Source organism: Caballeronia temeraria (assembly GCF_001544795.2).
Taxonomy (GTDB): Bacteria; Pseudomonadota; Gammaproteobacteria; order Burkholderiales; family Burkholderiaceae; genus Caballeronia; species Caballeronia temeraria.
The window spans coordinates 112,405-168,735 of sequence record NZ_FCOI02000004.1 but is presented as its reverse complement, the minus strand read 5'-3'; the positions used below and the strand labels follow the sequence as shown (position 1 = coordinate 168,735).

At 65.1% G+C, this 56,331-nt stretch carries 55 protein-coding genes and 1 pseudogene (2 of these 56 cut by a window edge); 33 read left to right on the top strand and 23 right to left on the bottom strand.

What is annotated here, in order from left to right:
- From gbd to AWB76_RS07895, 5 genes are all read left to right on the top strand, one after another.
- Positions 1-404: the end of a 4-hydroxybutyrate dehydrogenase gene (gbd, locus tag AWB76_RS07915; protein WP_061159583.1), read on the top strand. It extends 736 nt beyond the left edge of the window; only the last 404 of its 1,140 coding nucleotides appear in the window; its start codon lies off the left edge, out of view; it ends in the stop codon at positions 402-404.
- A gap of 113 nt (positions 405-517) precedes the next feature.
- Entirely contained in the window at positions 518-724 is a 207-nt protein-coding gene (locus AWB76_RS07910; RefSeq protein WP_061159582.1) for a hypothetical protein, read from the top strand.
- A 132-nt stretch (positions 725-856) separates the two neighbouring features.
- Entirely contained in the window at positions 857-1,768 is a 912-nt protein-coding gene (locus AWB76_RS07905) for an urea transporter (RefSeq protein WP_061159581.1), read from the top strand.
- On the top strand, positions 1,746-2,522 hold the full coding sequence (locus tag AWB76_RS07900; protein WP_061159580.1) for a class II aldolase/adducin family protein: 777 nt from the start codon (positions 1,746-1,748) through the stop codon (positions 2,520-2,522). Before AWB76_RS07905 ends, AWB76_RS07900 begins: the two co-directional genes overlap by 23 nt.
- 27 nt (positions 2,523-2,549) lie before the next feature.
- The gene (locus tag AWB76_RS07895) at positions 2,550-2,738 is read left to right on the top strand and encodes a 4-oxalocrotonate tautomerase (protein ID WP_061159579.1); all 189 of its coding nucleotides are present in this window, start codon (positions 2,550-2,552) and stop codon (positions 2,736-2,738) included.
- 51 nt (positions 2,739-2,789) lie between these two features.
- Here AWB76_RS07895 and AWB76_RS07890 read toward each other — a convergent pair whose 3' ends face one another.
- From AWB76_RS07890 to AWB76_RS07865, 7 genes are all read right to left on the bottom strand, one after another.
- The gene (locus tag AWB76_RS07890; protein ID WP_061159578.1) at positions 2,790-4,970 is read right to left on the bottom strand and encodes a malate synthase G; all 2,181 of its coding nucleotides are present in this window, start codon (positions 4,968-4,970) and stop codon (positions 2,790-2,792) included.
- A 168-nt stretch (positions 4,971-5,138) separates the two neighbouring features.
- The gene (locus AWB76_RS07885; RefSeq protein WP_061159577.1) at positions 5,139-5,333 is read right to left on the bottom strand and encodes a HepT-like ribonuclease domain-containing protein; all 195 of its coding nucleotides are present in this window, start codon (positions 5,331-5,333) and stop codon (positions 5,139-5,141) included.
- 70 nt (positions 5,334-5,403) lie between these two features.
- On the bottom strand, positions 5,404-5,694 hold the full coding sequence (locus AWB76_RS38945; protein WP_074171301.1) for a nucleotidyltransferase family protein: 291 nt from the start codon (positions 5,692-5,694) through the stop codon (positions 5,404-5,406).
- 95 nt (positions 5,695-5,789) lie between these two features.
- Entirely contained in the window at positions 5,790-6,497 is a 708-nt protein-coding gene (locus tag AWB76_RS07880) for a UPF0149 family protein (RefSeq protein ID WP_061159576.1), read from the bottom strand.
- Positions 6,498-6,632: 135 nt separating this feature from the next.
- Positions 6,633-8,864: a xanthine dehydrogenase family protein molybdopterin-binding subunit gene (locus AWB76_RS07875; protein WP_061159575.1), complete on the bottom strand. Its 2,232-nt coding sequence runs from the start codon at positions 8,862-8,864 to the stop codon at positions 6,633-6,635.
- Positions 8,865-8,874: 10 nt separating this feature from the next.
- Positions 8,875-9,882, bottom strand: a complete 1,008-nt coding sequence (locus tag AWB76_RS07870) for an FAD binding domain-containing protein (protein ID WP_061159574.1) — start codon at positions 9,880-9,882, stop codon at positions 8,875-8,877.
- 10 nt (positions 9,883-9,892) lie between these two features.
- Entirely contained in the window at positions 9,893-10,453 is a 561-nt protein-coding gene (locus AWB76_RS07865) for a (2Fe-2S)-binding protein (protein WP_061159573.1), read from the bottom strand.
- Between AWB76_RS07865 and AWB76_RS07860 the strand changes: the two genes are divergently transcribed.
- Complete coding sequence (locus AWB76_RS07860; RefSeq protein WP_157696078.1) at positions 10,447-10,755, top strand: hypothetical protein; 309 nt, start codon at positions 10,447-10,449, stop codon at positions 10,753-10,755. The two genes, AWB76_RS07865 and AWB76_RS07860, sit on opposite strands and share 7 nt — an antisense overlap.
- A gap of 263 nt (positions 10,756-11,018) precedes the next feature.
- Here AWB76_RS07860 and AWB76_RS07855 read toward each other — a convergent pair whose 3' ends face one another.
- Positions 11,019-12,335 carry an MFS transporter gene (locus tag AWB76_RS07855; RefSeq protein WP_061159571.1) on the bottom strand — a complete coding sequence of 439 codons (1,317 nt, stop codon included), beginning with the start codon at positions 12,333-12,335 and terminating at the stop codon, positions 11,019-11,021.
- A gap of 195 nt (positions 12,336-12,530) precedes the next feature.
- Between AWB76_RS07855 and AWB76_RS07850 the strand changes: the two genes are divergently transcribed.
- The 3 genes from AWB76_RS07850 (at position 12,531) to AWB76_RS41515 (ending at position 15,793) form a co-directional block, all read left to right on the top strand.
- The gene (locus AWB76_RS07850; RefSeq protein ID WP_061159570.1) at positions 12,531-13,427 is read left to right on the top strand and encodes a LysR substrate-binding domain-containing protein; all 897 of its coding nucleotides are present in this window, start codon (positions 12,531-12,533) and stop codon (positions 13,425-13,427) included.
- Between the two features lie 94 nt (positions 13,428-13,521).
- Positions 13,522-14,715: a M20 aminoacylase family protein gene (locus tag AWB76_RS07845; RefSeq protein WP_061159832.1), complete on the top strand. Its 1,194-nt coding sequence runs from the start codon at positions 13,522-13,524 to the stop codon at positions 14,713-14,715.
- Between the two features lie 10 nt (positions 14,716-14,725).
- Complete coding sequence (locus AWB76_RS41515) at positions 14,726-15,793, top strand: M14 family metallopeptidase (RefSeq protein WP_061159569.1); 1,068 nt, start codon at positions 14,726-14,728, stop codon at positions 15,791-15,793.
- Here AWB76_RS41515 and AWB76_RS41510 read toward each other — a convergent pair.
- Positions 15,790-16,663: pseudogene (locus AWB76_RS41510) on the bottom strand (endonuclease/exonuclease/phosphatase family protein). The gene AWB76_RS41515 and the pseudogene AWB76_RS41510 sit on opposite strands and share 4 nt — an antisense overlap.
- Before the next feature lie 171 nt (positions 16,664-16,834).
- On the opposite strand from AWB76_RS41510, the gene AWB76_RS07830 reads away from it, so the two are divergent.
- Entirely contained in the window at positions 16,835-17,341 is a 507-nt protein-coding gene (locus AWB76_RS07830; RefSeq protein WP_061159568.1) for a DUF4019 domain-containing protein, read from the top strand.
- Between the two features lie 7 nt (positions 17,342-17,348).
- Here AWB76_RS07830 and AWB76_RS07825 read toward each other — a convergent pair whose 3' ends face one another.
- The 3 genes from AWB76_RS07825 to AWB76_RS07815 all read right to left on the bottom strand — a co-directional run bounded on the left by AWB76_RS07825 (position 17,349) and on the right by AWB76_RS07815 (position 19,729).
- Positions 17,349-17,654: a high-potential iron-sulfur protein gene (locus AWB76_RS07825; RefSeq protein WP_061159567.1), complete on the bottom strand. Its 306-nt coding sequence runs from the start codon at positions 17,652-17,654 to the stop codon at positions 17,349-17,351.
- Positions 17,655-18,172: 518 nt separating this feature from the next.
- Entirely contained in the window at positions 18,173-18,310 is a 138-nt protein-coding gene (locus tag AWB76_RS07820; protein WP_061159566.1) for an MFS transporter small subunit, read from the bottom strand.
- Between the two features lie 21 nt (positions 18,311-18,331).
- Positions 18,332-19,729, bottom strand: a complete 1,398-nt coding sequence (locus tag AWB76_RS07815; RefSeq protein ID WP_061159565.1) for an L-lactate MFS transporter — start codon at positions 19,727-19,729, stop codon at positions 18,332-18,334.
- Between the two features lie 530 nt (positions 19,730-20,259).
- Here AWB76_RS07815 and adh point away from each other — a divergent pair.
- Both adh and AWB76_RS07805 read left to right on the top strand, forming a co-directional pair.
- Positions 20,260-21,780 (top strand): aldehyde dehydrogenase, encoded by a 1,521-nt coding sequence (adh, locus tag AWB76_RS07810; protein WP_061159564.1) that lies wholly within the window; start codon positions 20,260-20,262, stop codon positions 21,778-21,780.
- Between the two features lie 65 nt (positions 21,781-21,845).
- On the top strand, positions 21,846-22,235 hold the full coding sequence (locus AWB76_RS07805) for a DUF779 domain-containing protein (RefSeq protein ID WP_061159831.1): 390 nt from the start codon (positions 21,846-21,848) through the stop codon (positions 22,233-22,235).
- Between the two features lie 3 nt (positions 22,236-22,238).
- Here the strand turns inward: AWB76_RS07805 and AWB76_RS07800 are convergent, their stop codons facing one another.
- From AWB76_RS07800 to AWB76_RS07780, 5 genes are all read right to left on the bottom strand, one after another.
- Entirely contained in the window at positions 22,239-23,018 is a 780-nt protein-coding gene (locus AWB76_RS07800) for an enoyl-CoA hydratase (RefSeq protein ID WP_061159563.1), read from the bottom strand.
- A 13-nt stretch (positions 23,019-23,031) separates the two neighbouring features.
- Positions 23,032-24,675, bottom strand: a complete 1,644-nt coding sequence (locus AWB76_RS07795) for an acyl-CoA synthetase (protein WP_061159562.1) — start codon at positions 24,673-24,675, stop codon at positions 23,032-23,034.
- Positions 24,676-24,794: 119 nt separating this feature from the next.
- Positions 24,795-25,430 carry a glutathione S-transferase family protein gene (locus tag AWB76_RS07790; RefSeq protein ID WP_061159561.1) on the bottom strand — a complete coding sequence of 212 codons (636 nt, stop codon included), beginning with the start codon at positions 25,428-25,430 and terminating at the stop codon, positions 24,795-24,797.
- Positions 25,431-25,445: 15 nt separating this feature from the next.
- Positions 25,446-26,072 (bottom strand): glutathione S-transferase family protein, encoded by a 627-nt coding sequence (locus AWB76_RS07785; protein ID WP_061159560.1) that lies wholly within the window; start codon positions 26,070-26,072, stop codon positions 25,446-25,448.
- Between the two features lie 59 nt (positions 26,073-26,131).
- Complete coding sequence (locus AWB76_RS07780; protein ID WP_061159559.1) at positions 26,132-26,908, bottom strand: NAD(P)H-dependent oxidoreductase; 777 nt, start codon at positions 26,906-26,908, stop codon at positions 26,132-26,134.
- A 92-nt stretch (positions 26,909-27,000) separates the two neighbouring features.
- Between AWB76_RS07780 and AWB76_RS07775 the strand changes: the two genes are divergently transcribed.
- Positions 27,001-27,897: a LysR family transcriptional regulator gene (locus AWB76_RS07775; protein ID WP_061159558.1), complete on the top strand. Its 897-nt coding sequence runs from the start codon at positions 27,001-27,003 to the stop codon at positions 27,895-27,897.
- On the opposite strand, the gene AWB76_RS38940 is transcribed toward AWB76_RS07775, so the two are convergent.
- Entirely contained in the window at positions 27,878-28,009 is a 132-nt protein-coding gene (locus AWB76_RS38940) for a DUF993 family protein (protein ID WP_082864379.1), read from the bottom strand. The two genes, AWB76_RS07775 and AWB76_RS38940, sit on opposite strands and share 20 nt — an antisense overlap.
- An 11-nt stretch (positions 28,010-28,020) precedes the next feature.
- Positions 28,021-28,971, bottom strand: coding sequence for a helix-turn-helix domain-containing protein (locus AWB76_RS07770; RefSeq protein WP_061159557.1), 951 nt, complete (start codon positions 28,969-28,971; stop codon positions 28,021-28,023).
- Positions 28,972-29,063: 92 nt separating this feature from the next.
- Between AWB76_RS07770 and AWB76_RS07765 the strand changes: the two genes are divergently transcribed.
- The 3 genes from AWB76_RS07765 to AWB76_RS07755 all read left to right on the top strand — a co-directional run bounded on the left by AWB76_RS07765 (position 29,064) and on the right by AWB76_RS07755 (position 32,656).
- Positions 29,064-30,308: a DUF1479 domain-containing protein gene (locus AWB76_RS07765; RefSeq protein ID WP_061159556.1), complete on the top strand. Its 1,245-nt coding sequence runs from the start codon at positions 29,064-29,066 to the stop codon at positions 30,306-30,308.
- A 61-nt stretch (positions 30,309-30,369) separates the two neighbouring features.
- Positions 30,370-31,617 carry an ABC transporter substrate-binding protein gene (locus tag AWB76_RS07760; protein ID WP_061159555.1) on the top strand — a complete coding sequence of 416 codons (1,248 nt, stop codon included), beginning with the start codon at positions 30,370-30,372 and terminating at the stop codon, positions 31,615-31,617.
- A gap of 25 nt (positions 31,618-31,642) precedes the next feature.
- Complete coding sequence (locus AWB76_RS07755) at positions 31,643-32,656, top strand: aldo/keto reductase (protein ID WP_061159554.1); 1,014 nt, start codon at positions 31,643-31,645, stop codon at positions 32,654-32,656.
- Between the two features lie 13 nt (positions 32,657-32,669).
- Here AWB76_RS07755 and AWB76_RS07750 read toward each other — a convergent pair whose 3' ends face one another.
- Entirely contained in the window at positions 32,670-33,263 is a 594-nt protein-coding gene (locus tag AWB76_RS07750; RefSeq protein WP_244173259.1) for a class II aldolase/adducin family protein, read from the bottom strand.
- On the opposite strand from AWB76_RS07750, the gene AWB76_RS07745 reads away from it, so the two are divergent.
- The gene (locus AWB76_RS07745) at positions 33,264-33,692 is read left to right on the top strand and encodes a DeoR/GlpR family DNA-binding transcription regulator (RefSeq protein ID WP_244173258.1); all 429 of its coding nucleotides are present in this window, start codon (positions 33,264-33,266) and stop codon (positions 33,690-33,692) included. It abuts the gene before it with no gap.
- A 17-nt stretch (positions 33,693-33,709) separates the two neighbouring features.
- Here the strand turns inward: AWB76_RS07745 and AWB76_RS07740 are convergent, their stop codons facing one another.
- Both AWB76_RS07740 and AWB76_RS07735 read right to left on the bottom strand, forming a co-directional pair.
- Entirely contained in the window at positions 33,710-34,540 is an 831-nt protein-coding gene (locus tag AWB76_RS07740) for an anti-sigma factor family protein (RefSeq protein ID WP_244173257.1), read from the bottom strand.
- Complete coding sequence (locus AWB76_RS07735; protein WP_061159553.1) at positions 34,537-35,070, bottom strand: RNA polymerase sigma factor; 534 nt, start codon at positions 35,068-35,070, stop codon at positions 34,537-34,539. The genes AWB76_RS07740 and AWB76_RS07735 overlap by 4 nt, the downstream gene beginning before the upstream one ends.
- A 167-nt stretch (positions 35,071-35,237) precedes the next feature.
- Here AWB76_RS07735 and AWB76_RS07730 point away from each other — a divergent pair, with 167 nt between their 5' ends.
- The 16 genes from AWB76_RS07730 (at position 35,238) to tagF (ending at position 55,837) form a co-directional block, all read left to right on the top strand.
- Positions 35,238-35,471: a hypothetical protein gene (locus AWB76_RS07730; RefSeq protein WP_082864378.1), complete on the top strand. Its 234-nt coding sequence runs from the start codon at positions 35,238-35,240 to the stop codon at positions 35,469-35,471.
- Positions 35,472-35,623: 152 nt separating this feature from the next.
- The gene (locus tag AWB76_RS07725; protein WP_061159551.1) at positions 35,624-36,109 is read left to right on the top strand and encodes an Hcp family type VI secretion system effector; all 486 of its coding nucleotides are present in this window, start codon (positions 35,624-35,626) and stop codon (positions 36,107-36,109) included.
- Between the two features lie 44 nt (positions 36,110-36,153).
- Positions 36,154-37,209: a type VI secretion system protein TssA gene (tssA, locus tag AWB76_RS07720; protein ID WP_061159550.1), complete on the top strand. Its 1,056-nt coding sequence runs from the start codon at positions 36,154-36,156 to the stop codon at positions 37,207-37,209.
- 33 nt (positions 37,210-37,242) lie between these two features.
- Positions 37,243-37,770: a type VI secretion system contractile sheath small subunit gene (gene tssB, locus AWB76_RS07715; protein ID WP_061159828.1), complete on the top strand. Its 528-nt coding sequence runs from the start codon at positions 37,243-37,245 to the stop codon at positions 37,768-37,770.
- Between the two features lie 4 nt (positions 37,771-37,774).
- A complete protein-coding gene (gene tssC, locus AWB76_RS07710) occupies positions 37,775-39,277 on the top strand; it encodes a type VI secretion system contractile sheath large subunit (protein WP_061159549.1) in 1,503 nt (500 codons plus the stop codon).
- A gap of 32 nt (positions 39,278-39,309) precedes the next feature.
- On the top strand, positions 39,310-39,831 hold the full coding sequence (gene tssE / locus AWB76_RS07705; protein ID WP_061159548.1) for a type VI secretion system baseplate subunit TssE: 522 nt from the start codon (positions 39,310-39,312) through the stop codon (positions 39,829-39,831).
- Positions 39,828-41,723, top strand: coding sequence for a type VI secretion system baseplate subunit TssF (gene tssF / locus AWB76_RS07700; protein ID WP_061159547.1), 1,896 nt, complete (start codon positions 39,828-39,830; stop codon positions 41,721-41,723). The genes tssE and tssF overlap by 4 nt, the downstream gene beginning before the upstream one ends.
- A complete protein-coding gene (gene tssG / locus AWB76_RS07695) occupies positions 41,708-42,754 on the top strand; it encodes a type VI secretion system baseplate subunit TssG (RefSeq protein WP_061159546.1) in 1,047 nt (348 codons plus the stop codon). The genes tssF and tssG overlap by 16 nt, the downstream gene beginning before the upstream one ends.
- Positions 42,747-45,344 carry a type VI secretion system ATPase TssH gene (gene tssH / locus AWB76_RS07690; RefSeq protein WP_061159545.1) on the top strand — a complete coding sequence of 866 codons (2,598 nt, stop codon included), beginning with the start codon at positions 42,747-42,749 and terminating at the stop codon, positions 45,342-45,344. Before tssG ends, tssH begins: the two co-directional genes overlap by 8 nt.
- Positions 45,345-45,354: 10 nt before the next feature.
- Positions 45,355-45,744, top strand: a complete 390-nt coding sequence (locus AWB76_RS07685) for a DUF4280 domain-containing protein (protein ID WP_061159544.1) — start codon at positions 45,355-45,357, stop codon at positions 45,742-45,744.
- Positions 45,745-45,759: 15 nt separating this feature from the next.
- Complete coding sequence (locus AWB76_RS07680; protein WP_061159543.1) at positions 45,760-47,766, top strand: type VI secretion system Vgr family protein; 2,007 nt, start codon at positions 45,760-45,762, stop codon at positions 47,764-47,766.
- Positions 47,767-47,786: 20 nt separating this feature from the next.
- Positions 47,787-49,121, top strand: a complete 1,335-nt coding sequence (tagH, locus tag AWB76_RS07675) for a type VI secretion system-associated FHA domain protein TagH (RefSeq protein ID WP_082864390.1) — start codon at positions 47,787-47,789, stop codon at positions 49,119-49,121.
- A gap of 18 nt (positions 49,122-49,139) precedes the next feature.
- On the top strand, positions 49,140-50,480 hold the full coding sequence (tssK, locus tag AWB76_RS07670; protein WP_061159541.1) for a type VI secretion system baseplate subunit TssK: 1,341 nt from the start codon (positions 49,140-49,142) through the stop codon (positions 50,478-50,480).
- A 32-nt stretch (positions 50,481-50,512) separates the two neighbouring features.
- Entirely contained in the window at positions 50,513-51,817 is a 1,305-nt protein-coding gene (locus AWB76_RS07665) for a DotU family type VI secretion system protein (protein WP_061159827.1), read from the top strand.
- Between the two features lie 34 nt (positions 51,818-51,851).
- Positions 51,852-55,262: a type VI secretion system membrane subunit TssM gene (gene tssM, locus AWB76_RS07660; RefSeq protein ID WP_061159540.1), complete on the top strand. Its 3,411-nt coding sequence runs from the start codon at positions 51,852-51,854 to the stop codon at positions 55,260-55,262.
- Positions 55,262-55,837: a type VI secretion system-associated protein TagF gene (tagF, locus tag AWB76_RS07655; RefSeq protein WP_061159539.1), complete on the top strand. Its 576-nt coding sequence runs from the start codon at positions 55,262-55,264 to the stop codon at positions 55,835-55,837. The genes tssM and tagF overlap by 1 nt, the downstream gene beginning before the upstream one ends.
- On the opposite strand, the gene AWB76_RS07650 is transcribed toward tagF, so the two are convergent.
- Positions 55,834-56,331, bottom strand: partial view of a PP2C family protein-serine/threonine phosphatase gene (locus tag AWB76_RS07650; protein ID WP_061159538.1) — the 3' portion only. 315 nt of this gene lie beyond the right edge of the window; 498 of the gene's 813 nt are visible here — the last part of the coding sequence; the start codon falls outside the window, past its right edge; its stop codon occupies positions 55,834-55,836. The genes tagF and AWB76_RS07650 overlap by 4 nt on opposite strands.

The window sequence follows — 56,331 nt, the reverse complement described above, 5'->3', positions numbered from 1 at the left end:
CATCGATGCAGGGCGCGCTCGCGTTTCAGAAAGGGCTCGGGTGCGTGCACAGCCTGAGTCACTCGCTCGGCGGCATCAATCCGAAACTGCATCACGGCACGCTCAACGCGATCTTTCTGCCGGCGGTGATCGCATTCAACAGCAGCGCGCCGACGATGCACGAAGAGGGCAAACTCGACCGCATCGCGCAGGCGATGGGCCTGAAGTCCGGCAACGAAGTCGGCGAAGCGGTGCGCTCGATGACCGCGACGCTCGGCTTGCCGCGCGGCCTGGCGGAACTCGGCGTGACGCGCGAAATGTTCCCGCGCATCATCGCCGGCGCGCTGAAAGATCACAGTCATAAGACGAATCCGCGCGACGCATCGAGCGCGGATTACAAGGCGATGCTCGAAGCGTCGATGTGAAAGAGGGCCGGAGCGCAACCGCAGTAGTGACGGGCGATTTGCGGCATTGCAACATACGCTTAGGGGAAAACCCTTAAGTCTGTTACAATGTCGCAAAGTTTTAGGAACAGATCATGCGCCAACGCTACGAAGTGCTCGAAAAAATCGCTTTCGCCTTGCTCACGCTGTCCGCCGTCATGGACGCGAGCTACATCACCTGGGAAAAGCACCCGAATTTCCGCGAAAACGTCGCGGAAATCGTCAAATTGAGTTCGGATCTGTCGATGGCGAACCCGGGTGTCGGCGAGCCGACGCCGCTGGTCCCGATGGCGTTCAACTAAGCTACGGCCTCCTCCGGCGCGACGCTCGTCGCGCCTTCTGCTTCAAGCCACATACAGGTTATTCGGTCCGCCGTCGCACGGCGCGCGCCGGCTGCTTTATGCTGGCGGCTTCCCGTGCCGTTGCCGCTCAGCATGTCTTCCGCTCTCCATTCCCACGCCGCCTTCGGCAGTCAACTCCGCAGTTTCGCCCGCGCGATCGGGCAGATCGTGCTTCAGCGCAATGCCGCGACCGGTGCGCTGCTGTTTCTCGCCGTCCTGTGCGCGAGTCCGCGCCTCGCGTGCGGGCTGCTGATCGGCACGCTGACGGGCAATGTCATCAGCGTGATCATCGAGGATGACGGCGCACCCGCGCTTCGCGACGATCTCTACGGCTTCAACGGCGCGCTCGCGGCGCTGGCCGCGTTCACGTTCATCGGCGATGCATCGCAGGCCGCAGCCGTCGCGATCGTCGCAGCGATGTTCGCCACCTTTCTCGCCAGCAAACTCACCCGCATTCTCGCGCGCTACCGGTTGCCGGTCTTTTCGAGCCCCGCCATCATCGTCACCTGGTGCTGGCTGCCGCTGCTGGCCGAGCGCGGCGATACAGGCGCGATTCCGCAAGTCGCCGCCGGTTTCGTTCCGATGCTCGAAGCCGCCTTCGCGGGTCTCGCGCCGATCACGTTCGCGACCGGCGCGCTCGCGGGCGCGTTGATCGCGGCGGGCTTGTTCGCGTCGCGTCCCTCGCAGGCGGGCTGGGCGCTCGCGGGCAGCGCACTCGGCGCGATGCTGCATGCGCTCGGCGGCGCCAACGACGCCGTCGTGCTCTCGGGCGCGTGCGGCTTCAATGCGGCGCTTGCCGCGCTCGCAGCCGCGCCGCTCGGCAAGCGCTATGCGCTCGTCGCGATCGTCGCGGCGGTGTTGATCGAGCGCATGATCGATTGCGCCGGCATCGCCGCGTTGACCGCGCCGTTCGTGCTCGCGTCGTGGGCGGTGATCGTGCTGGAGCGGCGCCTGTCCGGATCATCGAAACAAGGAGACTCGCATGTCGTTCACCCACACGCCTGAGCGCAGGATCGCCGAAAGCGGACCGCGCTCGGCCGCCGAACAGGTCGCGCGCGTCGATCTCGCCGCCGCGTACAGGCTCGTCGCGCTCAACGGCTGGGACGATGTCGTCTACACGCATATCTCGGCGAGCGTGCCCGGCGAGCCGGGGCGCTTTCTCATCAATCCGTTCGGGCTTTCGTTCGATGAAGTCACGGCGAGCAATCTCGTGAAGATCGATATCGATGGCAACGTGATCGGCGAGAGCGCGCATCCGGTGAACGCGACGGGCTTCGCGTTGCACGGCGCCGTGCATGCCGCGCGCGAGGATGCCGTGTGCGTGATGCATCTGCACGTGCGCGAGGCGATCGCGGTATCGACGCAACCGCATGGCCTGCTGCCCGCGTCGCAACACGCGATGCGCTTTCACGGGCATCTCGCGTATCACGATTACGAAGGGCTCGCGTTCTCGCCGGCGGAAGGCGAGCGGCTCGTGAAGAGTCTCGGCGCGCATCGCGCGATGCTGCTGCGCAATCATGGTCCGCTGACGCTCGGGCGCACCATCGCCGAGGCTTATGTGCTGATGGATATGCTCGTCAAGGCATGCGATATTCAGCTTCGCGCGCTTGCGGGCGTGGGCAAGATGATCGTGCCGACGCCGGAAATCGTCACGCGCACCGCGGCGCAATTGCATGACGACGATGCGGTCGAAGGCGCGCTCGAATGGCCGTCGCTATTGCGCAAGCTCGATCGTATCGACGCGACCTATCGAGACTGAATTCAACTCAAAAGGAGATCAACGCAAATGCCGACATTCAACATTCAACTGTTCGAAGGCCGCACGGCGGAAGAGAAGCGCAAGTTCGTCGAGGCGATCACGCGCACGACTTGCGAGACGCTCGGCTGCGAGCCGGGTTCGGTGGACATCATCCTGACGGACGTGAAGCGCGAGAACTGGGCGACCGCGGGCAAGCTCTGGTCGGAGCAGAAATAAGCAGCGCGGACAGCGCACGCACGCCGCTTCGCGTGCGCGCGCTTATGCGAATTACATCGATTGCTTCGCGGCGAGACGGAACTTGTGCAGCAGCGGTTCCGTATAACCGCTCGGTTGCGTGCGTCCTTCGAAGACGAGCGCGCACGCGGCCTTGAACGCGAACGAGCTGTCGAACGCGGGCGACATCGGGCGATAGGTCGGATCGGCTTCATTCTGCTTGTCGACGACCGCAGCCATGCGTTCGAGCGTGGCGCGCACCTGCTCTTCCGTGACGATGCCGTGACGCAGCCAGTTCGCGATGTGCTGGCTCGAAATGCGCAGCGTCGCGCGATCTTCCATCAGGCCGACATCGTGAATGTCCGGCACCTTCGAGCAGCCCACGCCCTGATCGACCCAGCGCACGACATAGCCGAGAATGCCCTGCGCGTTGTTCTCGATCTCGTTCTTGATGTCCTCTTCCGACCATGACGGCTTGTCGACGACCGGAATCGTCAGCAGGCCATCGAGCAGTTCGTTCTTCTGGCCGTCGTAGTCGATGCTTTCAAGTTCCTGCTGAACCTGCTGCACGTCGACCATGTGATAGTGCAGCGCGTGCAGCGTGGCCGCCGTGGGCGAGGGCACCCATGCGGTGTTCGCGCCTGCCTTCGGATGCGCGATCTTCTGTTCGAGCATCGCATGCATCAGATCGGGCATCGCCCACATGCCCTTGCCGATCTGCGCGCGACCGCGCAAGCCCGTGTTCAGGCCGACGAGCACGTTGCTGCGCTCATACGCGCTGATCCACTTCGACGACTTCATGTCGCCCTTGCGCATCATCGGGCCGGCTTCCATCGACGAATGCATTTCATCGCCGGTGCGATCCAGGAAGCCCGTGTTGATGAACGCGACGCGCGCGCCCGCCGCCGCGATACACGCCTTGAGGTTCACGCTCGTGCGGCGTTCCTCGTCCATGATGCCCATCTTGATCGTGTGACGCGGCAGGCCGAGCAGATCTTCGACGCGCGAGAAGAGTTCGTCTGCGAACGCCACTTCGGCGGGACCGTGCATCTTCGGCTTCACGATATAGATGGAACCCGTGCGCGAGTTCATCTTGTTCCTGAGATCGTGCATCGAGCCGAGCACGGTCATCACGGCGTCGAGGATGCCTTCGGGAATCTCGTTGCCGTCGCGGTCGAGCACGGCGGGATTCGTCATCAGATGGCCGACGTTGCGCACGAAGAGGAGCGAACGTCCGTGCAGCTTGAGCGTCTTTGCGCCATCGGGCGCGGTGTATTCGCGATCCGGGTTCATCGCGCGCGTGAAGGTCTTGCCGTTCTTCGTCACCTGTTCCGCGAGATGACCTTGCATCAGGCCGAGCCAGTTGCGATAGAGCTGCGTCTTGTCGGCGGCATCGACGGCCGCGACCGAATCTTCGCAGTCGATGATCGTGCTCACGGCCGCTTCCATCAGCACGTCTTTCACGTGCGCCGAATCCGTCTTGCCGATGAAGTTGCTCGCGTCGATCTGAATCTCGAAGTGCAGGTCGTTGTGCTTGAGCAGAATGGCGGACGGTTCTTTCGCGTCGCCCTGATAGCCCGCGAACTGTTCGGCGTTCGCGAGGCCGCTCTTGCTGCCGTCTTTCAGCGCGACGACGAGCTTGCCTTGCTCGACGCTGTATTTGGTCGCGTCGGCGTGCGAGCCGTGGTCAAGCGGCGCGTTGTCGTCGAGGAAGGCGCGCGCATAGGCGATGACCTTCGCGCCGCGCTTCGGATTGAACTGCGCGGTGCGTTCGGCGCCGTCGTTTTCGTCGATGGCATCGGTGCCGTAGAGCGCATCGTAGAGGCTGCCCCAGCGCGCGTTGGCGGCGTTGAGCGCATAGCGCAGGTTGGACAGCGGCACGACGAGTTGCGGACCGGCCTGCTCGGCGATCTCGCGATCGACATTGGCGGTGCTCGCCTGGACGTGCGCGGGCGAGGGCACGATATAGCCGATCTCTTCGAGAAACTTGCGATAGGCGCGCGGATCGCGCACCGGGCCGGGATTGCTGCGATGCCAGTTGTCCAGCTCGGTCTGAAGGCGGTCGCGCTCGGCGAGCAGCGCGCGGTTCTTCGGCGCGAGATCGTGGACGATGGCATCGAATCCCTTCCAGAAGGACGCACTATCGACGCCCGTGCCGGGGATGGCTTCTTCATCGACGAACTTCGCGAGACTCGCGTCGACCTGCAGGCCGTGTTGTTTGATCATGTCGTTCATGGGCACTCCGGCTGAGATTGCTGCTACACAGGGGTTTTGGGGAATGGGCTGGTGCTTATGGTAGCGCGTCTTGGGGGAGGGGCGAAGAGGCGGGCGCATGCAAGCGGTGTGCCTGCGTGTACGCGCGTTTGAAGCGGGGCGATCCGAGGTAGCAGCTGATGTTGCGAATCAATCATCCAACGTTGCGATCAGTGAGTGGATCTGGCGATAGCCGTGCGCAAGTACGTTCCGCATTTCATACGCGGAAGAAAAGTCGACGTCCCGATGCGCCGCCGCGAACACAGGATAGTACTCGCCGACGTTCCGGCTTGCCTCCCCGACGATTTCGAAGTTGCGGATGACGGCGTCTTGAAACGAGCTCATTGCCTAGAAAGGCCGTTTGGTCCATCCCGGCGGTGCCCCAGTTATTCAGCCAGAACCAAATCGTCGCGACTCATACGGGCACGGCGCCTCCAAGAATGGCATCGCGCCTGCGATCGGGAATCGCGCCTGAAGTCAGCACATCAACTGGAACGCCGAGCAAGCTTCGCAGCTTGTGCCGGATTGCGCCGAGATCAAAGAGAGTCGTATCCGGCGATGGGTCGATGAGTAAGTCGAGGTCGCTTTCGTCGGTATCTTCTCCGCGAGCGACAGAACCGAAGACGCGTGCATTCGACGCGTGATGCGCTTCGACGATCCGACGAATCTCTTCACGATGAGCTTGCAGGGCGGCGGATGGCTTCATGGCTTTTGCGGGTGAGCGTTCCAATGTCATGCACAGTCGGAATCAGGCTGAAAATCCAGTCTAGCATAGCGTTTTCGCCGCCCGCCGTTCAAATCTTACGTAGAAACATTCGCCCCGCAGCAATGCTTGTATTTGCGCCCGTTGCCGCACGGGCACGGCTCGTTTCTGCCGACCTTTTCGCTTGTCCGCCGTATCGGCGCGGGTGCGTCGCGCATCGCGTTCTCCTTCCGATGCGGCTCGAAGTAGCGATAGATATAAGTCAGTTCCGCGATCATCTCCTGAATGATCGTGTCGCGATCTTCGAACGCTTCCGGGTCGCTCCGAAGCTCCGGGTCGGGATCGTCCTCGTGATACAGCAGCAAGACCGGAAGCAACGCTTCCGCTTGCTCATCGTCGTCGAGCAGCGCGTTCCAGCTTTCGTGGCGCATCTCGATGCCCGCCATGAAGCCTTCCGCCCATTCGTTGGCGTGCGCGATGCCGTCTTCTTCGTCGAGCGACAGCACGGGCAAATAGACAGCGTCTTCGTGCAGGGTGACTTCGAGATCGTCCGCAATGGTGTTCCAGTGACGGATCAGCAGTTGCAGCGTCGTCTCGGCATTCTTTTCGTTCGCCGGAGCAACGGTTCCTCCAAGCACCGCGGGAAGCCATTCGTGCGGCGGAACGAGTTCAGGGCCGCAAATCAGCGCAGCGAAAAAACCATCGACCATCTCGAGGGTCATCGCTTCATCGCCGAAGGAATCGAGCAAGGCTTCCAGACGATCGAGTTCGCGCTCTGTCAGCGGCTTCGCGTTGTGGTCTTTCAATTCGTTTCCCGATGAATAAGCGATTCGCCATCCGATTCGCTGCGCGCGTCATTATACGAATTTGAATCGGCCCGGCGTTTGCGCTGACAAACCGCGCGAAGGCCGGGCCGCGAGAACCACGCAACGAGATCGACGTCAGGCCTTCAATAGATCCTCGATCATCACCGGCAGCTTCCTCACCCGCACGCCCGTCGCGTGATACACCGCGCCCGTGATGGCCGCCGCGATCCCCGCCAACCCGATCTCCGCGATACCGCGCGCGCCCAGCTCGTTGAAGATCGTATCGGGATAATCGAGGAAGGTGACGTCCATCTTCGGCGTATCGGCATTGGTCGCGACGACGTAATCCGCGAGGCTGCTGTTCACCGGCGCGCCGCTTCGTTCGTCGTAGACCGTGTGCTCGAAAAGCGCCATGCCGACGCCCATCACGACCGCGCCTTCGATCTGATTGCGCCCCGCGCGCGGGTTCAGGATCTTGCCCGCATCGATCACGGTCACGACGCGGCTCACGCGCAGGCGCGCGGTCGCCGGCTCCCACGTCACCTCGGCGAAGTGCGCACCGAACGAGTGAATCGACCACTTCTTCTTGAGCGGATCGTCGAAGCCGCCTTTCGCGCTGCCGCTGCCCGATGCCGCGTGTAGTTTCGCCGCATCGAGAATGCGCGCGAACGGCACGCCGCGCTCCGGCGCTTCGTTCTTGCGATGCACATGGCCGCCGCTCATCGCGAGTTCTTCGGCCTTCGCGCCGGCGAACGGCGATCCCTCGATCTTCGCCGCGCGCGCGAGCAGCGTCTTGATGGCCGCGCGCACCGCATCCGATACCGCCGGAATCACCGATGCCGTCGCCGCCGATCCACCCGACACCGGACCGAGCGGCAACGCGGTATCGCCGAGGCCGACTTCGATCTTGTCGAGCGCGATGCCCGTATGCTCCGCGACGATCTGCGCGAGGATCGTGTACGTGCCCGTGCCGATATCCTGCGTCCCGCACGCGACGCGCGCCGTGCCGTCCGCGCGCAGATCGACGGTCGCATCCGCCGAAAAACGCAAGCCCGGCCAGCTGCACGCGCCCACGCCCCAGCCGAGCGTGAGACCGTCGCGCTTCATTGAGCCGACTTCCGGCGTGCGCTTCGACCAGCCGAACTTCTCCGCGCCCGTCTTCAGGCATTCGACAAAGTGCCGCGACGAAAACGGCAAACCGCTGCTTTCATCGACCTTGGGTTCATTGCGCAAGCGCAGTTCGACCGGATCGATCTTCAACGCGATGGCCAGCTCGTCCATCGCCGATTCGAGTGCGAAGAGGCCGGGCACCGCGCCGGGGCCGCGCATCGAAGTCGGCGAGCCGACGTTGCGCTTGACCGTGCCGCCCGTCACGCGCAGGTTGGGCGTGCTGTACATCGACGGCGTCGCTTCGCCGCAGTCTTCCACGTAATCGTCGGCGATGGCCGCGTGATTCACGAAGTCATGCTGCAACGACACGAGCTTGCCATCGGGCGTCGCCGCGAGCCGCACGCGCTGCTGCGTCGTCGGCCTGTGCCCGACGTTCTGGAACATCATCTTGCGCGAGAGCACGAGCTTGACCGGGCGTTCCAGTTGCCGCGTCGCGGCGGCGGCGAGCAGCGAATGCGGCCACATCCACAGCTTGCCGCCGAAGCCCGAGCCGAGATAGCGCGAGATCACGCGGACCTTCTCTTTGGGCAGGCCCATCATCTGCATCAGCGCGCCCTGGTGATTCGCGACGGCCTGGCTCGTCTCATAGAACGTGTAGCTCTCGCCGTTCCAGTGCGCGATGGTCGCGTGCAGCTCGATCGGGTTATGCGTTTCGACGGGCGTCACATAGTTCTCGTCGATCTTCACGGGCGCATCGTCGAACGCCTTGTCGGGATCGCCGCGTTCGCTGTGCACTTCGAGCTTCTTGCCGGCATCGAGCTTCGCGCTCACATCGTGCGGCGTCTTGTCATAACTGACCTTGATCGAGGCGGCCGCGGCGCTCGCCGTCTCGAACGTTTCCGCGACGACGAGCGCAACGTATTGCCCGTAATAGCGAATCACATCGTCTTCGAAAGGCGGGCGATTCTCATCGACGAAACCGGTATCGATCGAATTGCCGGCGATGCGATAGAAGCGGCCGATATTGCCGCGATGAAGAATCAGCTTGACGCCGGGCATGGCTTGCGCGGCGGCGAATTCGAGCGACGTGATCTTGCCGCTCGCGATGGTGCTGCCGACCGGCACGGCGTACAGCATGCCGGGCAGATCGACGTCAGAGGTATAAGTCGCGCGGCCGCAAACCTTCAGCGGTCCGTCGATGCGCGACTGGGGCCGTCCGATGAACGCGGACGGTTTGATATCGGGCGCCGTGGACATTTAGCGATCCTCACGAAGTTTGCGTGGTAACCATCTTGAGCGCATGCACGATGCAGCGCGTCGATAGCTCGACCTTGAAGCCATTCTCGCTTTGCGGCTTGGCGTCGGCGTGGGCGGCATCGGCGGCGCGTCGGAACGTGGCCTCCTCGGGCGATGCGTTCATCAGCTCCTTCTCCGCTTCGCGCGAGCGCCACGGCTTCGTGCCGACGCCACCCAGTCCCACGCGCGCATGCTCGATGCGCCCGTCCTTCACGCCGATCACCACGCCCGCCGACGCCAGCGCGAACTCGTACGACGCGCGGTCGCGCAGCTTCAGATAAGCCGAGCGCGCGCCTTCGACCGGCGGCGGCAATGTGACGTGCGTGACGAGATCGCCGGCATCGAGCACGTTCTCGCGATCGGGCGTCGTGCCCGGCAGCAGGAAGAATTCGTCGATGGGAATCGCGCGCTTGCCGCCCGTGCCTTCGACGTGAATCGTCGCTTCGAGCGCCTGCAACGCGACGCACATATCCGACGGATTGCTCGCGATGCACGATTCGCTCGTGCCCATGATCGCCATCATGCGATTGAAGCCCTGAATCGCGGAGCAGCCGCTGCCCGGCTCGCGCTTGTTGCACGGCGAAGTCGTATCGCGGAAATAGACGCAACGCGTGCGCTGCAGGAGGTTGCCGCCCGTCGTCGCCATGTTGCGCAACTGCACGGACGCGCCCGCGAGCAGCGCTTGCGACAGCACCGCATAGCGATCGCGGATGAGCGGATGATGCGCGAGATCGGAGTTACGCGAAGTCGCGCCGATATGCACGCCGCCGTCCTTCGTTTCCTCGATCTTGTCGAGCGGCAGGCGGCTGATATCGACGACGCGCATCGGCCGCTCGACGTTCAGCTTCATCAGGTCGAGCAAGGTCGTGCCGCCCGCGAGAAAGCGCACTTCCGCGCCTTGCTGCGCGGTATGCGCGAGCGCGCCGGCATTGATCGCGTCGCGCATGTCGCGCGCGCGGGAGAGCTGAAACCTGTCCATGTCGCTCTCCTTATTTCGACGACGGCTTCGTCGCGCGCACCGACTGGATCGCGCTGACGATGTTCTGATACGCGCCGCAGCGGCACAGGTTGCCGCTCATTGCTTCGCGTACGTCGTCGTCGTTCGGGCCGATGGGTTCATCGAGCAGCGCCACCGCCGACATCAACTGACCGGCCGTACAGTAGCCGCACTGATAGCCGTCGCATTCGACGAACGCAGCCTGCAACGGATGCAGCGCTTCCACTTCGCCGATGCCTTCGATCGTCGTGATCGTATCGCCCTCGCACGCGGCGGCGAAGCACAGACACGAGTTCACGCGGCGTCCGTTCACATGAACGGTGCATGCGCCGCATTGGCCGTGATCGCAGCCTTTCTTCGTGCCGGTCAGATGAAGATGCTCGCGCAATGCATCTAATAAGGTCGTGCGGGAGTCGAGGGAAAGCGTTTCGCTCTGGCCATTCACGGACATCGTGAAGGTGACGGTCGAGTCGTCGGCAGCTTTGGCTTGCAGCGTCTTGTTGGGTGTATCGGCGTGCGTGGTTTTCGATTGGGGGGTATGACGTTGTGGCATCGGGCAATCTCCTGGAATTGCGCAGCAAGCTGCTGCACGAATGCGGCGATGAAGCGGCACAGCGTGAGAGAGGCGAGGATGCGGCGAAGCGTGTCGCGCGCCAGTGGCGCGGAAGAAAGGCAGCGAAAAAGGGTCTGCGCAGCGGGCGCAGGACCTTCGAGCGCCGGCGATGCGGCGAAAGACGACACTCAGCCAGTATAGGCATCCGCCGCAAAACTTTCTCTGCCGAAAGCTGGCGCGGTCATGCGATGCTGCTGGCGCACGAAGCGTGCCCGTCGCGATCGAAACGCATCAATGCGTGAGCAGACCGCGCGCGAAAAGGGAAAGGAGGAACACGCCGACCGTCGTGAAGAGGACGAGCACGACGAGGATCAGAACCATGCGGAGAATCATCTGCATCGCGTCGCTCCAAAAAAAACGGCCGCTTGCGCGGCCAGAAGGAGGGTGGGTCGGTCAGACTTCAGACTAAGCGCGCTTCCTTAAATTAGACTTAAGTGCGCGGATCTTCCGGCGGGCCGCCCATTTTCCTTCCTTTGCAAACGCGATGCAGAAACGCTGCATCAGCCTAGCGCAGCGCCTCGCTGTAGCGGTCGCGCAGCGGCAAGATCGTCACGAGCGCGACCGCGCTGCCGAAGATCACGTAGTAGCAGATCGAAAGCGGGTCGCCCGTGGTCATCGTGAGCCATTGCACGATGGCCGGCGCGAAGCCGCCGAAAATCATCACCGCGACGTTGTAGCTCACCGAGATGCCCGTCGAACGCACGCTCGACGGAAGCAGCTCCGAGATGAACGCCGGATAGCAGCCCTGGAATATGCCAAGGTAGGTCATCAATATCGCCTGGCAGACGATCAGCATCGGCAAACTCGGATGCGCGGTGAGCACGGCGAAGATCGGATACGCGGTCACGAGCGACAACCCGAGCGCGGTCGCCATCAGCTTCTTGCGGCCGATGCGGTCCGACAGCCGGCCGAAGATCGGGCAGCAGACGAGATACACGAGCGCGCCGATGGTCGAGCTGATGAGGCCGTCGGTGAGCGCCATGTGCAGCACGCGCGTCGCGTGCGTCGGCAGATACAGCAGGAAGATGTACGTGCCGATGGTGCCGAATACCGTGAGGCCGAAGCCCGCGAGCACGGGCATCCAGTGTTTCGTGGCGGTGTCGCGGATCGGGCGCGAGGACAGCTCGTTCTTCTGCGCCTTCTCGACGAACACCGGCGATTCATCGAGCTTCGAGCGCAGATACAAACCGACCGGCACGATCAAGAGACCGATCACGAACGGCACGCGCCAGCCCCAGCTATTCAGATGCTCGGGACTCAGCGTGCGCGTGAGCACCGCGCCGAAAAACGAGCCCGCGAGACTCGCGGCGGCCTGCGCGACCATCTGGAAACTGCCGAAGTAGCCGCGCTTGTTGGCGGGCGCATATTCGACGAGAAACGCCGTCGCGCAGCCCACTTCGCCGCCCGCGGAAAAACCCTGGATCAATCGGCCGAGCAGCATCAGCAAGGGCGCGGCGACGCCGATGGCCGCATACGTCGGCGCGAACGCGATGATCGCGATGCCGACCGCCATCAGCGAGATCGTGAGCGTCAGCGCCGATTTGCGTCCGACGCGATCCGCGACCGCGCCCAGCACGATGCCGCCGAGCGGACGCGTCAGAAAGCCGACGCCGAACGTGGCCCAGGTCGCGAGCAATGAGATGGTGGGATTCGTTGCGGGAAAATACAGCTTGGCGATGATGACGGCAAAGAAGCCGTAGACCATGAAGTCGAACCATTCGAGCGCGTTGCCGATGGTCGATACCACGATGGCTCGTCGGCCGGACAGGTTGATCGCGGCGTTCTGCTCGGCCGCGTGAGCTGCAGGTAGTACGGTGCTCATCGAATGCACTCCGTTTGCGTGGGGCGATTGATCAGGTGCGACGACATCCGCTTTTCTAGTTGGCTCGTTTCGCGCGGACGCGCGAGCCGCTGCAACACGCAAACATTACGCCGAGTTGAAATAAGAAAATATAGAATTTCTGAACTGACACTCAAGGAAACCTGATCTAACCGTCAGGGGTTTCCCGAAGGCACCATGAGCAATATCCGTTTTTTGCGCACGTTTATTGCCGTCGCGCGTTACGGCTCGTTCGCCGCCGCCGCCGAAAAGGTTGCGCTCACGCAGGCCGCGGTGAGCATGCAGATGCAATCGCTCGAAGACGATCTGAAGCGGCCCCTTTTCGATCGCGTCGGCCGCACCAACCGGCTGACGAGCATCGGCAAGCAGGTGTTGCCGCAGGCGGAGCGCATCGTCGCGTTGTACGACAGCATGCGTCTCACCGGTCTCGACGATGAAATCGCCGGCTCGGTGTCCATCGGCGCGGTCGATTCGGCGATGGGCGCGCTCGCGTCCGTCGTCACCGAACTGAAAGGTCAATATCCGCGGCTCGATGTGCGGCTCTTCACCGGCAAGGCGCTCGCGCTCGCGCCGCAAGTGGAGGCGGGCGAGATCGATGCGGCGGTGATCGTCGAAATGGCGGGCAAAACGCCGGCGAGTCTCAACTGGACGCCGCTTTATTCGGAGCCGCTCGTCGCGATCGGTTCGCCGGGCGCTGCTGCATCGAGTGCCGCGGAGATGCTCGCAAGCCGACCGTTTCTGCGTTTCGATAGGGCGCAACGCACGGGCGCGCTGATCGAGCGCGCGTTGAAGCACAACCGGCTCGCGGTGAACGAGTTTCTCGAACTGAATTCGCTCGAAGTGATCGTCGAGCTCGTGCGGCAGGATGCGGGCGTTTCCGTCGTGCCGCTGCTCGAATACGGCTCTTGGGCAAGCGATCCGGCCTTGCGCGTGATGCCGCTCGCGAAGAATACGCCGCGCCGTGTCGTCGGCATGCTGGAGCGCAAGATTCATGATCGGCACGCGGTGATGAGCATCGTGCAGGAACGCATCCGCATGCGTTCGCATGGCGCCATCGCGCCGCAGGAAAGCTAAAGCTTTCCTTAAGTCACGGACAAGAAATATCAGCTTTCGCTGTGAATTCCGGCCGTCGACAATGCTTCGGTCCATCATCGAACAAGAGGAAAGCATGTCGATCATTCCCGAGATCGCAGAAGCGCGCGACGAGATTCAGGCCATTCGCCGCGATATCCACGCGCATCCCGAACTGTGCTACGAAGAAGCGCGCACGGCTGAACTCGTCGCGCAAAAGCTCGAAAGCTGGGATATCGAAGTGACGCGCGGGCTCGGCAAGACGGGCGTCGTCGGCGTGTTGAAGAAAGGCGCGAGCACGCGCGCGATCGGCCTGCGCGCCGACATGGACGCGCTGCCCATTCCCGAGCTGAACACCTTCGCGCATGCGTCGCGTCACGAGAACAAGATGCATGCGTGCGGCCACGACGGACACACCGCGATGCTGCTCGGCGCGGCGCACTATCTCTCGAAGCATCGCGACTTCGACGGCACCGTCGTCTTCATCTTCCAGCCCGCCGAAGAGGGCGGCGGCGGCGCGAAAGCGATGATCGAAGACGGCCTGTTCGAGCGTTTTCCCGTCGATGCCGTGTTCGCGCTGCACAACTGGCCTGGCATGCCGGCGGGCGAATTCGGCGCGCGCGTCGGGGCGACGCAGGCATCGAGCAACGAGTTCGAGATCCGCATCGAAGGCGTGGGCGCGCATGCGGCGATTCCGCACGACGGCATCGATCCCGTGTTCACGGCGCTGCAGATCGGCACGGGTTTGCAGAGCATCGTGACGCGCAACAAGCGGCCGATCGATGCCGCCGTGCTCTCCATCACGCGCATGCAGGCGGGCCACGCGATCAACGCGATCCCGACGACCGCGACGCTCGCGGGCACCGTGCGCACGTTTTCCGTCGACGTGCTCGATCTGATCGAGACGCGCATGAGGGAGATCGTCGCGGCGACGGCGGCGGCGTATCGTTGCAAGGCCGAAGTGAGTTTCGTGCGCAACTATCCGCCGACGGTGAACACGGAAGCCGAAACGCATTTCGCGCTCGGCGTGATGCGCGATGTCGCCGGCGCGGAGAACGTCAATACGAACATCGACCCGACGATGGGCGCCGAAGACTTCTCGTTCATGTTGCTGGAACGGCCGGGTTGCTATGGATATATCGGCAACGGGCTGGGCGAGCATCGCGATCACGGCCACGGAATCGGACCGTGCATGCTGCACAACAGCAGCTACGATTTCAACGACGACGTGCTCACGCTCGGCTCCACATACTGGGTGCGGCTCGTCGAGAAGTTTCTCGCGCGCGTCTGAGGAGGCGGACATGTTTTCATCGACTTATCGCGAGGCGCGACGAAGATTTCTCGATACGGCCGCCGCACGAAAACTCGCCGTCGATACACGCGTGCTCGAAGGCATCGATGGACTGGAAGGCGAGACGCTCGCCACCGATGTCGTGCGAATCGGTCCCGCCGATGCGAAGCGCCTGCTCGTGCTCACGTCGGCGACGCATGGCGTCGAGGGCTTTTGCGGCTCGGGCGCGCAGATCGCGTTGATGCGCGACGACGTGTTGCCCGCGTTGATGGAGAAGCTCGGCGTCGCGATGCTGCTCGTCCACGCGATCAATCCGTACGGCTTTTCGTATCTGAGCCGCACGACGGAAGGCAACGTCGATCTGAATCGCAACAGCGTGGATTTCAGCGGCGCGCTGCCGCAGAACGCGGGCTACGCGGAACTGCACGACTTGCTGATTCCCGCGAACTGGCCGCCCGACGAGGCGAACGTCGCGGCGATTCGCGCGTATATCGACACGCGCGGGCAATGGGCCTATCAGCAAGCCGTGACGACGGGCCAGTACACGCATCCGCAAGGCATGTTTTACGGCGGCGCGGAAACGGCGTGGAGCACGCGCACGATGCGCAATCTGCTCGCGGAATACGGCGAGACGTGCGCGGCGATCGGCTGGATCGATTTTCACACGGGACTCGGGCCGAGCGGCTTCGGCGCGAAGATTTGCGTCGGCGATGTCGAGCGCGCGCGGCGCTGGTGGGGCGCGGACGTGACGAGTCCGGCGGACGGCACGTCGATCGCGGCGGATGTCGCCGGGCCTTTGCTCGATACCTTGCGGCAGACGTGCGCGCATGCGGCGATTGCATCGATCGCGATCGAGTACGGCACCGTGCCGCTCACCGACATGCTCGACATGCTGCGCGCGGACGTCTGGGTGCGTCATCATCCGGACGCGCCGGATGCGCTGAAGGCCGAGATTCGCCGTCAGATTCGCGCGGCGTTTTACATCGACGACGATATCTGGCGCGGCATGATCGCCGGGCAGGCGCGAGCGGCGGTGTTGCAGGCGCTGTACGGGCTGTCGCGCGAAGAGGGCGTCTAGCGCAGTTCGAGCCACATCGGCTGATGATCCGATGACCGGCTCGACTGATCCGCGTCGCATCCGGCGATGCGCGGCTTCAGGTCTTCGGTGACGAAGATGAAGTCGCACGCGAACGGGCCATCGGGCCACTGGTCGTGATCGTACAGACCGACGGTCGCCGCGCGCGGCTCGTCCGGATGCGCGCATGTCCATGCATCGATGAAAAGCGGGTGCATCGGCGATGGGTTCGAGCATCGCGCGATACGCCGATGAGTCGAACGCGCTGTTGAAGTCGCCGCAGACGATCGCGGAAACGGGCCGCGCGGTATCGGCGAACGGGCTTGCCTGGCTTTCGGCCTTCGCGGGCTGACGTTCGTGCGCGCACGCTTCGGCATGCAGCGCGCGCAGACGCGCGACTTGCGCGAGCCGTTGCGTCTCCGAATAGAACTCGAGATGCGTGCTGATGACACGCAAGGGACCGACGTCGGTGTCGATGACGGCTTCGAGCGCGACGCGCAGCATCGACGGCTTCGCGGGATCGGCGGGCCACGGCAGCGAATGACGCAGCACTTGCCGCACCGGCAGACGGCTCACGATCGCGTTGCCGAACTGGCGGCGCGCGATGCCCGCGCCGACCGGCGGCAGGTCCGAGCCGATTCCATCGATGACGGTCGCGCCGGGAATCAGCGCTTCGAGCTCGGCGAACTGATCGGCGGACGGGCGCCCCGCGAGCCCGCCGGACTGCTCGCTTTCGTGAAAGCCGCGCGTCACTTCCTGCAGGCAGAGAATGTCAAAGTCATGCAGCGCTTTGGCTTCCGCGACGATACGCGCCAGATCGACGCGGCCATCCGTGCCGCGTCCCCATTGAATGTTCCAGTCGACGAGTCGCATGTTCATCCTCGGCGGTAGCGATGGGGCGATGTTCGTTGTATGGCGGAGCAAGACGTGTGCTGGATCGACCCGTTCCAGCAAAGTGCAAAATTCTGAAACTAAGTATTTCTTACCGTATGGAGCGCGTACGGCGATACAATCGGCGCCAGAGAAACGACCGTCGTCCGCAACATGAAATCAAGCATCATCCTCTCGCTGGCCGCGCTCGTGCTGGCCTCGACCAGCATCGCGTGCCAGGCGCAGCAAACTCAGCAAACCCAAAAGCCGCAACAACCCGCGGTCGTCCGGCCGCTCACGAAGGAGCAACAGGCCGCGCTCGACAAGCAGGACCAGGATGTCGCGCAGGTCGCATCGGCCGTCGTCCGGCTGATCGATCAGAACAAGGCGGGCGACGTGTGGGATCAGGCTTCGCCCATCGCCAAGCAGATCATTTCCCGCGACGACTTCGTGAAGAAAGTCACACGCGACCGTTCGCCGCTCGGTGCGCCGGGACTGCGCATGCCGATGGGCGTGAAGCACTATCGCTACGACGGCTCCGGCAACATGCCCGCCGGCGCGTACCTCAATATCCTGTTCGATACCCAGTTCGCGCAGGTCAGTCAGTCGTCGCGCGAGATGGTGACGTTCATTCTCGATTCGGACAACGTCTGGCGCTTCGTCGGGTACTCGGTGCGCTGAATCCGCGTCACATGTTCGTGTAGGACGCGCACCATCCCTTGCCGGCCACGAGCTTGTCGCTGAAGATCGTGCAGCCGCCCCAGGCGTCGCTCAATTTGCCCTGATACAGCGAGCAATTGGCGCATGTCTGTCCAGCCGCGAAGTTCGGATATTTCGCTTTGTCGACCTTCGCGGCGTCCTCCTTATAGCCGACGGCGACAGCCGCCGGATCGGATTCGCTCAGGTGCGGCGCATCGGCGCGGGCTCGCGTGAGCCATAGCGCCGAACCCACGCCGATGCTGACAACCATGAAGTTGCGGCGGGACGTGTTCATTGTCGTGGACCGTTTTATCGTCTGTGGGGATCTCGTCGTGCGCGCTCGGGCGCTAGTCGAACGATACCGCGCCGACTGCCGATGCGCGCGGATCGTTTGCGAATCGAACGACCGGTCGGTCATGCAGCCGCGTCGTTCTCGCTTCCTCCTTTAACGTGGCGCCAACGTCGTTCATTCCGTCGCGCTAAACCTTTGCGCGCGCGTGCCGTAAATCAGGCCAGAACGTAGTTGAATCGTGTGAATCATCCCCGCGGCGCCCCGGCTGCGGATCAATTCGAAGGAGAACAACCGTGAGTGAAATGGATTGGATGATGGCTGGCGTGTATATGGCGGCGCTCGTGTGCGGCACGCTGTTCATGAGCGTGCTGGCGCGTCGCAGCTTGAGCCGGGTGGAGGATCGCGGGCACTGAGAACATTACATACCGCTTGCGGGGCCATCCGCGCGCCGCAAACGAAACGCGCGCCGTGAGCCGATCGATACATCGGCCTCCGGCGCGCGCAAACATCGTCCCGCCGTCTTAATGGAACAGCTTGACCGCCTGAGTGAGCGTATTCGTCACGCCCCATGCGAGCGGAATCAGCACATACGCCCAGAACAGCACGAGCAGCCCCTTGTTCGACGCGTGCACTTCCTGACTATCGATGCGGGTATTCATCGCGGATCTCCTCGTTGACTCTTAGATTGCGGTCTGCGCCGACGTGTTCATGTGATGCTTCTCATGCACGCGCGAAACCAGCAGATTGCAGACGAAGCCGATCACCAGCAGCGCCGCCATGATATGCAGCGTCATCGTGTACGCCTCGGCGCCGACGACGCCATGCGACACCTGAAACGCGCGCACGTAATTCACGAGCACCGGTCCCGCGACGCCCGCCGCTGCCCACGCGGTCAGGAGGCGTCCATGAATGCCGCCGACGAACGCCGTGCCGAACATGTCCGCGAGATACGCGGGAATGGTCGCGAAGCCGCCGCCGTACATCGACAGGATGATGCCGTACGCCAGCACGAAGAGCGCGATATTGCCCGATCCCGCGAACTGCGGCACGAGGAAATACAGCACCGCGCCGAGCGTGAAGAACACGAAGTAGGTCGTCTTGCGGCCGATCCAGTCCGACGCCGACGCCCACACGAAACGCCCGCCCATGTTGAACAGCGACAGCAGCCCGACGAAGCCCGCCGCCGCGCCCGCCGTGATCGACGCCTTGAAGCTCTCCTGAATCATCACCGATGCCTGGCCGAGCACGCCGATGCCCGCCGTCACGTTCAGGAACAGCACGAGCCACAGCAGATAGAACTGCGGCGTCTTCAGCGCCTGATCGATATGCACGTGGTTCTTCGTGATCATCTTCTTCGCGGTCGCGGGCGGCGTCCAGCCAGCCGGCTTCCAGTCCGCCGGCGGGATGCGGATCGCGAGCGCGCCGATCGTCATCGAGATGAAATAGAGCACGCCGAGCACGACGAATGTTTCGGCGACGCCCGCGCTCGTCGCGCTCTTGAAGTAGTTCATCAGCGCGACCGAACCGGGCGCCGCGATCATCGCGCCGCCGCCAAAGCCCATGATCGCCATGCCGGTTGCCATGCCGCGACGATCCGGGAACCAGCGGATCAGCGTCGACACCGGCGACACATAGCCGAGCCCCAGTCCGATGCCGCCGATCACGCCATAGCCGAGATACAGCAGCCAGATCTGATGCAGATAGACACCGAGCGCCGACACGAGAAAGCCGCCGCCGAAGCAGCAGGCCGCGGTGAACATCGTGCGGCGCGGGCCGACCTTTTCGAGCCACTTGCCCGCGAACGCGGCGGACAGGCCCAGAAACACGATCGCGAGCGAGAAGATCCAGCCGAGCGTGGTCAGCGACCAGTCATCCGGCGCGGATTTCGTGATGCCGATGATCTTCGTGAGCGGCGCATTGAACACCGAGAACGCATACGCCTGCCCGATGCACAAGTGAACAGCCAGCGCGGCGGGCGGCACCATCCAGCGCGAGAATCCGGGCCGGGCGATGGTCGCTTCCTTGGAGAAAAAGCTTGTCGGGCCGTGGACGGCCCCTTGATTGAGTGTGCTGTTCATTGTGGTCTCCGTGGCGCGTCGCGTGCACGTGCGCGCTCATCGTTTGCTTGAGGTGCCGGCGCCGGGGTCACCGGACGCGAGCAGCCCGCCGTGGTCATGCGTGCGCGGATGCGGTTTGCATCGCGCGCGCAGGGCCATTTCGCGTCGCCCAAACATGCGATGGAACGACATATAGATGCGACGCTTTGCCACGGCTGGCATGACCATAGACAACTGTGAAAGGCTTTGCAATATGAACACTCGTGCCATAAGCGTTTGCCCGCAGCGCGTGTAGGCGTGAACGTCGTGCGGCAACGCCCGAGGCGCTGTATCGCATCGCTACAGGGCGGGGCAGGTGTTCTGAATGTGAACAGTTCGCATCACCTTCGTACAAACCCTGACGACATCCCGCGAAGCCGCATGACGATGCGGCTCGCGCGGGCGCGGCATCGTCCCGCGCACGATGGCATGGAACTCGCAAACAACAGCGACCGGCGCCGGACATCGGCTGTGCCGGCCCGTTCACGTCGACATGCGAGGAGCACATAGAAATGAATCACGCAGAGATGCAGTTCCTGAGCACCGAATACCCTTACAAGAAGCAGTACGGCAACTTCATCGGCGGCAAGTGGGTGCCGCCCGCGGGCGGTGAGTATTTCGACAACATCTCGCCGATCACCGGCGAGCCCTTCACGTCGATTCCGCGTTCGCGCGAAGCCGATATCGAAGCCGCGCTCGATGCAGCCCATGCCGCCAAGACGTCATGGGGCAGAACCTCCGTCACGGATCGCGCGAATCTGCTGCTGAAGCTCGCCGACCGCATGGAGCAGAACCTGTCGCGCCTCGCGCTGGCCGAATCCATCGACAACGGCAAGCCGCTGCGCGAGACGATGGCCGCCGACATCCCGCTCGCGATCGATCACTTCCGCTATTTCGCGAGCGCGGCGCGTTCGCAGGAAGGCGGCATCTCGGAGATCGATCACGATACGGTCGCGTATCACTTCCATGAGCCGCTCGGCGTCGTCGGGCAGATCATTCCGTGGAATTTTCCGATCCTGATGGCCGTGTGGAAGCTCGCGCCCGCGCTCGCGGCCGGCAACTGCGTCGTGCTGAAGCCGGCCGAGCAGACGCCCGCGTCGATTCTCGTGCTGCTCGAAGTGATCGGAGACTTGCTGCCGCCGGGCGTGCTCAACGTCGTGAACGGCTTCGGTCTGGAAGCGGGCAAGCCGCTCGCGTCGAACAAGCGCATCGCGAAGATCGCCTTCACGGGCGAAACCACGACGGGCCGCCTCATCATGCAGTACGCGAGCCAGAATCTGATTCCCGTCACGCTGGAGCTGGGCGGCAAGAGCCCGAACATCTTCTTCGAAGACGTGCTCAACGCCGACGACAGCTTCTTCGACAAAGCGCTCGAAGGCTTCACGATGTTCGCGCTCAATCAGGGCGAAGTGTGCACATGCCCGTCGCGCGCGCTCGTGCAGGAGTCGATTTACGAGCGCTTCATGGAGCGTGCGTTGAAGCGCGTCGCGGCGATCGCGCAAGGCCATCCGCTCGATACGAAGACGATGATCGGCGCGCAGGCATCGCAGGAGCAGCTGGAAAAGATCCTGTCGTATATCGATCTCGGCAAGCAGGAAGGCGCGGAGTGTCTTTCCGGCGGCGAGCGCGCCACGTTCGAGGGCGAACTGAAGAACGGCTACTACGTCAAGCCGACGGTCTTCAAAGGCCACAACAAGATGCGCATCTTCCAGGAGGAAATCTTCGGGCCGGTGCTCTCGGTGACGACCTTCAAGGACGAGGAAGAAGCGCTCGAAATCGCGAACGACACGCTCTACGGTCTCGGCGCGGGCGTGTGGACGCGCGACGGCACGCGGGCATATCGCTTCGGCCGCGCGATTCAGGCTGGACGCGTGTGGACGAACTGCTATCACGCGTATCCGGCGCACGCGGCGTTCGGCGGCTACAAGCAATCGGGCATCGGACGCGAGAATCACAAGATGATGCTCGATCACTATCAGCAGACGAAGAACATGCTCGTCAGCTATAGCGACAAGCCGCTCGGCTTCTTCTAACGCGTGCGAGGCCGCCACCCGCTTCGGTGGCGGCCAATTCCGGCGATTCGAACGACGGGGACATCATGAGCGAACAGGAAGTGCAGCGCGTGACCGCAACGCCCGCTGCGATCGACTTGATCGAAAAGCTCAAGGCCGAACACGGCGAGGTGCTGTTCCATCAATCCGGCGGGTGCTGCGACGGCAGCGCGCCGATGTGCTTTCCGGTCAACGAGTTCATGGTCGGCGGCTCGGACGTGAAGCTGGGCGCGATCGGCGGCGTGCCGTTTTACATGACCGAATCGCAGTACGAATACTGGCAGCACACGCAGCTCATCATCGACGCAGTACCGGGCAACGGCGGCATGTTCTCGCTGGAGCGGCCGTCCGGTTTGCGCTTTCTCACGCGCTCGCGTCTATACAGCGACGAAGAGAACGCGTGGCTCGACGAGCATCCGGTCGAGCACGTGAGCTGACGTTCAATCCCAGCGCGGCGGACGTTTCTCGATGAAGGCCTGCGTGCCTTCGAGCGTGGCGTCGTCCATCATGTTGCAGGCCATCGTTTCCGATGCGAGCGCATATGCGGCTTCGATGCCGGTTTCGAGTTGCCGATAGAACAAATCCTTGCCCGCCGCGACCGCCTCGCGCGGTTTGGCGGCGATGGTCGCGGCCATCTTGCGCACGGTATCGTCGAGTTCGCCCGGCGACGCGACGCGATTCACGAGGCCGCGTTCACGCGCGGTGGCCGCGTCGATGAATTCGCCGGTCACGAGCATCTCGAATGCAGCCTTGCGCGATACGTTGCGCGACAGCGCCACACTCGGCGTCGCGCAAAAGAGCCCGAGATTCACGCCCGATACCGCGAAACGCGCTTCGCTCGATGCGACCGCGAGATCGCACATCGCGACGAGCTGACATCCCGCCGCCGTCGCGATGCCCTGCACCCGCGCGATCACCGGTTGCGGCATGCGCTGGATCGTCAGCATCATGCGCGAGCAGCGCGCGAAAAGCTCGCGATAGTAGTCGATGGCGGGTTGCGCGCGCATCTCCTTGAGATCATGGCCCGCGCAGAACGCACGGCCTTCGCCGGCCAGCACGACGACGCGCGCATCGGATTGCGCGATGTCCTGCAAGGCGCGTTCGAGCGCATCGAGCATCGGTTCGGACAGGGCGTTGAACGCATCGGGCCGATTCAGCGTGAGCCTGACCACGCCCTTTATGTCATACGCATCGCGTTCGATCAGAACGAGTTCGCTCATTGTCGTGTCTCCATCAAACGTCGATTGCGGCGACGGACCCCGCGCGCTTGCGCAATTCGAACTTCTGGATCTTGCCCGTCGATGTCTTCGGCAACTCGCAGAACTCGATCGCGCGCGGCACCTTGAAACCGGCGAGATGCTGCTTGCAATGCGCGATCAATTCTTCCGCGCTCGCATGCGCGCCATTCTTCAGTTCGACGAACGCGCAAGGCGTCTCGCCCCAGCGCGCATCCGGCTTCGCGACGACGGCCACGGCGAGCACCGCCGGATGCCTGTACAGCACGTCCTCGACCTCGATGCTCGATATGTTCTCGCCGCCCGAGATGATGATGTCCTTGCTGCGATCCTTGATGCGCACATAGCCGTCCGGATACGCGACGGCAAGATCGCCCGTATGAAACCAGCCGCCGCGAAATGCTTCTTCGGTCGCGGCTGCATTCTTCAGATAACCCTTCATCGCGATGTTGCCGCGGAACATGATCTCGCCGATCGTCTCTCCATCGGAAGGTACGGGTTCCATCGTTAGCGGATCGAGCACGCTGACCGCGTCCTGCAAGTGATAGCGCACGCCTTGACGCGCGTTCAAGCGCGCACGCTCGCCGATATCCAGCGCGCTCCATTCGGCCTGCTGCGGACAGACCGTGGCCGGACCATATACCTCGGTAAGACCATACACGTGAGTCAGTTCGAAGCCCATGCGTTCCATGCCTTCGATCATGGCGGCGGGCGGCGCGGCGCCCGCGACCATCGCGTGAACCTTCTGTTCGATGCCGGCCTTCATCTCGTCCGGTGCGTTGACGAGCAGGTTCTGCACGATCGGCGCGCCGCAATAGTGCGTCACGCGTTCGTTGCGGATCAGATCGAGGATGCTCTTCGCATCGACGCGGCGCAGGCACACGTTCACGCCCGCGCGCGCCGCGACGGTCCACGGAAAGCACCAGCCGTTGCAGTGGAACATCGGCAGCGTCCACAAATACACCGCGTGCTTCGGCATGTCCCATTCGAGGATATTGCTCACCGCATTCGTGTACGCGCCGCGATGGTGGTAGACCACGCCCTTCGGATTGCCCGTCGTGCCCGATGTGTAGTTCAGGCAGATGGCGTTCCATTCGTCCGATGGCGGCGACCATTCGTATGCGGGATCGCCGCTCGCGAGCAGCGCCTCATATTCGATCTCACCGATGCGCTCGCCCGCGCCCGTGTATTGCGGATCGTCGACATCGACGACGAGCACGTTTTGCGGCACGTCTTTCAACGCGCGACGCATCACATCCGAGAACTCGCGATCGACGAGCACCGCCTTCGCCTCGCCGTGCGTGAGCATGAACGCGAGCGTGGCGGCGTCGAGCCGCGTGTTGAGCGTGTTGAGCACGGCGCCTGTCATCGGCACGCCGAAGTGCGCTTCGACCATCTCGGGCGTGTTCGGCAGCATGGCCGCGACGGTGTCGCCCAAGCCGATGCCGCGCGCAGCCAGCGCCGATGCGAGCCGCCGCGTGCGCGCGTAGGTGTCGGCCCAGTTGCGCCGCACGTCGCCGTGCACGATGGCGGGACGCGTCGGATAGACGGACGCCGCGCGCTCGATGAACTTCAGCGGCGTGAGCTGGGCGAAATTGGCGGCTGTTTTGGGAAGGCCATCGTCGTACATGTCGGCGGTCATGTTTGTCTCCTCGGCGCGGATCGGTCAGATAGTGTCAGTGTCGCTTACGTTTCTTAGATGATCGTTATTACGCGCGCAACTTACGTTAGCCTGACGCTCCGTCTCATGGTTTGCCCTGATCAGTCGGGATCGTCGAGCCTGACTTCGAAGCCGCGCTTCACACCGGGACGCGAAAAAAGCGCTTCATACCAGCGCTTGACGTTCGGAAAATCATCGAGCGAAACCTGATGTCGCTCATGCCGCCACGCCCAGCCGAGAATCGCGAAATCGGCGACGGACACATCGCCTGCGACGAATTCCACTTGCGCGAGCCGTTTGTCGAGCACGCCATACAGGCGGCGCGTTTCATCGGAATAGCGCTTCAGTCCATAGCGCCGATCGCTTTCCGCCTCGACCATGCGGAAGTGATGCACCTGTCCCGGCATCGGGCCGAAGCCGCCCATCTGCCACATCAGCCATTCGAGCACCGGCACGCGATCGCGCAGGCTCGCGGGCAGAAACTTGCCGGTCTTCTCGCCGAGATAGAGCAGGATCGCGCCGGATTCGAACACGCTGATCGGCTGGCCGTCGGGACCGTCCGGATCGACGATCGCCGGAATGCGATTGTTCGGGCTGATGCGCAAGAACCCGGGCGCGTGCTGCTCGCCCTTCGTGATGTTCACCGTTTTCACGGTGTAGGGCAGTTGCATTTCCTCTAGCGCGACGCTGATCTTGCGCCCGTTGGGCGTGTTCCACGTATGCAGTTCGATCGTCATGGCGATGCTTCCCGTTCAACTCAGTGCAGGCGCGATGTGGCGCGCGAAGCCCGGCCGCTGCGTGATGCCGATATACCAGCGTTCGAGTTCGGGGAGCGCGGGCCGCGCGAGTTCGACGATGCCGAACCAGCGGCGCGCATACGCGCCGATGACGAGATCGGCGAGCGTGAAGGTGCTGCCTTCGAGATAGTCGCGGCCTTTCAGATGCGCATCGATGACGCGCCAGAGTTTTTCCACTTCGCTCGCGGCGGCGGCGAGCTGCTTCGCGTCGCGCTCCGCGGCGCTCGTGCGAATATAACCCCAGAAAAGCGGGCGCTCGGCGGGTTGCAGCGTGGAGAGCGCCCAGTCGAGCCAACGGTCCGCGCTCGCACGCACCTTCGGCTCGGCGGGATAGAGCGTGCCGTTCGCGCCGTATTGCATCGCGAGATAGCGGATGATCGAGTTCGATTCCCACAGCACGAAATCGCCATCGACGAGCGTGGGCACGCGGCCCATCGGGTTCATCGCGAGATAGCCGGCCTCGTTGTTGCGCCCGAATTGCAGGCCCGCGTCGATGCGATCGTACGCGAGCCCCAGTTCCTCGCAACACCACAGCACTTTCTGCACATTGACCGAGTTGGCTCTACCCCAGATCGTCAGCATTCGATGGTTTCCTCCGTACGTGTCGAAGAGTCCATCTTAGCTGTGTTTCGCGATCTTCCTCAGTCGATGTGCGCGGCGAAACCGGTCTTTCCCGCCGCGAGTTCGTCGCGCAGCGTGAGCTGGGGAATCGCGTAATCGCCGTGATTCTGCTTGCGGAATGCGATGGGCGCATCGTCCCACAGGCCATCCAGACGCTGGCCGAGCGCATCGTAGGTGGCATGCAGGCGCGCTTCGTCCATGCGATGCGTCTCATAGAGGACGAAAGGCTGCAGCACGTCGAAGCCCGGATAGAACAGCATGCCGTGCTGGATGTGAAAGAGAATATCGTCGATAGGACCGTTGATGCCGCGCGGGCTGTAGTGCGATTCCCAGCCGCCCGTCGTCACGACGATCATCGCGCGCTTGCCCGTCATGAGGCCTTCGCCGTAGCGGTCGCCCCAATGCGTCTCCGAATGCTCGCCGACGCCGTAGCCGAAGCCATACGCATAGACACGCTCGACCCAGCCTTTCATGATCGCGGGCATCGAGAACCACCACAGCGGGAATTGCAGGATCAGGGCGTCGGCCCAGCGCAGCTTGTCCTGCTCGATCTCGATGTCGCGGCTTTGCAGACCGTTTTCGAACGCGCGCTTCGAATCGAGACTCGCGTGAAAGGGCGCATCGGCGTTGCGGTCGCGCACGTCGTGTGCATCGAGCGGGGCTTTCCAGTTCATCGCGTACAGGTCGGAGACTTGCACGTGATGGCCGTTCGCGCGCAGACGCTCGACGGTGAAATCATTGATGGCGCCGTTCAGCGAGCGGCGTTCCGGATGGGCATACACGATCAGCACATTCATGAGGCTTTCTCCACTTCGATTCAGGAATGGAGCTCAGCTTAGAAGCTTCTCGGGTATATTGGAAATGAATATAAAGAATTGCAGGCATTGCGATGAATAATACCTTGAGAAGGCTCGATCTCAACTTGCTGCTCACGCTCGACGTGCTACTCGCCGAACAGAACGTCACGCGCGCGGCCGAGCGTCTGCATTTCTCACAGCCTTCCGTGAGCGTGCATCTGGCCAAGCTGCGCGATATCTTCGACGATCCTCTGTTGCTGCCCGGTCCGCGCGGCATGCGTCCGACTGCACGCGCGCAAAGCCTGCGCGAGCCGTTGCGCGAAGCGCTGGCGTCGCTCGAACGCGCGGTGTCGCCAGAAGCCGCGTTCGATCCCGCCACCGCCGACAACACATGGCGCATCGCCGCGACCGACTACAGCGAATCGACCGTGCTGCTGCCCGCGTTGAGCGGCTTGCGTGCGGCCGCGCCGCATACGCGGATCGCGGTGCTGGAGATGTTGCCGCCGCGGCTCGCAAAGCAGGCGGAGAACGGCGAGATCGATCTCGCGTTTCACATCACATCGCCGGAAACCGCCAACTTTCATCAGCAGGTGCTGTTCACGGAAAGCTATGTGCTCGTGGGACGCAAGGATCATCCGCGCTTGAAGCGGCGGCCGACGCTCGCGCAGTTCTGCGCGTTGGAGCATGTGATCGTGTCGCCCGATGGCGGCGGATTCTTCGGCCCGACCGATGACCTGCTCGCGACGTTCGGCATGCAAAGACACGTCGCGCTTTCCGTGCCGCACTTCCTGTTCGTGCGCTCCGTGCTGGCATCGACCGATCTCGTTTCGATGCAGCCGCTCAGGCTCGCGAAGCGCTGGCCGGAGTTGCGCATCGTCGCGCCGCCCGTCGACGTGCCCGGCTACGAAATGTCGATGTACTGGCACGAACGCGTGCATCGCGATCCGGCGCATCGATGGCTGCGTGAGTTCATCGCGCAGGCTGTGTGACTCGCAGTGCGTGCGAGAAGCCGCGATCGTCGTCCGCGACGAGATCGGGATAGTTGAAGTCATCGCCCGTGTACAGCGTCACCGGCGACGGCAGGCTGCGGATTTCGGGCATCGACGTGAACGCTACTGAGCGCCGCGTTGCCGTTTCTGCTGAAGCGATGGCGGCCGTTCGGTCAGACTGGTCGCCGACGCCTCTTCCGCGACGCCCGCCGCCCGGAACCGGCGACGATACTCCGCCGGTGTCGTCTGCTTGGCGGCCTTGAACTGCCGATTGAAATTCGCGACGTTGGCAAACCCCGAGCGCGCAGCGATGACCGACACGGGCAGCGACGTGTCGCCCAGCATCCGGCACGCATGCCCGATGCGCACGCGAGCGATATATCGCCCGACGCTCTCGCCGATATGCTGCATGAAGTAACGCGTCAGCGTGCGTTCCGACAGGCTCGCTGCCGCGCAGAGTTCCGCCATCCGCAGCGGCTCGGCGAAGCGGGCATCGATCATCGAAAGGACACGGTTGATGCGCTCGGGCTCATGACCGGATGGACCCGCGTTCGTCTGATTGAAGGCGCTCGGCGAAGCGAGCGGATGGCCGGGCGCGTCGCCGAGCGTGCAGAGAATGTCGAGCGCCGCGCTCAGACGTTCGCGCGGCACGGTCGAGAGCAACGGCTCCAGACGGCCGCGCATCCATTCCCCGGCGGGCGGCTCGAACGCCAGCCCGCACGCGGCCCGGCGCAGCAGCTTGCGCAGCGGCTCGTACTCGCGGCAGCAATCGGCCATGCGCCGCGCCCATTCGCCGTCGAACCATATGACGATGGCCACTTGCGGCAGGGCAGCATCGATCGAACGGTTCGACGACCACGTATGCGGCAAATCCGGCGGCACGAGGACGAGATCCTCGGCTTGATAGTCGTTGACCGAGTCGCCGATGTAGCGCTTGCCGTGGCTGTTCATCGTCAGCGTCAACTCGTATTCCGGATGGTGATGCCATTCGAACGGAATACGCGGAAGTTGCCGATGGTAAACCCGGACCGAACAGTCCTCGCCGAACTCGACATGCTCGTAGGCTGGTTTCATGGCCGAAAGCGCAAATGAATCGCCTGAATAGTATCACTCTCGATCGCGCGGGCGTCATATGCTTTTCGCACAGAAATTTACAAGGAGCGATCATGGCGCTGCACATCGATGACTTGCCAAGTGCGATCCGGCAGGCGAAAAAGGAGCTGCGCGCTGCGCTGCCGAACTATCGCGAGGTCTTTGCCGAAGTCGAAAAGGCGATCGGCGAGGAAGCGAAGCGCATCGCTGCGCAGCGCGATCGCGGAGAGAACGTCATTCCCGATATCCGCTTTGCCGATATCGCCGAAGGACGCGTGAGCGCGGATGCGATCGCGCTCGTCAAAGCGCGCGGCGCGTGCGTGATTCGCAACGTGTTTCCGCGCGAGCAGGTGCGCCAGTGGGACGACGACATCGCGGATTACGTCGAGCGGAATCGTCTCGACAAGCGCCTCGAAAATCGCGCCGAAGACAAATACTTCGGACAACTGGCATCGAGCAAGCCGCAGATTTACGGCGTGTACTGGTCGAAGCCGCAAGTGCTGGCGCGTCAGTCGGAATCGCTGACCGCGGCGCGCGTTTTCCTCAACAAACTCTGGCGCACCGAAAGCGAAGGACGTGTGCACTTCGATCCGGAACACGTGCCCGTTTATGCCGACCGTCTGCGTCGCCGGCCACCCGGATCGGCGTCGCTCGGTTTGTCGGCGCATTGCGATGGCGGGTCGGTCGAACGCTGGATCGAAAGCAATTTCCGCAAGGTGTATCGCCACGTGTTCTCCGGCAACTGGCGCGAATACGATGCGTTCGACGCCGCTTTCCGCACCGATGTGGAAGAGATCGCATCGCCCGCCGTCTGCTCGATGTTCCGCACGTTCCAGGGCTGGACCGCGTTGACGCCGCAAGGCCCGGGCGACGGCACGCTGCAACTCGTGCCGATCGCCAACTCGATGGTGTACATCCTCTTGCGCGCGCTTCAGGACGATGTCGCCGACGACGACCTGTGCGGCGCCATGCCCGGCCGCGCGCTCTCGATCAGGCAGGAATATCACGCGCCGCTGTTCGAAGCGCTCTCGTCCATTCCGAAGATGGAAGCGGGCGACACCGTGTTCTGGCACAGCGACGTCATCCACGCGGTCGAGGACGAGCACAAGGGATCGGGTTACAGCAACGTGATGTACATCGCCTCCGCGCCCGCCTGCGCGAAGAACGACGCGTATCTGAAGCGTCAGTTGCCGAGCTTCCTGAAAGGCGAAAGCCCGCCCGATTTCCCCGCCGATCACTTCGAAGTCGATTTCACGGGCCGCGCGACCGTCGACGATCTGTCGCCGCTCGGCCGTGCGCAGCTCGGGCTGGACTTGTAGTAGACAGAGGCGCGCGAAAGTCGCGTCCCATCATCCATAAAGAAAAGATTCGGAGACTGCAATGAAACACTCACTGACGTCGGCCGCAGCGGCCGTCGCGATGTTCGTCGCCGGGACGCATGCCGTGCTGGCCGCGGAACAGATGTCGGTCCTGCACTGGTGGACGTCCGGCGGCGAATCGAAAGCCATTCGCGTGCTCAAGGACGACATGGGCAAGCAAGGTTACGAGTGGAAGGATTTCGCCGTCGCGGGCGGATCGGGCACGGCGGCGATGACGGCGCTGAAGACGCAGGTGATCTCGGGCAACGCGCCGTCTGCCGCGCAGATCAAGGGGCCGTTGATTCAGGACTGGGCGGATCAGGGCGTGCTGGTGACGGTCGATCCGTCCGCGACCGACTGGAAGAGCCACATTCCCGCGCAGATCGACAGCGACGTGAAGTCGGGCGGGCATTATGTCGCCGCGCCGTTCTCGGTGCATCGGATCAACTGGCTGTGGATCAATAAAGCGGATCTCGACAAGGTCGGAGGCACGCCGCCCACGACATGGCCGGAGTTCTTCGCGCTCGCCGACAAGTTCCGCGCGGCAGGCATCACGCCCGTCGCGCACGGCGGCCAGCCGTGGCAGGACATGACGATCTGGGAGACGGTCGTGCTGTCGCAGGGCCCGGACTTCTATCGGAAGGCGCTCGTCGATCTCGATCAGAAAACGCTGACGTCGCCGCAGATGGTGCAGGTCTTCGAGACCGTGCAGAAGATCCGGACGTACTTCGACAAGAGCTATCACGGCCGCGACTGGAATCTCGCCACGGCGATGGTGATTTCCGGCTCGGGCGGCATGCAGTTCATGGGCGACTGGGCGAAAGGCGAGTTCGCCAACGCGAACAAGAAGGCGGATGTCGATTTCGTGTGCGCGCCTGCGCCCGGCACGTCGAACGCGTACACGTACACGGCGGATGCATTCGTGTTCTTTCAGCAGAACGGCAAGAAGGACGCGACGCCGGGCCAGATCGCGATGGCGAAAACGATCATGTCGCCCGCGTTCCAGGAGCAGTTCAGTCTCAACAAGGGATCGATTCCCGTCAGGCTCGACGTGCCGATGGACAAGTTCGACAGTTGCGCGAAGAAATCGCGCGCGGACGAGCAGGCAACGATCAAGTCGGGCGGATTCTTTCCTTCGCTGGCCTTCGGTGAGCTTCAGTCTCCGGTGACGGCCGGCGCAATCACCGACGTCGTGACGAATTTCATGAACTCGAACGAGGACGCGAAAGAGGGCGCGCGCAAGCTTGCCGCCGCCGCGAAGGTCAAATAAAGCGTACGCACAACAGGAGATATCGATGGATCCAGTCGCCAAACGCAAATGGCCGCGTTCCGGGCTCGAGACGACGTTGATGGGCTTCGGCGCCGCACCGATCGGCAACATCTTCAGGCCGATTAGCGAAGAGGATTCGGCCGCGCTGATCAAGGCTGCGTGGGACGCAGGCGTGCGCTACTTCGACACCGCGCCGATGTACGGTCACGGATTGAGCGAAGCACGCTGCGGACAGGGCTTGCGATGGTATCCGCGCGATGAGTTCGTGCTGTCGACCAAAGTCGGCCGCCTGCTCAAGCCACGCAAGCGCGGCGAGATCCACTTCGCGCCGTGGGTCGACGGCTTGCCGTTCGATACCGTCTTCGACTATAGCTACGACGGCACGATGCGCTCCATCGAAGACAGTTTGCAGCGTCTCGCGCTGGAGCATATCGATATCGCGCTGATTCACGATATCGACGTCTTCACGCACGGAGCGCGTCAGCCCGAGATGTTCGATGCCGCGATGGCGGGTGCATCGAAAGCGCTGCTGAAACTGCGCGACGAAGGCGTCGTGAAGGCGGTCGGGCTCGGGGTCAACGAATGGCAGGTCGCGCACGAAGCGATCCGCCGGCAGGACTTCGATTGCCTGCTGCTCGCGGGCCGCTACACGCTGCTCGAACAGGACGCGCTCGACGGCTTTCTGCCGCTGTGCGAAAAGCAGCAGGTGTCGGTGATTCTCGGCGGCGGCTACAACAGCGGCATTCTCGCGACCGGCGCAATCCCCGGCGCGAAGTACAACTACGCGCCGGCGCCGGAGGACATTCTGGCGCGCGTGCGCAAGATGGAGCAGGTTTGCGAGGAATACGCAGTCCCGCTCAAAGCCGCGGCCCTGCAATTCGTGCTCGGGCATCCCGCCATCCCGACGAACATTCCGGGCGTGCGCACCGTCGCGCAACTCGACGACAACGTCCGGACCTTCCGCACGGAGATACCGCCGCAGTTCTGGGCGGAACTGAAGCGCCGTGAGCTGATTCGTCAGGACGCACCGACGCCCTGACCGTGCGATGCCGCTACCAGCGCAGGTTGAACGTGCGGCACAACTCGTCGATGGCGGATTGATCGAGCGGAGCGGGGCGCGGCGTCGTCATGAGCCAGAGACGCGCGGTTTCTTCGAGCTCTTCGAGCGCACACGAAGCATGCGAGACGCTGCGCTCCCACACCACCGGCCCGGGCCGCTCGAGTAGCACGGCCCGCACCGACGCCGCGCGCGCCGCGATTTCGGCGGCCACTTGCGGGTCGCCCGGACGGCGATATCGCACGAGCGGCACGTGCCTGACCTTCATCACGTAATACGGCGTGATGGGCGGCAGCACGTCTTCATCGCTCCACACGCCCGCGAGCGTCAGCGCAACGAGCGACGTCGAATGCGTATGCACGATGCCGCGCGTATCGGCATTGTTTTCGTAGATTTGGCGATGCAACTCCAGCGTCTTCGATGGCCGTGCGCCGGACACATGCCGGCCTTGCGCATCGACTTTCGCAATATCGGCGGGATCGAGCCGGCCGAGACAGGCGTCGGTCGGCGTGATGAGCCAGCCGTCGTCGCAGCGCGCGCTGATGTTGCCCGCGCTGCCCAGTTGATGGAATCGTTCAACTGTTCGCACATGACGGTTCGACGCGATATCGCCGCGCTCGAAGAAGCCGGGTTTGTCTATACGGTGCCGGGCGGCGTGCGCATCGCGAGTCATCTGAACAGCGAGCCGAGCCATCAGTCGAAGGCGGTCGTCGAGCAGCCGCAGAAGCAGGCCATCGCGCGGCGCGCCGCCGAAGGTCTGCGCTCCGGAATGTCGATTTATCTCGATGCCGGCACGACCATGCTGTCGTTCGTGCCGCATATCGTCGAGTTGTCGGACATGACGGTCGTCACCAACGACTTCCAGATCGTGCGCGAACTCGCGAGCGCCACGCACGTGAACGTCATCCATATCGGCGGGCAGCTCGATCACAAAAACCTGTCGAGCGTCGGCACGCTGGCGGCGGCGACGGGCATTCGCCAGTCGGGCATCGATCTGGCGCTGGCCGCCGTCGAGTGATGCGGCGCACGCGTGCGTTAGCTGTCGCGTGCTCCGTCCGCGCGGTCGCTGTATAGCGGCGCGGTCTTCCCGCCGGCGATGCTGCTGCCGACCGCCTGCAGATCGATGGAAGGCGATTTGGCAAGCAGCACGTAAGCGAGCCGGTTCGCGCGCCACGTGACCGTCTTCATTTCGCCGGCCTGACCCGAGCGCACGGGCGCGTCGCCTTCGTTTTCCTCGATCACGCACAGCGCGACCGGATCGCCGCGCTCCGGCAGATACACCATCTGGATGAGCGGGCGGTCATGGTAGTTCAGGCGCTGCACGCGCTTGAACTTGAGCCCGACCTGACGCAGATCCGGAACCGCGATCGGCATGCCGTCGCGCTGATGGATATCGGCCAGAACCTGCTCCGTGCTGGCCTTGTCTTCCCGCAGATTGGCGACCGTGTCGCGTCCGTAGAGCACCTGATAGTCCGCCACGCTCTGCACCCACGGATCGGCGCCGCGCTTCAACGGATTGAAGCCGCCGAGATAGCCGGTGAGCACGCCCGAGCAGATCGCGCCCGCGACGAAGGCCGCGGCCGCCCATTGCATCGGAAAACGGCGTGAGCCGCGCGACGCCTTGCGCTCCTGCGTCGTGCTGACGCTCACCAGTTCCTCGATGCGGCGCGTGAGGCTTTCCGGCACGGGCGGCACCGTTTGCCGGTCGTACGCGGCGCGATACGGCAGCACCGACGCCTGCAGCGCCGCTGCGCGCGCCGCCAGTTCGTCGGAGTGGGCGATTGCCGCTTCGATTTCCGCGCGCTGTTCCGGCGAAACCTCGCCGTCGACGTACGACATCAGCAGCGAATCATCGACATTCATCATAAGGATTCCCCTTTCCTAACTGCCGCCGGCGCCTGCACGCTGAATTTTTGACCGATCGTCAGCCGCGCCCGCGACAGCCGGCTCATGACCGTGCCGATCGGCACGTCGAGCACTTCGGCCGCCTCGCGATAGCTCAGGCCCTCAATCGCCACCAGCACCATCACGACGCGCTGCGCTTCGGGCAGCGCCTCGACCGCGTCGATCACCTGGCGATGCAGCATATCCAGTTCCGGATTGCGCGCCGACGGATCGGCGAACGATTCGATCTCCTCGTCCTGCCAGTCCATGCTGCCGCGGCTGCGAATCGAACGGGCGCGCAGTTCGTTCATCCAGGTCGAATGCACGATCGAAAAGAGCCAGCTCAACGTCGACGTCCCCGGCTGCAACTGACTGCGCCGCTCCAGCGCCCGCACGCAGGCGCGCTGCACCAGATCCTCGGCGTCGTGCTGATTCTGCGTCAGCCTCAAAGCGAACCGCCATAGCCGCGGCAACAGCGTCGGCAGGACGGTCGGCAGATCGTCGTCGTTCATCGGGGCAGCTCCTGTGATGGGCGCGCTCATGATTGACAACACTCCAGACGCCGATCTATTCCGGAAATTTTTCGATTTTTTTGCGGAATAAGCGGACGGGGGCGACTGTTTTCGGGTCACGGATCGCGCAACGGCGCGCACTCGAACCACCGAATAGGAGACAGATCATGGAGACCCTCCTCGACCGGGCCCGGCAGGCAGGCATGGCGGTCATGCTGGACGCGTGCATCGGACGCGAACGTTTTCATAGCATAGCCGGTTCGACGGCAACGCTCGAACGATTTGCGCAGCTTTGCGAAGCGCCGGCGGTGAGCCGCGACACGCTTGAAAGCTGGGCGGCGCTGTGCGAGCGCGGCGACGTGACAGCCGTGGCGGTGGCGATCCGCCGTGCGCTCGCCTGAATGAGTGGCGTTTCGAACGCGCGGAAGCATCGATATAGATTAGGCATCCGAATCAATGCGGGCTGAATCAAGCTCGCGAACCAAGCTTCGCGATCCAATGGCGACGCGAATTTTGCCTGTGCCGCAAGGCGCATTTTTCTCTGGAGACTGACATGGCTGTGGATATGTTTCTCAAGCTGGGCGATATCAAGGGTGAATCTCTGGCGGTGGGTCACACCGAAGAGATCGAAGTGTTGAGCTGGTCGTGGGGGTGCGCGCAGACGGGCACCACGCACACCGGCACGGGCGGCGGCACCGGAACCGCGGCGGTGCAGGACCTCACGATCAGCAAGTATGTCGATAAAAGCTCGCCGACCATCGTGCAGTCGTGCTGCCAGGGCGTGCACATGCCCGAGGCCGTGCTCACGCTGCGCAAGGCGGGCGGCACCGATCCGGTCGAGTATCTGAAGATCACGCTCAAGGAAGTGCTCATCAGCAGCCATTCGGTGGGCTCGGGCGGCGGGGATCAGGTTGCCGAGAGCGTCACGCTCAACTTCGCGCAATTCAACATGGAGTATCAGCCGCAGGACAACACCGGCGCGAAGAAGGGCGGCGTGGTGACGGGCAAGTGGAACATCCCGAAGAACAAGTCGGAATGAGCCGTCGCTTGACAGACTAACCCACGCCTCTTACGGACCTCACCATGAATCGCGCAGATATCGCAGCCTGGCTCGCCGACCTCACGCCGGATCTTCCGTGCGGCGAGGACGAAGAGTACAGCGCCGATTTCCGGTCGCTGGAAGAGGCGCTCGCCGGCAAGCCCGACGCCCAGTACGGCGGCACCGTGATCGCCGCCACGCCGCCCGACTGGACGCTCGCCCACGCACTCTCGATGACCCTGCTCGAACGCACGCGCGATCTGCGCGTCGCGGTGCACTACACGCGTTCGAGCACGGTTCGCGAGGGTTTCATCGGACTGGCGCGCGGCCTTGCGCTGATCGAAGGGCTGCTCGATCGGCACTGGGGCGGCGTGCATCCGCAGCTCGATCCCAGCGATGGCGACGATCCGACCGCGCGGGTCAACGCGCTGTCGGCGCTCGTCGACGATGCGGGACTCGCCGGCGATCTGCGCGACGTGCCCTTCGTCGCGCCGCGCGGCCAGCGTGGTTTCGCGCTGCGCGAGCTCGATGTGATGTCGGGCGAAGCGCCGCTTGCCGAAGGCGACGAGATGCCGACGCTCGCCGCCATCGATGCAGCGTTCGCGCAAGCCGGTATCGACGAAGCGCGGGCGATGGGCGCGGCGCTCTCATCGGCGCGGGCGTCGCTCGCGAACATCGAGAGCACGCTGACGGCTCGGGTGGGGCCGTCGCGCGCGCTCGATTTCGGGCCGCTCGCCCGGCCGCTCGGACGCATCGGGGAGTTCGTCGCGGCGCGGGTCGACGTGCTGGATCCGGATACGGGGAGAAGGGGAAGTGCGACGGAGACCAGCAGCAGTGAAGAGGGCGCGGGCTCCGGTCCGGCGGCGCAGCACGCCGCCGTGGCCGGACCCGCCACGCCCCGGCGCATCGCGAGCGCACGCGACGTAAGCGACGCGCTCGACGCGATCTGCGCGTACTACGCCGAATGCGAGCCGTCGAGCCCGTTGCCGGTATTGCTGCAACGCGCGCGCAGGTTGGTCGGCAAGAGCTTCATCGAAATCATCGAGGACGTCGCGCCGGATGGCGCACATCAATTCAGGCATCTGGGCGGCGTCGTCTGACCGGTCCCGGACACAAGCACAGGAGTGGACATCGTGGCAAAAGAAAGCAGTCAGAAATTCATCGCGCGCAATCGTGCGCCGCGCGTGCAGATCGAATACGACGTCGAGGTTTATGGCTCGGAAAAGAAGGTCAACTTGCCCTTCGTGATGGGCGTGCTCGCGGATTTGTCGGGCCAGCCCGCCGAGCCGCTCGCGCCCGCCACCGAGCGCAAGTTTCTGGAGATCGACGTCGACAACTTCGACGAACGCCTCAAGTCGATGAAACCGCGCGTCGCGGTGCAAGTGCCGAACACGCTGACGGGCGACGGCAATGTCGCGGTCGATCTGACCTTCGAGAGCATGGACGACTTCACGCCCGCCGCGATCGCCCGCAAGGTCGAGCCGCTGCGGCAACTGCTCGAAGCGCGCACGCAACTGGCGAACCTGCTGACTTACATGGACGGCAAGACCGGCGCCGAAGCGCTGATCGCCCGGCTGCTGGAAGAGCCCGCGTTGATGAAGGCGCTCGCCGCCCAGCCGCGCGCAAAGGACGACGCCGACAAACCCGTGACCGGAGCATGACGCGATGAACGATCTCAGCATCCAGCAACAGCGCAGCCCTGCCGTCATCGACGCGGCGCCCGAACTCGACGACTTCTCCACGCTCTTGCAAAAGGAATTCAAGCCGAAGTCCGAGCGTGCCCGCGACGCTGTGGAGAACGCGGTGCGCACGCTCGCCGAGCAGGCCTTGCGCGACACCGGCGTGATTTCCGGCGATGTCCTCGCGACTATCGAAGCGCTCATCGCGCAGATCGATCGGACGCTCACCGGGCAGATCAACCTGATCCTGCACAGCGAACCGTTCCAGAAAGTCGAGAGCGCATGGCGCGGCCTGCATTACCTCGTGAACAACACGGAAACCGACGAGTCGCTCAAGATCCGCGTGCTGAACATCTCGAAACCGGAACTGCACAAGACGCTGAAGAAGTATCGCGGCGTCGCGTGGGATCAGAGCCCGCTTTTCAAGAAGCTCTACGAGGAAGAGTACGGCCAGTTCGGCGGCGAGCCTTACGGCGCGCTGGTCGCGGATTACTACTTCGATCACAGCGGCCCGGATGTGGACCTGCTCACGCAGATCGCGAAGATCGCGGCGGCGGCGCATGCGCCGTTCATCGCGGGCGCGGACCCGGCGGCGCTCTTGATGGAATCGTGGCAGGAACTCGCCAATCCGCGCGATCTGACCAAGATCTTCCAGACGCCCGAGCACGCCGCGTGGCGCTCGCTGCGCGATTCGGAGGACTCGCGCTATATCGGCCTTGCGATGCCGCGCTTTCTCGCGCGCGCACCCTACGGCGCGAAGTCCGATCCGGTCGAGGCGTTCGACTTCGAGGAGGACACGGCGGGCGCGAACAGCAGCAAGTACGCGTGGGCGAACGCATCGTATGCGATGGCGACGAACATCACGCGCTCGTTCAAGACATTTGGCTGGTGCTCGCGCATTCGCGGCGTCGAGTCGGGCGGCGCGGTCGAAGGATTGCCGGTGCATGCGTTCCCGACGGACGACGGCGGCGTCGACATGAAGTGCCCGACCGAGATCGCGATCAGCGACCGGCGCGAGGCCGAGCTTGCGAAAAACGGCTTCATGCCGCTCGTGCACAAGAAGAACTCGGACTTCGCGGCATTCATCGGCGCGCAATCGCTGCACAAGCCGGCCGAATACGAAGACCCCGACGCCACCGCCAACGCGAATCTCGCCGCGCGCCTGCCGTATCTGTTCGCGTGCTGCCGCTTTGCGCATTACCTGAAGTGCATCGTGCGCGACAAGCTCGGCTCGTTCAAGGAACGTGACGACATGGAGCGCTGGCTGCAGAACTGGATTCTTCAATACGTCGATGGCGATCCCACGCACTCTTCCGACGACACCAAGGCGCGCAAGCCGCTCGCCGATGCGCAGGTCATCGTGGAGGAAGTGGCGGGCAATCCGGGCTATTACACGTCGAAGTTCTTCCTGCGTCCGCATTACCAGCTCGAAGGTCTGACGGTGTCGCTGCGGCTCGTGTCGAAGCTGCCGACGGCCAAGGCCGCGTGACCCTCGACCCTTCCGTGCACAAAGGAACCGCCATGTCCGAACCTTCCGCCCGCGACCGCTTGCAGCCTTCGTTGCTGGACCGCCTGACCGATTTCGAGCCGCACGCGCGCCATGAATCCCGCGAGCGTCGCGTGATCTCGGCGCGCGCGCTGCGCGACAGCGTGCAACGCGATATCGGCTGGCTGCTCAACGCGAGCGGTCTCGGGAATGGAACGGACGTGGCGAACCTGCCGCATGTCGCGACGTCGGTGCTCAACTACGGCCTGCCCGATCTCGCGGGCCGCGACGTCGCCGCGCTCGCGTCGGGCGCGCTGGAGCGCATGATCCGCGATGCGCTGTGGGCGTTCGAGCCGCGTCTCGCGCGCGAATCGGTGCGCGTGACGGCGATCGACGACGCGAAGCGCACGCGAGGAAGCCACGTGATCCGCTTCGAGATCGAGGCGGACATGTGGTCGCAGCCGTATCCCGAGCGGCTGTTCCTGCGCACGGAACTCGATCTCGAAGCAGGCGAAGTGCGCGTCTGCGATGCGTTGGCCGTGGAGCAACAGGCATGAATCCCGCGTTCCTCCGGTACTACAGCCAGGAGCTTCAGCACGTCCGCGAGATGGGCGGCGAATTCGCCGCCGCGTTTCCGAAGATCGCCGGACGGCTCGCGCTCGATGGCGTCGAGTGCGCGGACCCGTATGTCGAGCGTCTGCTGGAAGGCTTCAGCTTTCTCGCCGCGCGCGTGCAGATGAAGCTCGACGCCGAGTTTCCGCGCTTCACGCAGCATTTGCTGGAGCTGGCGTATCCGCACTATCTCGCGCCGACGCCGTCGATGACGGTCGTGCAGTTGCAAGCCGATCACGCGAACCCGCAACTCGCATCGAGCGCCGATGGCATCGTCGTGCCGCGTCATACCGCGCTGCGCGGCATGCTCGACAAGTCCGCGTCGACACGCTGCGAATTCCGCACGGCGCACGCGGTCACGTTGTGGCCCATCGAGATCGCGCAGGCGAAGTTCTTCACGCATGCCGGGGCGTTGAACGCGTCGTCGGCGATGCTGCCCGCGAGCGTCAAGGCGGGATTGCGCCTGCGGTTGCGCGCGACCGGCTCGCTCGGCTTCGACCGCCTTTCGCTCGACCGCCTCGCGCTCTATCTGCGCGGCCCGGACGGCTTGCCGTCGAAGCTGCACGAACGCCTGCTCGCGCATTGCGTGGGCGTCGCGGTGATGCAGCCGGGCAATGGCGCGAGCGCGGCAACGACCGTCGCCGTGTTGCCCAAAACCGCGCTGCGGCCGCTCGGTTTCGCCGAAGACGAGGCGCTGCTGCCGGTCGGCCGCCAGTCGTTCGATGGCTATCGGCTGCTGCAGGAGTATTTCGCGTTCGCGCCGCGCTTCATGTTCGTCGAGCTGAATGGATTGCGCGACGCGCTGCGTCATTGCCGCGGGCGGGACGCGGAGATCGTGATCCTGCTCGATCAGGCGGATGCGTCGCTCGAACGCAGCGTCGATGCCTCGAACTTCGCGCTCGACTGCACGCCCGCCATCAACCTGTTTCGCCGGCGCACCGATCGCGTCGCGTTGTCGGAGACGGAGTTCGAATATCACGTCGTCGTCGACCGCACGCGTCCGATGGACTACGAAATCCATCAGATCGACGAAGTCACCGGCTACGGCGCGGGCGCGGATGCGCAGAAGCAGTATCGGCCGTTCCATTGCGCGAAGGATCTCGACATGCCGGGCGAGGGCGGCGCGTTCTATCAACTGCGGCGCGAGTCGCGGCGCGCGTCGGTGCGGCAGCAGCAGAACGGCGCGCGCAGCAGCTATCTCGGCAGCGAAGCCTTCATCGCGCTGGTCGATGCAGCGAGCGCGCCCGAAAGCGGCGACGTGCGTCAGCTTGGCATCAGTGCGTGGTGCACGAACCGCGATCTGCCGCTGTCGATGCCGGTCGGCGCGGGATCGACCGACTTCACGCTCGACGCCGAAGCGCCAGTCACGGCCGTGCGCTGCGTCGCGGGCCCGAGCCGGCCGCTGCCGTCGTTCGCGGAAGGACCGGCGGCGTGGCGGCTGCTCGATCATCTTTCGCTGAACTACGCGTCGCTCGTCGATACCAACGAGCAGGAAGGCGCCCGCGCGCTGCGCGAGATGCTCGCGCTCTACTGCCCCGCGGACGATGCCGCCGCGCATCGTCAGGTCGACGGGCTGCGCTCGGTGACGTGCGCGCCGGTCGTGCGGCGGCTGCCGTCGCCGGGACCGATCGTCTACGGACGCGGCCTCGCGATCACGCTGCACTTCGACGACGCCGCGTTCGAAGGCGCGAGCGCGTTTCTGCTCGGCGCGGTGCTCGCGCAGTTCTTCGCGCAGTATGTGTCGATCAATTCGTTCACCGAGACGCAGGTCGCGACGCTCGCGCGCGGTCCGGTGATGCACTGGCCTGCGAGGACCGGACGATGCGCGACGCTCTGACCATCGACGGCGTGCTCGCCCGGGACGCCCGCCGCTTCGACTTCTTTCAGGCCCTGCGGCTGATCGAGCAGGCGCATGAGGAACGTCCGCGCCTCGGCCGGTCGCTCTCCGCGCGCGACGACGCCGTGCGGCTCTCGCAAGACCCGGAGCTGATCTTTCATCCGACGACGCTCGGCGACTACGTGCCCGGCGAGGACGGCAAACCCGGCCGGCTCGCGGTGAATTTTCTCGGCCTGCTCGGACCGAACGGCCCGCTGCCGACGCATCTGACCGCCTACGTGCGCGAGCGGCTGCGCAACGCGAACGATCCGACGCTCGCGCGCTTTCTCGACGTGTTCCATCACCGGATGCTGTCGATGTTCTATCGCGCGTGGGCGGATGCGCAGCCGGTCGTGAGCGCCGACCGTCCGCGCGACGATCGTTTCGCGGATTACGTCGGCAGTCTGTTCGGTCTGGGCGCGCCCGCGCTCGCCGATCGCGACGCGGTGCCCGATGCCGCCAAGCGCCACTTCGCGGGCGTGCTCGCCGCGCCGACGCGCCATGCCGATGGACTGCGGCTGATTCTCGCGCGCTTTTTCGGCGTGAACGTGTCGATCGAGCCGTGGCGCGGCCACTGGATCACGCTGCCGGACGACGCGCGCACCTGTCTCGGCGGCGCGCGGCTCGGGGTATCGACGGTCGTCGGCACGCGGGTCTGGGATTGCCAGCACAAGTTTCGAATCGTGATCGGGCCGCTCGCCTATGTCGATTTCGCGCGCTTTCTGCCGGGCGGCGCGAGCCTCGCGAAGCTCGCCGGCTGGGTCCGCAACTACGTGCGCGATCCGCTCGACTGGGATGTGGCGCTGCATCTGAAGCGCGAGGACGTGCCGCCGCTGCGTCTGCAAGGCAATACGAAGAACGGCGCGCGTCTGGGCTGGAACACCTGGCTCACGAGCGGCGCGCCGGTCCATGACAACCATCGGGTCGTGATCGCCGGGCAGGCGCAAACGAGCCAGAAGCCAACTCAAAGCAAGGAGACGTCTCATGACTGAAATCAGCCGCATGGCCTTGTTCGGCAAGCTCGACCCGCTTGCCTATCGTGCGATCGAAAACGGCGCCGCGTTCTGCAAGCTGCGCGGCAATCCGTATGTCGAACTGGCGCACTGGGTGCATCAGATCCTGCTCGCGGCGGATTCGGATTTGCGTCGTCTCGTGCGGCATTTCGAGCTGGACGAGACCGCGCTCGAACGCGATCTGACCGCCGCGCTCGATCGCCTGCCGCGCGGCGCGACATCCGTTTCCGATATCTCCGCGCAAGTCGATGAAGCCGTCGAGCGCGGCTGGGTCTTCGGTTCGCTGATGTTCAACGCGGCAAAGGTGCGCACCGGTCATCTCGTGATCGGCATGTTGCGCACGCCGAATCTGCGCAATGCGCTGTATGCGCTGTCCCGCCAGTTCGAGAAGATCAGTTTCGATGCGCTGTCCGCCCGCTTCGACGCGCTGCTCGACGGCTCGCCGGAAGCGCAGACTGCGCCCGCCGCGGAACCCGCCGCCGCGCCGCTCGCGCAAAACGATGCGCTCGCGCGCTACACCGTCGATCTGACCGCCGAGGCGCGCGAAGGCAAGCTCGATCCGATCGTCGGACGCGACATGGAGATTCGCCAGGTTGTCGACATTCTCATGCGGCGCAGGCAGAACAATCCGATCCTCACGGGCGAGGCGGGCGTCGGCAAGACGGCGGTGGTGGAAGGCATCGCGCAACGCGTCGTTGCCGGCGACGTGCCGCCCGCCTTGCGCGATGCCGTCGTGCGCACGCTCGATGTCGGTCTGCTGCAAGCGGGCGCGAGCGTGAAGGGCGAGTTCGAGAACCGGTTGAAGCAGGTGATCGAAGCGGTGCAGGCGTCGGAGAAGCCGGTGATTCTGTTCATCGACGAGGCGCATACGCTCGTCGGCGCGGGCGGCGCGGCGGGCACGGGCGACGCCGCCAATCTGCTCAAGCCCGCGCTCGCACGCGGCACGCTGCGCACCATCGCCGCGACGACGTGGGTCGAATACAAGAAGCATATCGAGAAAGACCCGGCGCTCACGCGGCGCTTTCAGGTGGTCAAGGTGCCCGAGCCGACGGAAGCGGGCGCGATCGCGATGATGCGCGGCCTCGTGCGCAAGATGGAGCGGCATCACGGCGTGCAGGTGCTCGACGAGGCGCTGGAGGCGGCGGTGAAGCTGTCGCATCGCTTCATTCCCGCGCGCCAGTTGCCCGACAAGGCCGTGAGCCTGCTCGATACCGCCTGCGCGCGCGTCGCGGTGAGCCAGCAGGCGCTGCCGCCCGCCATCGACGATGCGAAGCGCCGCATCGAGACGTGGACGACGGAAAGCGAGATCGTGGCGCGCGAAGCCGCGCTCGGCATCGACACGCAGGCACGCGCCGCCGATGTCGCCGCCCGGCTCGACGCCGAACGCGCGCGCCTCGCCGATCTCACCGCGCGCTGGGACGCGGAGCGCGCGCTCGTCGGGCGGATTCTCGCGGCGCGGCGGGTGATCGAAGAAGGCGGCGAGTCCGTCGCGCTGTCCGACCTCAAAGCGCTGACCGATGAACTCGCCCAACGCCAGGGCGAAGCGCCGCTGATCCTGCCGGGCGTGGATGCGCACGCGGTGGCGTCGGTGGTGCAGGACTGGACCGGCATTCCCGTCGGCCGCATGGTGCGCGACGAAGCCGCCAGCGTGCTCGATCTGGCCGCGACGCTGAATCGGCGCATCGTCGGACAGGATCACGCGATGCACATGATCGCGCGCCGCGTGCAGACCGCGCGCGCCGGTCTCGACGATCCGTGCAAGCCGGTCGGCGTGTTCATGCTGGCGGGCACGTCGGGCGTCGGCAAGACCGAAACCGCGCTCGCGCTTGCCGAGGCGCTGTACGGCGGCGAGGACAACGTCGTCACCGTGAACATGAGCGAGTACCAGGAAGCGCACACCGTGTCGCTGCTGAAAGGCGCGCCGCCGGGATACGTCGGTTACGGCGAGGGCGGCGTGCTGACCGAGGCGGTGCGTCGACGCCCGTACAGCGTCGTGCTGCTCGACGAATTCGAGAAGGCGCATCCGGACGTGCACAAACTCTTCTTCCAGGTCTTCGACAAAGGCCGCATGGAAGACGGCGAAGGCCGCGAGATCGACTTCAGCAACACGCTGATTTTGCTCACGACGAACGTCGGCACCGAACTCATCACGCAGATGTGCGGCGGCGGGCATGAAGCGCCTTCGCCGGAAGACATCGCGCGGGCGTTGCGCGAGCCGCTGCTCGATGCGTTTCCGCCAGCGCTGCTCGGGCGCGTCGCGGTGATTCCGTATTACCCGCTCGACGAAGCGATGCTCGATGCCGTCATCCGCCTGCAACTCGCGCGCATCGGGCGGCGTATCGGCGAGCGGCATCGCGTGAGCTTCGTGTATGACGACGCCGTGGTCGCCCAGATCGCGCGACGCTGCACGGAACGCGCGAGCGGCGGCCGCATGATCGACGCGATTCTCACCAACACTGTGTTGCCGCGCGTGAGCACGGAATTCCTGAGCCGTCTCGTCGATGGCCGCAGCGTCGAAAAAGTCGAAGTCGGCATATGCGACGGCGACTTCACCTATTCGTTCGATTGAGGAGCCCGCCATGCCACAACAAGTCGTCATGGGCGCGATGTTGCAATGCTCGTTCGGCATGACGCCGTCCGCGCTCGTCGTGCTGCCCGTCAACCGCGTGCGCTGCGAAGGGTCGATCGCCGCGAACATCATGGATCACGAGCCGCTCGTGAACATCATGCCGTTCGGCATGTGCACGTCGGAGGCGAATCCGGAAGTCGCCGCGGCCACCGCCGCCGCGCTCGGCACGCCAAGGCCGATGCCCTGCGTGCCCGCGACGCTCACGCCGTGGGTGCCCGGCGCGGTCACGGTGCTGCTCGGCAACCAGCCGTCGCTCGACAACGTCTCCAAGTGCCTCTGCAACTGGGGCGGCGTGGTGACAATCGCCGATCCGGCGACCTGCGAAACGCAGATTCCCTGAACGACGAGGCCGCCGATGATGCTCACCGACACCGCCCGCATCGCGCAGACGACCTGCGCGCTCGGCAAGAACGCGCTCGTGCTGTATCGCATGCGCGGACGCGAGGAACTGGGACGCCTCGCGCAATGGGATCTCGAACTGCTCGCGGACCGTTCGAATCTCGACATCGCGACGATGCTCGGCAGCGACTTCTCGCTGTCGCTGGCCATTCCTCCGGGCGGCACGCGCGAGTACAACGGCATCGTCACCGCGTTCGAACTGGCGCGGCCCGCGAGCACGCAGCCCAATCTCCCGGCGATGTATCGCGCGACCGTGCGCCCGCGTTTGTGGCTGCTCACGCGCGCGTCGCACTGCCGGTTCTTTCATCGGATGACCGTGCCCGCGATCATCGGTCAGGTGCTCGCGGACTATCACATCGACTTCGAGAACAAGTGCTCGGCGACGTATCCGAGTCTCGAACATTGCGCGCAGTATCGCGAGACGGATTTCGATTTCGTCAGCCGCCTCGCCGAGCGTGAAGGCATTTACTACTACGTCGAGCATCGGGGCGGGAAACATCGGCTGATTCTCACGGATTCGTCGCAGGTGCATGGCGCGACGCCGCATTGCAACGCGCTGCCGTTTCGCGCGCAGACCGGCGCGCCGCACGAGCACGAATGGGTCTACGCATGGTCGGCGGGCGGCGAAGTGGCGACGGGCATCGTCGAGATCAACGACTACGACTTCGAGAAGCCGTCGCAGTCGGCGCAGCAGGGTCTCGTCGCGCGTGCGCATCGCGTGAAGCGTTTCGATGAAGCCGTCTACGCGATGCAGGAGCACGCGCCCGGCTACACGCGCCACGAAGACGCCGAGCGTCTTGCGCGCGCGCATGTCGAGGCGCATCAGACGGCCAATGTCTTCGTGAGCGCGCGCACGACCGCGCGCGCCATCTGGCCCGGCGGGACCGTGCAGTTGAGCGATCATCCGCTCGCGCAGCAAAACGGCGAATATCTCGTCGTGTCGGCTGAATATGAAATCAATTCGGATGACTACCTTTCTAATTTAGACGTACGCAACCGTGCGCCCGTGTTCGATTGCGCGTTCACGGCGCTGCCGCGCGACGCAGGATTTCGCGCCGCGCGCAGCACGCCGCGTGCATGCGTCGCGGGGCCGCAGACGGCGGTCGTTGTCGGACCCAAAGGCGAAGAGATTCATACCGACAAATACGGCCGCATCAAGGTGCAGTTCCATTGGGAGCAGCTCGAACCGGAGGCATCGCGCGAATCGTTGCAGCGCTGCTGGGTGCGCGTCGCGCAGCCGTGGGCCGGCAAGGGCTATGGCGCGTTCTTTCTGCCGCGCATCGGACAGGAAGTGCTGGTGCATTTCATCGAAGGCGATCCGGATCAGCCGCTCGTGATCGGCAGCGTGTACAACGCCGCGCAGACGACGCCCGACGAACTGCCCGCCAACATGGCGCGCACCACGCTCAAGAGCAATTCGACGAAAGGCGGCAACGGCTTCAACGAAATGCGCTTCGACGATACGAAGAATGCCGAGCAGGTGTTCTTTCACGCCGAGCGCGATCTGGAGACGTGGGTCAAGCACGACGCGCTCACGCGCATCGGCAACGAGCGGCATGTGATCGTCGAGCAGGACGATTTCGCGCGCTGCGGCGGAAATCGCAGCGATGCCGTGCAGGGCGACGCGCGCACGCACGTAGGCGGTAAGTTTTCCCTCGATGTCGGCGGCGATACACAACACAAAAGCGGGGCGAATATTTTGGTGGGGGCGGGTGTTAACGTCGATGTGAAGGGCGGGGCCAACGTCACCATCGAGGCGGGCGTGACGCTCACGCTCAAGGCGGGCGGCAACACCATCGTGCTCGGGCCGTCCGGTATCGCGATCAGCGCGGCCGGACCGGTGTCGATCGACGGCGTGGTCGTGCAGATCAACTGCGGCGGCGGGGGCGGCGGAGCGGGCGCGGCGAGCGCATCGCCCGACGCACCCGCCGCGCCCCGCCAGGCCGACGATGGTTCCCGATGAACGGACACGAAGGAGACGCCATGTATCTCACGCTCACGGTGGAGAGCTATCAGGGCAGCGCGCCCGATACGCCGCTCGCGTGCCGCTTCGGCGCGGCGGGCGGGACCATCGGGCGCGGCCCCGGCAACGTGCTGGTGCTGCCGGATGCGGCGAAGACCGTGTCGCGCGTGCATGCGCGGATCGACTGGACGGAGAACGGCTGGCGGCTCGCCGATCTCGGCAGCAATCCGAGCCGGGTCAATGGCCGGCCGCTCGCGGGCGGCCAGCCCGCGCCGCTCGCCGATGGCGACGTGCTGGAGATCGGCGGCTACCGGCTCGGCGTGCGGACGATGGCGCGCGCGCCCGCCGAAGCCTTCGATGCGCCGCTCGGCGTGCATGACCGTCGCGGTTTCGATCCGCTGGACGTGGAGATCGAAGAACCCGCGACGGCAGCGTTCGCGCACGATCCGCTCGCGTTCGCCGCCGTGCTGGCGGATTCGCCGCTGCCGGGGCCGCGCTTCGATCCGCTCGCCGCGGCGCTCGGCGACGTGCATGACGCACCGCATCGGCTCGACGGCCACGCGGCGTTCGCCGGATCGCAGAGCGATCACGTGCCGCCCGAGCAGATCGCCTACGTGCCGCCGCCGCCCGTCCGTGCGACGCCGCATGCGCCGGCGGGCGGCATTCCGCACGACTACGATCCCCTCGGCGATATCGCGCTCGCGCCTTGCACGACGGTCCCCGCCGCGAACGACGCCATCGCCGAATCGGCCTACGCGGCGCTGCTCGAGGGCATGCGCGTCGATGCCGCCGCGCTCGGCCCGCGCGATGCCGCCGAGGTCGCGCGTCTCGCGGGCGCGATGCTGCGCACGGCGGTGCGCGGCGTGGTGGACGTACTGCTGTCGCGCTCGGTGATGAAGCGCGAAATCAGCCTCGACACGACGATGCTGGTCCAGCGCGACAACAACCCGCTCAAGTTCTTCCCCGACGGCGACGGCGCGCTCGCGCAAATGCTGCGCGGCGCGAGCGCCGGCTATCTGCCCGCGCAGACCGCGCTCGAAGGCGCTTTCGACGATATCCGCCGTCACGAGCTCGCGGTTCTGGCGGGCACGCGCGCGGCGATGCAGCATCTGCTCGGCCGTTTCGATCCGCAGACGATCGCGGCGGCCGACACCCAACGCGGCTGGTTCGACTGGCTGCCCGCGCGCCGCAAGGCGCGCCGGTGGGAGCGACTCGTCGCGCTGCACGCCGAACTGACGCGCGCGAGCGCCGACGATCTCCAGGCGCTGTGCGGCAACGCGTTCAACGACGCATACGAGCGGCAGGCGAACAGTTTCGCCGATACGAAGCCGCTCGCTCCTTCCATCCCTCTTTGAAACCGGCGCGAGGCGACGATGTCCAGAAACAACAAGGTGATCTGGTCCGAAGGCATGCTGCTTCAGCCGCAGCATCTTCAGCAGCATGACCGCTATGTACGCGCGCAGATCGACGCGCGCTGCGCCGCGCTGCGGCCTTATGCGTATGGCTTCTCGGAACTGGAGATCGATGTCGAGCAACTGAAGCTCGGCCGCATCGCGCTGAACGCGTGCGCGGGCGTGCTGCCCGATGGCAGTCCGTTTCGCCTGCCCATCGACGATGAACTGCCGCTGCCGCTCGCCGTGCCCGAAGACGCGCGCGATCTGACGGTCGTGCTCGCGCTGCCGGTCGCGCGTCACGGCGCGCCGGAGGCGTCGTATACGGCGCACGCGGCTCACGATGGCTTCGCGCGTCATCGCATCGCGGAAACGGAAGTGCTCGACAGCAACGAGGGCGCGACCGGCGCCGCGCTCGTGCAGGTCGGCAAGCTGCAACTGCGCCTCGCGTTCGAGGAGGACGTGGCGCACGCGCATACGTCGCTCGGGATCGCGCGCATCGTCGAGCGCCGCGCGGACAACAGCATCGTGCTCGATGCCGCCTACGCGCCGCCGTGCCTCGACTATCGCGTGTCGCGGCGGCTGTGCGGATTCGTCGACGAACTCACGGGCCTCATGCATCAGCGCGCCGATGCGCTCGCCGCGCGCCTCGCCCAGCCCGCCGCGACCGGCGCCGCCGAAATCGCCGATTTTCTGCTGCTGCAAGTGCTCAACCGGGCCGAGCCGTTGTTCGCGGGGATTGCATCGACGACGGGCCTGCATCCGCACGATCTGCATCAGCACGCGCTGCAACTGGCGGGCGAACTCGCCACCTTCAGCCAGTCCGGCAAGCGTCCGGGCGCGTTCCCGGCGTATCGCCATGAGCGGCTCGACGAGACGTTCACGCCGCTCGTCAACGCGCTGCGCGCCGCGCTCGCCGCCGTGATGGACCCGCATGCGGTGCCGATCGCGCTCGAGGAGCGCAAGTACGGCCTGCGCGTGGCGATCGTGCCGGACCGCGAACTGTTCCGCTCGGCGAGCTTCGTGCTCGCGGTCAAGGCCGATCTCGCGCCCGCCGCGCTGCTCAACGGCTTTCCGCAGCAGGCCAAGCTCGGGCCGGTCGAGCGCATCCGCGATCTCGTCAATCTGCAATTGCCGGGCATCGCGCTGCGTGCGCTGCCGGTCGCGCCGCGCCAGTTGCCGTTCCATGCCGGCTTCACCTATTTCGAGCTGGAACGCGGCGGCGATCTGTGGCGGCAGTTCGCGACGTCGGCGGGCGTGGCGTTGCATGTCGCGGGGGATTTTCCCGGCATCGAGTTCGAGTTCTGGGCGATCCGCCCATGAGTCCCCGGCCTTATCCGACGAAGGAACGCATTGTGAATGCATCGACCTTTCCGCAAACCGGCTTCGACCCGGACGACACCATCCTGATTCCGCAACCGGGCGGACGTGTCGCGGAGCGCGCGCGCACCGAAGACGCGCCGCGCGCGCCGGTGCTGCCGGCCGCGGCGAGCGGTTTGAATCCGCTCGTGCGCGCGGCGAATCCGCTGATCGAACTGGCGTTGCCGCTGCGTCAGCGGGCCGCGATGACCGACATCGAAGCGCTGCGCGGCGAACTCGTGCGCATGATGCGCGCCTTCGAGCACGATGCCCGCGCGAGCGGCGCCGACACCGAAACGCTCGCGGCGGCGCGCTATTGCCTGTGTACGTGCATCGACGAGGCGATCTCGGGCACGCCGTGGGGCAGCGGCGTGTGGGCGAGCCGCAGCCTGCTCGTGACCTTTCACAACGAAGCGTCGGGCGGCGAGCGCTTCTTTCTGATCCTGCAACGTCTCGCGCAGGACCCGGCGCGCAACATCGACGTGCTGGAACTGCTGTACGTGATCCTGTCGCTCGGTTTTGAAGGACGCTATCGCCTGATCGATGGCGGGCGCAGTCAGCTCGAATCCGTGCGCGAGCGGCTCGAACGCATCATCCGCGATCAGCGCGGCGCGTTCGAAACCGAACTCTCGGTGCACTGGCGGCCCGCCGAACGCGCGCGCCGCCCGCTCGGGCAGCGCATGCCGCCGTGGGTCTGCGCCGCGCTCGCGGGCGTCGTCGTGGTCGCGACGCACATCGCGCTCGCGATGAGCCTGAACCGCACGTCCGATCCTGTGTTCGACGCGCTCAACCGCATCCGCGTGAGCGAACGGCCCACCGCGCCGGCGAGCGTGATCGCGCCTGCCGCGATGCCCGCCGCCGCCGCGACGCTTGCGAGCTTCCTCGCGCCGGAGATTCGTCAGGGACTGGTTTCGGTGCGCGAGGCGGCGGACCGCTCGATCGTCACGATCAACGGCGACAACCTGTTCGCCTCCGCCAGCGCGACGCTCGATCCGGCCTACGACGCGCTGATCGGACGCATCGCGGATGCGCTCAAGAGCGTGCCCGGCAAGGTCGTCGTGACGGGCCACACCGACGATCAGCGGCTCGTGTCGGCGCGCTTTCCGTCGAACTGGCATCTGTCGCAGGCGCGTGCGGAGAGCGTGCGCGCGATGCTCGCGTCGCTGACCGGGACGCCCGCGCGCTTTTCCGCCGAAGGACGCGGCGACGCCGAGCCGCTCGCATCGAACGATACGCCCGCAGGCCGCGCGAAAAACCGTCGCGTGGAGATCACGCTGCTCGCGCCGGGCGCGTCGTCGTGAGTCGCTCGTCACGCACATCAGCAAGGAGATATCGATGAAAAAAATCGCAGAAACGCTCAGGATGCCGAAATGGCTGACGCTGGCGGGCGTGCTCGCGCTGCTCGTCGTCGTGTGGTTCGAAGGGCCGCTGTTCGCGTTCAACGGTCACGCGCCGCTCGAAACGCCGCGCAGCCGCTGGATCGCGATGGCCGCGCTCATCGCGACATGGGGACTCGTCTGGGGCGCGCGCCTGATCGCCGCGCGGCTCGTCAATCTGCGCTTCATGAGCGGCGTCGCGGGGCAGGGACAGGCGGCCGCCGCCGGCAGCGCGGAGCTTGCCGTGCTGCGCGAGCGCTTCGAACAGGCGCTCGCGATCCTGCGGCAGGCGCGCATGAAGGGCGTCAACGGCCGCCAATGGGTGTATCAGTTGCCGTGGTACATGTTCATCGGCGCGCCAGGCACCGGCAAGAGCACGGCGCTCGCGCATTCCGGCCTGCGCTTTCCGCTGCGCGACAAGCTGGGCGAGGACGCGATTGGCGGCGTTGGCGGCACGCGTCACTGCGACTGGTGGTTCACTGACGACGCCGTGCTCGTCGACACGGCAGGCCGCTTCACGACGCAGGACAGCGACGCGCAAGCCGACGAATCCGCGTGGACGGGCTTTCTGCAACTGCTGCGCAAGTACCGGCCGCGGCGGCCGCTGAACGGCGTCATCGTCACGCTGTCGGCGGCGGATCTCGTGCGCGAGGACGACGCCGCGCGCGATGCGCACATCCGCACGATCCGCAGCCGTCTCACGGAACTGAGCGAGCGGCTCGGCGTGCGCTTTCCGGTGTACGTCGTCGTGACGAAGTGCGATCTGCTCGCGGGCTTCACCGAATTTTTCGACGATCTCGGCGAAGCGGAGCGCAATCAGGTCTGGGGCATCACGTTCGCGCTCGACGAATCGCCGGGCGCGGGCGCGGCGCTCGCGGCATTCCCCGCCGAATTCGACGCGCTCGGCACGCGGCTGCAGGCGCGCGTGCTGCATCGCATGCAGCGTGAGACCGATGTCGCCCGGCGCGCGCGCATCTACGGCTTCGCGCAGCAGTTCGCGGGGCTGCAACCGGCGCTCGGACGTTTTCTCGACGGCGCGTTTCGCGGCACGCGCTTCGAGGCGTCGCCGCTCCTGCGCGGCGTGTATTTCACGAGCGGCACGCAGCATGGACGGCCGATCGACCGCGCGATCAGCAGCATCGCGCAATCGCTCGGCTTGCGTCGCGACGCGGCGTATAACCGCGATGCGTCGGGCCGCGCGTATTTCATCAACCGGATGCTGAAGGACGTGGTGATCGCGGAGGCCGGGCTCGTCGGCGCGAACGCTCGCTTCGAGCGCTGCAGCGCGTGGCTGCGGCGCGGCGCGCTCGCGCTGGTCGGCGTGATGCTGATGCTCGCGCTCGCATGCATGGCGGTGAGCTACCAGCGCAATCGCGCCTATGTCGCGGAATTCGAGCGCGAGACGCAGCATGTGGCGCAACTGGCGCGCGAGGCGAACGCGACGGCCGATCCGCTCGCGGTGCTCCCTCTGCTCGACGCGGCGCGCGCGCTGCCCGGCGGTTACGCGGACGCCGGCAAGCCGGTGCCGTGGCTCACGCGGCTCTGGCTGTATCAGGGCGACAAGCTCGGTCAGGAAGCGCGCGTGACGTATCGGCGTCTGCTCGATCAGACCTTGCTGCCGCTCGCGGTCGGCAAGCTGACGCAGGAATTGCACGATGGCGGCACGATCAATGATTCGGCATCCGAAGCAAATGGATATGAAGCGCTGCGTGCCTATCTGATGCTCGGCGACGCGCGCCATTTCGATGCCGCCGCGCTGCGCGCGCATCTGGTTCCGGCGCTTGCCGCCAACGCAAGTCCGGCGCAGCGAAGCGCGCTCGATGCGCATCTCGCCGCGCTCTTCGACAAGACGCACTTCGATCCGTCGCTGCCGCTCGACGATGCGCTCATCAAGGCGGCGCGCGCGCGGCTCGCGGAGTTGCCGCTGTCGCAGCGCATCGGCAACCGGGTGGACGGCGAGTTGGCGCAGGCGAACGTTCCGGCGTTCACCGTGAGCGCCGCGGCCGGCCCCAACGCGCCGCTGCTGCTGCGGCGCACGAGCGGCGCGCCGCTCACGACGGGCGTCGCGGGCGCCTACACGCGCGCGGGCTACGCGCAATACGCGCGCTTGCGCGACGCCGCGCTCGCCAATGTCGCGAAGGACGCGTGGGTGCTCGGCCGCGACGATGTCGCGCTGACGTCCGATGGCATCGCTTCATTGCGCGCCGCGCTCGACGAGCGCTATTTCGACGCCTACATCCACACGTGGGACAGCCTGCTCGACGATGTGACCGCTGCGCCCGTCACCGCGCTCGCCGATGGCGCGCGCATCGCGAACGAGCTTTCCGCGCCCGATTCGCCGCTCAGGAAGTTCATCGTCGCGGCGGCGCGCGAGACGACGCTCGGCGCGAACACGGCGACGCGCGTCGACGATCACTTCCAGCCGCTGCATCAGCTCGCGGGCAAGCCGGGCGATGCCACGGCGCTCGATCGCGCGTTTGCGCCGCTCAAGGACGCCGCCGTCTATCTCGATGCCGCCGATGCCGCCCGCAGAATGGGCCAGCCCGCGCCCGCCGGCGACGCGCTCGGCAAGCTGAGGCTCGCGAGCCAGACGAGTCCCGCGCCGCTCACGCCGGTCGCCGCATCGATCGCGACGGCGGGCACGGCGCTCCTCGAAGGTGGCGAACGCGCCCGGCTCGACGCGCAGTGGAACGCGAACGCGGGCCCGCTGTGCCGCCGCGCGCTCGATGGCCGCTATCCCTTCGTGCATGGCTCGACCCGCGACGTCGCCGCCGACGACTTCGGCAAGCTGTTCGCGCCGGGCGGTCTCATCGACGATTTCTTCCAGAAGAACCTTGCCGCACTGGTCGATACGAGCGGTCCCGTCTGGCAATGGCGCGCCGGCACGCCGCCCGCGGGCATGCCGCGCGACGCGCTCACTCAATTCCAGCGCGCCGCGCAGATTCGCGATGCGTTCTTCCACGACGGCAGCCGCGACATGTCGATCCGTTTTCGCGTGAAGGCGCTGTCGTTCGATCCGGCGGTGACGCAACTGAATCTCGACATCGACGGACAGCAGCTCGCGCTCAAACAGGACGGCCTTCAGTCGATGCTGCTGCAATGGCCGAGCGGCAAGAACACGGGCCGCGCCAGCGCGCAGTTCGATCCGGCTTCCGCCGCGCAAGCCGCGCCGCTCGACTCGAGCGGTCCGTGGGCGCTGCTGCATCTCATCGATGCGGGCAGGCTCGATGCCACCGCGCAGCCGGACCGCTACAAGCTCACGCTCGAATCCGCCGGGCGCAAGGCCGTGCTCGAACTCGATGCGACCAGCGTCGTCAATCCTTTCCGGCGCGCGCCGCTCGAACAATTCCGCTGCCCGGAGCATCTGTGATGACGTCGCCGGGTGTCGCCGGATGCTTCGGCAAGCTGCGCGGCAACGGCGACTTCGTGACGCGGCGTCTGCCGCAACGCTTCGTCGTTCCCTGGGATGCGATGTTGCAGGCGGGCCTCGTCGCGGGGCGCGCGGCGCTCGGGCCTGCGTGGCTCGATGCGTATCTGACCGCGCCGCTGTGGTGTTTCGTGCTCGGCGGCGGCGTGCTCGGTGAAAGCGGCTGGGCGGGCGTGCTGATGCCGAGCGTCGATAGCGCGGGCCGGCATTTTCCGTTGACGATCGCCGCGCCCGTCGAAACTCATGCATGGTCGATCTGGCGTCCGCATGCGCGCGCGTGGTTCGCGCAGTGCGGCGCGCTCGCGCTCGCGACGCTCGACAAGCACGCGAGTCTCGCGAATTTCGATGCCGGATTGCTGGCGTTATCGCCCGAAGATGACGCGAACGTCGTTCCGATGCCGCCGCATGCGGGGACTTGGGGAACGAGCGTCTGGTGGCACGCGCAAACGCTGCGCACGAGCGCCGGTTTGCCCGACGCCGCGTTCGTCGCGGCGCTTTTCGATGACCGTGCCGCTTAATCGCCGTCGAAGCAGGCGATGACCGCCGTGATGTTGTCCTTGCCGCCCGCATCGAGCGCGAGCGCGACGAGTCGCCCGCATGCCTGGCCGATGTCGTGCGGCGTCATCGATCCGAGCACCGCTTCGATCTCGCCGTGCGGCACTTCGCCGTGCAATCCGTCGCTGCACAGCAAGTAGCGGTCGCCGGGCAGCCACGCATGCGCTTGCACGACGGGCACGATCGACGGCAACGGCCCGAGCGCCTGCAACAGCACGTTGCGCGGCGGCAAATGCTCGATCGCGCCGGACTCCAGCGCCTGCTGATAAAGCGTCTGGTCGCGCGACAGTTGCATGAGCGCGCCATCGCGATATCGATAAAGCCGGCTGTCGCCGATGTGAAGCGAAATCAACCGCGCCGAGCCGCGCGGCTGCCAGATGCCCGTCAACGTGGTGCCCATCGCCCGATGCGCGAGCCGCTCGCGCAGGTTCATCGCGTGAAGCGTCGCGTTGGCGTG

Excerpts from the sequence above, each read along its gene's own strand:
- AWB76_RS07865 (WP_061159573.1), bottom strand. The coding sequence starts at position 10,453 with ATGCCACAACGTCATACCCCCCAATCGAAAACCACGCACGCCGATACA.
- AWB76_RS07745 (WP_244173258.1), top strand. The coding sequence starts at position 33,264 with ATGACGGTTCGACGCGATATCGCCGCGCTCGAAGAAGCCGGGTTTGTC.
- AWB76_RS07765 (WP_061159556.1), top strand. The coding sequence starts at position 29,064 with ATGGCGCTGCACATCGATGACTTGCCAAGTGCGATCCGGCAGGCGAAA.
- AWB76_RS07905 (WP_061159581.1), top strand. The coding sequence starts at position 857 with ATGTCTTCCGCTCTCCATTCCCACGCCGCCTTCGGCAGTCAACTCCGC.
- AWB76_RS07770 (WP_061159557.1), bottom strand. The coding sequence starts at position 28,971 with ATGAAACCAGCCTACGAGCATGTCGAGTTCGGCGAGGACTGTTCGGTC.
- AWB76_RS07735 (WP_061159553.1), bottom strand. The coding sequence starts at position 35,070 with ATGAACGACGACGATCTGCCGACCGTCCTGCCGACGCTGTTGCCGCGG.
- AWB76_RS38940 (WP_082864379.1), bottom strand. The coding sequence starts at position 28,009 with ATGCCCGAAATCCGCAGCCTGCCGTCGCCGGTGACGCTGTACACGGGC.
- AWB76_RS07685 (WP_061159544.1), top strand. The coding sequence starts at position 45,355 with ATGCCACAACAAGTCGTCATGGGCGCGATGTTGCAATGCTCGTTCGGC.
- tssH (WP_061159545.1), top strand. The coding sequence starts at position 42,747 with ATGACTGAAATCAGCCGCATGGCCTTGTTCGGCAAGCTCGACCCGCTT.
- AWB76_RS07890 (WP_061159578.1), bottom strand. The coding sequence starts at position 4,970 with ATGAACGACATGATCAAACAACACGGCCTGCAGGTCGACGCGAGTCTC.
- AWB76_RS07825 (WP_061159567.1), bottom strand. The coding sequence starts at position 17,654 with ATGAACACGTCCCGCCGCAACTTCATGGTTGTCAGCATCGGCGTGGGT.
- AWB76_RS07895 (WP_061159579.1), top strand. The coding sequence starts at position 2,550 with ATGCCGACATTCAACATTCAACTGTTCGAAGGCCGCACGGCGGAAGAG.
- AWB76_RS07820 (WP_061159566.1), bottom strand. The coding sequence starts at position 18,310 with ATGAATACCCGCATCGATAGTCAGGAAGTGCACGCGTCGAACAAGGGG.
- AWB76_RS07815 (WP_061159565.1), bottom strand. The coding sequence starts at position 19,729 with ATGAACAGCACACTCAATCAAGGGGCCGTCCACGGCCCGACAAGCTTT.
- AWB76_RS38945 (WP_074171301.1), bottom strand. The coding sequence starts at position 5,694 with ATGAAGCCATCCGCCGCCCTGCAAGCTCATCGTGAAGAGATTCGTCGG.
- AWB76_RS07845 (WP_061159832.1), top strand. The coding sequence starts at position 13,522 with ATGTCGATCATTCCCGAGATCGCAGAAGCGCGCGACGAGATTCAGGCC.
- AWB76_RS41515 (WP_061159569.1), top strand. The coding sequence starts at position 14,726 with ATGTTTTCATCGACTTATCGCGAGGCGCGACGAAGATTTCTCGATACG.
- tssM (WP_061159540.1), top strand. The coding sequence starts at position 51,852 with ATGAAAAAAATCGCAGAAACGCTCAGGATGCCGAAATGGCTGACGCTG.
- AWB76_RS07850 (WP_061159570.1), top strand. The coding sequence starts at position 12,531 with ATGAGCAATATCCGTTTTTTGCGCACGTTTATTGCCGTCGCGCGTTAC.
- AWB76_RS07900 (WP_061159580.1), top strand. The coding sequence starts at position 1,746 with ATGTCGTTCACCCACACGCCTGAGCGCAGGATCGCCGAAAGCGGACCG.
- AWB76_RS07870 (WP_061159574.1), bottom strand. The coding sequence starts at position 9,882 with ATGGACAGGTTTCAGCTCTCCCGCGCGCGCGACATGCGCGACGCGATC.
- AWB76_RS07910 (WP_061159582.1), top strand. The coding sequence starts at position 518 with ATGCGCCAACGCTACGAAGTGCTCGAAAAAATCGCTTTCGCCTTGCTC.
- tssA (WP_061159550.1), top strand. The coding sequence starts at position 36,154 with ATGAATCGCGCAGATATCGCAGCCTGGCTCGCCGACCTCACGCCGGAT.
- tssF (WP_061159547.1), top strand. The coding sequence starts at position 39,828 with ATGAATCCCGCGTTCCTCCGGTACTACAGCCAGGAGCTTCAGCACGTC.
- AWB76_RS07875 (WP_061159575.1), bottom strand. The coding sequence starts at position 8,864 with ATGTCCACGGCGCCCGATATCAAACCGTCCGCGTTCATCGGACGGCCC.
- AWB76_RS07680 (WP_061159543.1), top strand. The coding sequence starts at position 45,760 with ATGATGCTCACCGACACCGCCCGCATCGCGCAGACGACCTGCGCGCTC.
- AWB76_RS07740 (WP_244173257.1), bottom strand. The coding sequence starts at position 34,540 with ATGATGAATGTCGATGATTCGCTGCTGATGTCGTACGTCGACGGCGAG.
- AWB76_RS07795 (WP_061159562.1), bottom strand. The coding sequence starts at position 24,675 with ATGACCGCCGACATGTACGACGATGGCCTTCCCAAAACAGCCGCCAAT.
- AWB76_RS07725 (WP_061159551.1), top strand. The coding sequence starts at position 35,624 with ATGGCTGTGGATATGTTTCTCAAGCTGGGCGATATCAAGGGTGAATCT.
- tagF (WP_061159539.1), top strand. The coding sequence starts at position 55,262 with ATGACGTCGCCGGGTGTCGCCGGATGCTTCGGCAAGCTGCGCGGCAAC.
- AWB76_RS07830 (WP_061159568.1), top strand. The coding sequence starts at position 16,835 with ATGAAATCAAGCATCATCCTCTCGCTGGCCGCGCTCGTGCTGGCCTCG.
- tssC (WP_061159549.1), top strand. The coding sequence starts at position 37,775 with ATGAACGATCTCAGCATCCAGCAACAGCGCAGCCCTGCCGTCATCGAC.
- AWB76_RS07805 (WP_061159831.1), top strand. The coding sequence starts at position 21,846 with ATGAGCGAACAGGAAGTGCAGCGCGTGACCGCAACGCCCGCTGCGATC.
- tssG (WP_061159546.1), top strand. The coding sequence starts at position 41,708 with ATGCGCGACGCTCTGACCATCGACGGCGTGCTCGCCCGGGACGCCCGC.
- tssK (WP_061159541.1), top strand. The coding sequence starts at position 49,140 with ATGTCCAGAAACAACAAGGTGATCTGGTCCGAAGGCATGCTGCTTCAG.
- adh (WP_061159564.1), top strand. The coding sequence starts at position 20,260 with ATGAATCACGCAGAGATGCAGTTCCTGAGCACCGAATACCCTTACAAG.
- tagH (WP_082864390.1), top strand. The coding sequence starts at position 47,787 with ATGTATCTCACGCTCACGGTGGAGAGCTATCAGGGCAGCGCGCCCGAT.
- AWB76_RS07790 (WP_061159561.1), bottom strand. The coding sequence starts at position 25,430 with ATGACGATCGAACTGCATACGTGGAACACGCCCAACGGGCGCAAGATC.
- AWB76_RS07760 (WP_061159555.1), top strand. The coding sequence starts at position 30,370 with ATGAAACACTCACTGACGTCGGCCGCAGCGGCCGTCGCGATGTTCGTC.
- AWB76_RS07780 (WP_061159559.1), bottom strand. The coding sequence starts at position 26,908 with ATGAATGTGCTGATCGTGTATGCCCATCCGGAACGCCGCTCGCTGAAC.
- AWB76_RS07885 (WP_061159577.1), bottom strand. The coding sequence starts at position 5,333 with ATGAGCTCGTTTCAAGACGCCGTCATCCGCAACTTCGAAATCGTCGGG.
- AWB76_RS07755 (WP_061159554.1), top strand. The coding sequence starts at position 31,643 with ATGGATCCAGTCGCCAAACGCAAATGGCCGCGTTCCGGGCTCGAGACG.
- AWB76_RS07775 (WP_061159558.1), top strand. The coding sequence starts at position 27,001 with ATGAATAATACCTTGAGAAGGCTCGATCTCAACTTGCTGCTCACGCTC.
- tssE (WP_061159548.1), top strand. The coding sequence starts at position 39,310 with ATGTCCGAACCTTCCGCCCGCGACCGCTTGCAGCCTTCGTTGCTGGAC.
- AWB76_RS07785 (WP_061159560.1), bottom strand. The coding sequence starts at position 26,072 with ATGCTGACGATCTGGGGTAGAGCCAACTCGGTCAATGTGCAGAAAGTG.
- AWB76_RS07800 (WP_061159563.1), bottom strand. The coding sequence starts at position 23,018 with ATGAGCGAACTCGTTCTGATCGAACGCGATGCGTATGACATAAAGGGC.
- AWB76_RS07730 (WP_082864378.1), top strand. The coding sequence starts at position 35,238 with ATGGAGACCCTCCTCGACCGGGCCCGGCAGGCAGGCATGGCGGTCATG.
- AWB76_RS07855 (WP_061159571.1), bottom strand. The coding sequence starts at position 12,335 with ATGAGCACCGTACTACCTGCAGCTCACGCGGCCGAGCAGAACGCCGCG.